The following is a 56734-nucleotide window of genomic DNA, read 5'->3' as shown; positions in this document are numbered from 1 at the left end:
GGAAATAGCGGCCCCGTTCACGGATGCCATCGGCCAGGCCATGGCATTCAACAGTGAAGGCGCGGCGAAAGTGATCGCGAGCCGCATCGATCCGCTGAACCAGCAGGCAGTTGCGGAAATGGACAAGTTGGTGGCGCTGCAGCAGGTTGCCACGAATGAAGTCCTGAGCGGTTCAGTCGATGCCGACAGAAAACTGCTGGTGCTCCTGTTCGCGCTTGGCGCGGTAGCGCTTGCGGTTGGCGGCGTATTCGCATGGGTGATCACCCGCAGCATTATCGTTCCGCTGAACCAGGCGGTGGCCGTGGCAAGCCGCGTTGCTACCGGCGATCTTACCTCGCGCATCGAGGAAAACAGCCGCGATGAAATCGGCCAGCTGTTCAATGCGCTGCGCCAGATGAACGACAGCCTCGCCCAGATTGTCGGCAATGTCCGGGCTGGCACGGAAAGCATCGGCGTGGCATCGCGCGAGATCGCGGCCGGCAATGCTGACCTGTCCTCCCGCACCGAATCGCAGGCCAGTTCGCTGGAAGAAACCGCTTCCTCGATGGAAGAACTGACTTCCACCGTCAAGCAGAATGCCGAGAATGCGCGCCAGGCCAACCAGCTGGTGGTTTCCGCCTCCGACGTCGCCGTGCGCGGCGGCCAGGTGGTCGGGCAGGTGGTCGAGACCATGGGCTCGATCAAGGACAGCTCGCGCAAGGTGGTCGACATCATTGGCGTGATCGACGGCATCGCCTTCCAGACCAACATCCTGGCGCTCAACGCGGCGGTGGAAGCCGCACGTGCCGGCGAACAGGGCAGGGGCTTCGCGGTGGTGGCGGCGGAAGTACGCAACCTGGCGCAGCGCTCGGCGGGCGCGGCGAAGGAGATCAAGGGCTTGAGCAGCGACTCGGTGGAGAAGGTCGATGCCGGAGGCAAGCTGGTCGACGAGGCGGGCAGGACGATGGACGAGATCGTCACATCGGTCAAGCATGTGGCCGACATCATGAACGAGATCACTGCCGCCAGCCAGGAACAGAGCTCGGGCATCCAGGAAGTCAGCCAGGCTATCACGCAGATGGATGAAATGACCCAACGCAACGCGGCCCTGGTGGAAGAGGCCGCCGCGACGGCGGAAGGTATGCAGAACCAGGCTGCCGCCTTGGCACAGACGGTTGCGGTATTCAAGCTGCAGGAAGGAAGCGGATATGCCCAGCCTCCCGCAGCGATTGCCAAGCCGGTCGTGGCAAGCGCTGCCGCATCGAGGCTTGAAGGTAAGGCAGCGCAGGCAGCGAAGGTGCCTGCGCGTTCGCAGATATCCAGGCCGGCGGCAAGCAGGATGCCGGCAGTGCCGGACGCCCGACGGCAACCGGCCGGCACCGGCGATGATTGGGAGGAATTCTGAGTCTATTGATTCCCGTGCAATTCCGTTAAAGGCAAAATGCGGGGCGCCGATAAGAATAGAGAAGGCCTTGCAACAGAACAAATAAACCGTCCCGCACGAGAATCAGGGGGAACGGATGCAGGCAGAACGATGCGGTAGCCATCCTATTTGGGAGATGAAATGGAAATCATGAAACGAAAGCCAGTTCAATATCTCGCGCTTGGAGTCGCCACGATCACGGGAGGCATGGCGGCGGGAGCGCTCGGCCACTTGATCGGCGGCGACAGCGTGGGACCGATCGCGGCTGCGGCGCTCGCATCGTCGGCGTCAGCGCTGATTGCCCTCCTGGCCTACCGCAGAGCCGGCTCGGGTGATGCGTCCGGCGTTGCCGAGCTTGGCGAGGAAGTCGACCACATCATGATCGGCGCCGCAGAAACCTCCTATTTCGTCGATTCGATCAAGAAGAAGGTCGACCAGGACCTGCAGACAACTGAAGAGATCGCCGTTCGCGCCGGACAGACCGTCGACGCAACGGAGCAGATCGCGGCCAACGCGGAGCGCGCTTCACGCGTGGCCGCCGATGTGCGTGCGGAAAGCGTGGCCGGCCGCGCGGAAGTGGACCAGGGATTGCAGCGCATCAGCAATGCGCGCCTGGATGCGCAGACGGCATCGAAGCAGATGTCCGAATTGCAGGAGCGGGCGCGCCGCATCCATGTGATCACCGAAGTGATCAATGAAATCGCCGCGCGCACCAACCTGCTCGCCCTGAACGCCGCGATCGAGGCCGCGCGCGCGGGCGAGCACGGCCGCGGCTTCGCAGTCGTTGCCGGAGAAGTGCGCCAGCTCGCTCAACGTACCAAGTCGGCCACGGACGATATCGGCGCCATGGTGCGGGAAATCAATGAAGAAGCCGAACGCGCCGCGTCGGGCATGACGGCGCTGACGGTGAAGGTCAATGACGCCGCGCAGAACGTGGAAAAGGTGCATGGCTATCTAGGCAATATCGAGCGCTCGGCTGGCGTTTCCGAAAGCGAGATCCAGCAGATCGCAACCGCGTCGCGCGAGCATGTCGAAACGTCGCATCTGATCGCCGATGCCATATCGCGCATCCGCGACGGCATGCTTGCCACGGAAGAGGAGCTGCCGCGCGCGACGCGTTCGGCAATGATGTTGTCCGAGCGTGGCGAAGTCCTGTTCGATGCGCTGGCGCGTTCCAACGCAAAGACTTCGCATGACGAGATCAAGGGCGTGGCCCAGCGCGCCGCGCGCGAGATCGGCAAGCTGTTCGAACAGGCGATCGCCAGCGGCCAGATCACCGAGGCCGCGTTGTTCGACCGCAGCTACAGGCCGGTGCCCAACACCAATCCGCCCAAGCACACGACCAGTTTCGACAGCTTTACCGATCGCGCGCTGCCGGCGATACAGGAAAAGATCCTCGAGAACATGCCGCAGATCGCATATGCCGGCGCGGTGGACAATAACGGTTATTTCCCGACGCATAACAAGAAGTTCTCGAAACCGCTGACAGGCGATTACGACACCGACCTTGTCAATAACAGGACCAAGCGCATCTTCAACGATCGCACCGGATCCCGTTGCGGCTCCAATACCAAGCCCTTCCTGCTGCAGACTTACAAGCGGGATACGGGCGAAGTGATGCATGATCTGTCGGCGCCGATCTATGTGAACGGCCGGCACTGGGGCGGATTCCGGATCGGTTACCGGTCAGCGTCGGCACTGGCGCCGAATGCAGCTTCCTCAGCGGCGGCGACAGCAACAAGGATGCCGGCGCCGTCGGCAATCGAGCACAAGCCGGCACGTGCTTTGAAGGCGATACGGCCGGTACAGGCCCAGCCGAGGAAGCCGGGAAACAGGTAGGGCGCGCGGCGCCGGCATCCTGGCCGCACCGGCCGGGAATCGAGTTGTGATCGAGTAGTGATCGAGTAGTGATCGAGTTGTGAAACAGGTAAGAAAGATGTCTGACCCAATGCAAGTTATCAAACAGGGCAAGAGTGAAGCTTCCAAGGAATTCGATTTCACGTCGCGTGATTTCGAGCGGGTGCGTTCGCTGATACATCGGCGCGCCGGCATCGCACTGGCCGATAGCAAGCAGGAAATGGTGTACAGCCGCCTGGCACGGCGCCTGCGCGCCACCGGTACGCGTTCCTTCCAGGCTTACCTGGACAGCCTGGAGAGCCGGCCCGAGGATGGCGAATGGGAAGCCTTCACCAATGCGCTGACTACCAACCTGACCTCCTTCTTCCGCGAGGCGCATCACTTTCCCATCCTCGCCGAGCATGTACGAAAGCGCAAGGAGCCCGTCACCGTCTGGTGCTCCGCGAGTTCCACCGGAGAGGAACCGTATTCGATCGCCATGACCTTGTGCGAAGCGCTCGGCCCGGCCGCAGCCCAGTCGCACGTGATCGCGACGGACATCGACACCAATGTGCTCAACACCGCGTCCGCCGGAATCTATGCGATGGACCGGCTCGATAAGATGGAACCGGAACGTGCCCGCCGCTTCTTCCTGAAAGGAAAGGGGCAGCATGAGGGTTTCGTACGCGTGCGGCCCGAGCTGCGGCAGATGGTGACGTTCAAGCAGCTCAACCTGCTGTCGGGGGATTGGCCGGTAAGCGGTCCCTTCGATGCCATTTTCTGCCGCAACGTGATGATTTATTTCGACAAGCCGACTCAAGGTAAAATTCTGGCGCGTTTTGCGCCGTTAATGAAGCCGGACGCATTGCTCTTCGCAGGCCACTCGGAAAATTTTCTTTACGTCTCCGACGCCTTCAAGCTGAAAGGCAAGACTGTCTACGAACTTGAAACCCGTGGGGCCGCCATGCAACGTGCCGCAGCATCCCGGATTGAGAAATAATTCATGAGCTACGGAATCGAAGAGCAGTTCGCCACCAATGTCTACTACGATCGCACGTTCGATTGCGACGCGGCGAAAATCCTGCCCGGCGAGTACTACTATACCTGCAAGGACATGCTGATCGTGACGGTGCTCGGCTCCTGCGTTTCGGCCTGCATCCGCGATCGCGTCACGGGCATCGGCGGCATGAACCACTTCATGCTGCCCGATAGCGGCGGCGATGCCGACAGCCCGGTGTCGGCCTCCATGCGATACGGAACCTATGCAATGGAAGTGCTGATCAACGACTTGCTGAAGGCGGGCGCGCGCCGCGAGAACCTGGAAGCCAAGGTATTCGGCGGCGGCAACGTGCTGCGAGGTTTCGTCGCCATCAATGTGGGCGAGCGCAATTCCCAATTCGTGCGCGACTATCTGCGTGCGGAAAATATCCGCATCGTGGCCGAAGACCTGAACGACATCCACCCTCGCAAGGTGTACTACTTTCCGCGCTCCGGCAAGGTGCTGGTCAAGAAGCTCAAGCAACTCAATAACAATACCCTGGTGAACCGCGAGCAGGATTACGCGAGCCGGCTGCAGTCGACGCCGGTGGCGGGAGACATCGAACTGTTCGGCTGATCCGCGGCATGGGTTGAACGGCGCGATCCGCCGCTTCCTATGGATCCGTCGAGAAAATATATTGGGCCGGATCCCCTCACCCCGGCCCTCTCCCAGAGGTAGAGGGTGAGATCAGCGACCCGAAATTGAACCGTTTTTCGGGCCGAATCAATAGAAGGCCATAGTCATGAAAACCAAAGTACTGATCGTTGACGATTCCGCGCTGATACGCAGCGTGATGAACGAAATCATCCGCAAGCAGCCCGACATGGAAGTCGTCGGCGTCGCGCCCGATCCCATCGTGGCACGCGAACTGATCAAGCAGACCAATCCCGACGTGCTGACGCTGGATGTGGAAATGCCGCGCATGGACGGCCTCGACTTTCTCGAGAAACTGATGCGCCTGCGGCCCATGCCGGTGGTGATGGTGTCGTCGCTTACCGAGCGCGGCTCCGAGATCACCCTGCGCGCGCTTGAACTGGGTGCGGTCGATTTCGTCACGAAGCCAAAGCTTTCGATTCAGAATGGCATGCTCGAGTATGCGGAGCTGATCACCGACAAGATCCGCGCTGCCGCGAAGGCACGAGTCAAGGCGCGCACCATCGCGCAGCAGGATTCGGCCCGCGTGCCCGGCGAGGCCCTGCCTCAGATCCGCAATCCGCTGACCAGCAGCGAGAAGCTGATCATCATCGGGGCCTCCACGGGCGGCACCGAAGCCATCAAGGATTTTCTGATGCAGATGCCTTCGGACTGCCCCGGCATCTTGATTACGCAGCACATGCCCGAAGGGTTCACCCGGTCCTTCGCCAAGCGTCTGGACAGCCTGTGCAAGATCACTGTCAGGGAAGCGGAAGGAGGAGAGCGGGTACTGCCGGGCCATGCCTTCATCGCGCCGGGTCATTCTCACCTGCAGCTTGCGCGCAGCGGCGCCAACTACGTGACGCAGCTGGACCAGGGACCGCCGGTCAACCGGCACCGCCCCTCGGTCGATGTACTGTTCGAGTCCGCGGCCCGCTTCGCCGGCAAGAATGCGGTCGGCGTCATCCTGACCGGCATGGGCAAGGACGGCGCGCAAGGCATGCTGACGATGCGTAATGCCGGAGCGCATAACTTCGCCCAGGACGAAGCCTCATGCGTCGTGTTCGGCATGCCGCGCGAAGCCATCGCGGTAGGCGCCGCCCATGAAGTTGGAGCCTTGTCGGCGCTCCCGAGCATGGTGCTGGCACATCTTGCGGCGAACAGCAGCAGGGCGCTGCGTGTTTGAGAAGGCATGACTGATATGCGCGTTACTCGCGGCGGCGGGCGGCCACGGTTTTTATCCTGTCCTTCGGGAGAGGGTGATGTTGCTGTGCCGGGCGCACCGGCTGTCATGAGCGGCCAAGCCCGGCAAAGCATTGATAAAAATGCACGATACGGTTGCAATGTGTCGAAAATGTTTCGGTACCGGCATTCTCGTTCACCTTATCCAGCAGCTTTGAGTGCATAATCAAAGGCGAAAAGTTTATACTGAGGCCCTACCGTTCGGGTCTGCAGCAGAACGGCTTGTCGATAACATTTTGCAGAAACAATGGAGTAATTCATGGCGGGTCCGAATACGAAATTCCTGGTGGTCGACGACTTTTCGACTATGCGTCGCATCGTTCGCAATCTGCTGAAGGAGTTGGGCTATACGAATGTCGACGAGGCCGAAGACGGCTCGATGGCGCTGTCCAAGCTGCGTAGCGAACAGTTCGATTTTGTCATCTCCGACTGGAACATGCCGGTCATGGACGGCTTGACGATGCTGCAGAATATCCGCGCCGATGCGGCACTGTCGAAGCTGCCGGTGCTGATGGTGACCGCCGAGGCAAAGAAGGAAAACATCATTGCGGCGGCGCAGGCCGGCGCCAATGGCTATGTGGTCAAGCCTTTCACCGCAGCGACGCTCGACGAAAAACTCTCGAAGATTTTCGAAAAACTTGAAAAGGTCGGAGCCTGACGTGAGTCTGCCGCTCTCCCGGGAGACGGACGCCGATCTCGCGGCGCAGGATGAAATGCTCGCGCGCGTCGGTCACATGACGCGCATGTTGCACGACAATCTTCGCGGACTCGGTTTCGATAAGCTCATTGCCAAGGCGGCGCACGACATCCCGGATGCCCGCGACCGTCTCGACTACGTCGCGAAAATGACGGAGCAGGCTGCGCAGCGCGTGCTGACCGCAACCGAGAATGCAATGCCGATGCAAGACAGCATCGAGAGCGGCGCATCGGCACTCGCGGGAGAACTGCGCTCGGCTCTGGAGGCGCCGCACTCCGAGGCGCACGCCAGGGAGCTGATGGAACGTACCCTGGCTTATCTCGAGGAGACAGGTGCCAATGCGGCATCGTCCCGCCAGCAGATGCTGGACATTATGATGGCCCAGGATTTCCAGGACCTGACGGGACAGGTCATCAAGAAGGTGACGGAACTCGCACACGGCATAGAGCAGCAGCTGGTGCAGCTGTTGCTGGATTATTCTCCGCAGGAAGTGCGCCGCGATGCTGGCACCGGTAACGGTAACGGCAATGGCTTGCTCAACGGGCCCCAGATCAACCCGGCCGGAAACGCGGACGTGGTGTCGGATCAGGGACAGGTTGACGATCTGCTGGAAAGCCTGGGTTTCTGAGCCGGCTGCGGCGAAACCCGCGAGGAACCGCTCCTGCTTTCAAGCTGCGCCCACCTTGGCATGAATGTGCTTCCATTGCGTTTTCAACATGCATTCAGCATTCAGCGTTCCGCATTCAGCTCATTAGCGATATTCTCCCATCACGGACAGTCATTCCATGCAAGCAGAAAAATTCATCGTCCGGGAACCTCTGGTCAACCCGCAGGAGCGGGCTCTCGGGTATGAAATCGCCTGGCAGGGGAGCCGCGCGACGGATGCCGGGCGCGACGATGCGGACATTCTTTTCCTTGCAGGTTTCGTAGCGCAGCAGCTCAACGAGTCCGATTCCGGAGCGCTTCTCGGCGACCAGGTCATCTTCATTGAAGCAAAACCCGCGCTGCTCGCGCATGAGTCGATCTGCGCGCTGCCGCCGAAAGGCACGATTCTCGTGCTGCGGGGCGGCGACCTGCTCGATGACGGAGCGGGCGATGCGATCAGGTCGGCGCGTCAACGAGGTTATGGCATATCCGTGCGCGACGTGGATATTTCCTTGCTCGACAGGGCGGTGCTGGGCTGCCTTACGCATATCGAGATTGCCGTTGATTCGCCGGACTTTCCGGCGCAGGTACAGCAGTTTCGCGCCTTGAATTCGCTGTCCATACGTCTTGTCGCGCGTCGTGTCGACAACTGGCAGGCTTATGATGTCTGCAAGAAGCTGGACCTGCTCGCGTTCGTCGGCAACCTGCATCTGACGCCGCGACCGGGCCAGCATGCGCGTGAACTCAATCCTGCGCAGTCTCTGATCCTGCAGCTGATGGACATGGTGCGCCAGAACGCCGATGTGAAGCAACTCGAAAGCGTGCTCAAGCGGGATGCTGCACTGTCCTACAAACTTCTACGCTACATCAACTCGGCCGGCTTCGGGCTGGGATGCGAGATTCAGTCGCTCAAGCATGCGGTGACCATGCTCGGCTATTCGCCGCTGTACCGCTGGCTGGCGCTGCTGCTCGCCACCGCGACCACCACCGGCTACTCGCCGGTGCTCATGCATGCCGCCATCGTGCGCGGCCGTTTCGCTGAACTCCTGGGCAGCACCTTCCTGCCGCGGCAGGAGGCCGAGAACCTGTTCGTCGCCGGCATGTTCTCGTTGCTCGACAAGCTGCTTGGCGTACCGATGGAAGACGTGCTGGAAAAAATCCAGCTCTCCGAATCGGTTACCCAGGCGCTGCTGTCCCGCGAAGGCATCTACGGCCCTTTCCTTGCGCTGGCAGAGGCTTGCGAATTGCACAGCAAGGCAGTGGAAGACATGGCAGCTTCGCTGTGCATCGATGCCCGCCAGGTGAATCAGGCCCAGCTGTCGGCACTGGCCTGGGCGCAGCGTATTACGCTATGACTATGCTTCGCCGCATTCAGTCGTGTCCGCCGGCCTTGCCGGCCCCAATCTCATGACGTTTTGACTTGTCATGACATCCTTGCTTGCAGATCATTCATCAGCGCGTGCCAATCATCCTGAATAAGACGGGGATTCCGCACTTGTTTTGAGGATGGTCAAACTGTTATTTCGAGAATAATCCTTCCTATTGGCCCTTAATGCGTCGTCCGTCGCATGAGGAAGCTCGCAACAGGAGTCGGCAATGTCCGAGGATAGCGATCTCGAAAAAACCGAACCAGCGTCATCCAGAAAACTGGAACAGGCGCGGGAGGAAGGCGACGTTCCCCGATCGAGGGAGCTTGCCACCTGCACGGTGCTGCTCGCTGCAGGCCTTGGAATGTTGTTTACCGGTGAGGGCATGATCCGCAGTCTCAATCGCATGCTGGCATCCGGCTTGTCGTTGGAACGGGAACACGCATTCGACGAAAGCCTGCTCATGGTGAGGCTTGGTACCCTGGTTTTCGATGCGCTGGTGGCGATGCTGCCGTTCGCCGGACTCCTCCTTCTCGTGGCGATTGCTTCGCCGCTGCTGATCGGCGGCTGGCTGTTCACCACCAAGTCGCTGACACCCAAATTTTCCCGCCTTAATCCCATGAGCGGCATCGGCAACATGTTCTCGGTGCGCTCTCTTGTCGAACTGCTCAAGGCCATCGGCAAGACGCTGCTGGTGGGCGCCATTGCCTGGTTCGTCATCAAGGGTCAGTTCGAACCGATGCTGGCGCTGGCCACCGAACCGCTGCAGTCAGGCAGCGCCCATCTCGGCGACATGCTGGTGACCGGCTTCATCGCAATTGTTTGCGGCCTCGTTGTGATCGCGCTGATCGATGTGCCATATGTGCTGTGGCAGTATGCGAGCAAGCTGAAAATGACCAAGGAAGAGGTTCGCCAGGAGTCCAAGGAATCCGACGGCGATCCGCATGTGAAGGCGCGCATCCGCCAGTTGCAGCGCGAGATGGCCAAGCGCCGCATGATGTCCGAAGTGCCGACGGCCGATGTGGTCGTGACCAACCCGACCCACTATGCGGTCGCATTGAAATACACCGAAGGCAAGATGCGCGCGCCGAAAGTCGTGGCCAAGGGCGCCGATGAAGTCGCCGCCAAGATCCGCGAAATCGCCGCGGAGAACAAGGTGGCGCTGCTCGAAGCGCCGCCGCTGGCCCGCGCGCTTTACAAGCATGCCGAACTCGGCGATGAAATTCCCGCCACGCTCTATACCGCGGTGGCCGAAGTGCTGGCCTATGTATTCCAGCTGCGCGCCTACGGCCAGCACGGCGGCCTGCGCCCAGAAGCGCCGGACAACGTCCCGGTTCCGCCGGAGCTCGACCCGCACAATCCGGCGTCGCAGAAACCTGACGGACGCATGCAATGAACAGCCTTAAAATGCCCGCATGGTTGTCCGGACAAGGCAAGGCGCTGGCGGCGCCCATCCTCATCATCATGATGCTCGCGATGATGGTGCTGCCGCTGCCGGCCTTCGTGCTGGACATGTTCTTCAGCTTCAATATCGCGCTGTCCATCATCGTGCTGCTGACCAGCCTCTATACGGTCAAGCCGCTCGACTTCATGGCATTCCCGGCGGTGCTGCTGGTCTCCACCATGCTGCGCCTGTCGCTCAACGTGGCTTCCACGCGGGTGGTGCTGACCGAGGGCCATAAAGGCCCGGACGCCGCCGGCAAGGTGATCGAAGCCTTCGGCCACTTCCTGATTGGCGGCAACTACACGGTGGGTATCGTGGTGTTCGTCATTCTTACCATCATCAACTTCGTGGTGGTGACAAAAGGTGCGGGCCGTATCGCCGAGGTCGGTGCCCGTTTCGCGCTGGATGCGATGCCGGGAAAACAGATGGCCATTGATGCCGACCTCAATGCCGGTCTTATCGGCGAACAGGAGGCACGCCGCCGGCGAACCGAAGTGTCGCAGGAAGCCGAATTCTACGGCTCGATGGACGGTGCCAGCAAATACGTGCGCGGCGATGCGATCGCCGGCATCCTCGTCACCGTGATCAATTGCTTCGGCGGACTGGTCGTGGGCATGGTCCAGCATGAGATGGCCTTCGATGCCGCCCTCAAGAACTACACGCTGCTGGCCATCGGCGACGGCCTCGTCGCGCAGATTCCCTCGCTGATCATTTCCACTGCCGCAGGCGTGATCGTCTCGCGTGTTTCCAGTGAACAGGACATTGGCGGCCAGATGGTCAACCAGCTGTTCGCCAAGCCGCAGGTCATGTACATCACCGGCGGCATCATCGGCGGCATGGGCATGATCCCCGGCATGCCGCATATCGCATTCATTCTGCTGGGTGGCGCCTTGTGCGGCGGTGCTTATCTGATGAGGCAACGGATACAGAAAGAGGAAGAGGCCCCGCCGCCGGTGCCGGAAGCCGCGCTTGCGCCGCCCGAATCGGAAGAGGCGTCCTGGCAAGATATCGTGCCGGTCGACACGCTCGGGCTGGAAGTCGGCTATCGCCTGATCCCGCTGGTCGACAAGGGCCAGAACGGCGAGCTGCTGCGCCGGATCAAGGGCATCCGCAAGAAGTTTGCGCAGGAGGTTGGCTTCCTGTCGCCTCCGGTGCACATCCGCGACAATCTCGAACTCAAGCCGGCGGCCTACCGCATCACACTCAAGGGTGTGGAAGTCGGCACCGGCGAAGCCTATGTCGGACAGTTCCTGGCGATCAATCCGGGCATGGTCAACGGCACGCTCCCGGGCACCGTCACCACCGATCCGGCCTTCGGCCTGCCGGCCACCTGGGTTGACGGCGGCATGAAGGAGCATGCGCAGGCGCTGGGCTACACGGTGGTGGATGCCGGCACCGTGATCGCCACCCACCTGAACCACCTGATCACCTCGCACGCCGCCGAATTGCTGGGCCGCCAGGAGGTGCAGCAGTTGCTCGACCACCTCGGCAAGGAAAGCCCGAAGCTGGTCGAGGATCTGGTGCCGAAGATGATTTCGCTGTCGGCGCTGCAGAAAGTGCTGCAGAACCTGCTGATCGAAGGCGTACACATCCGCGACATGCGCACCATCATCGAAACCCTGGCCGAATATGCGGCGCAGACGCAGGATCCGAACGAGCTGACGGCCATGGTCCGCATCGCGCTCGGCCGCGCCATCGTCCAGCAGATTTTCCCGGCGACCAACGAGCTGTCGGTGATTACCCTCGACAGCCGCCTCGAACGCATATTGATGCAGGCGCTGCAGTCCAGCGGCCCCGACGGCGCCGGCATCGAGCCGGGTCTGGCCGATACCATCGCCGCGCAAGCCGAACAGGCCGCGCGCCAGCAGGAACAGATGGGACTGACACCGGTACTGCTGGTGCCCGGCCCGCTGCGTGCGTTGCTGGCGCGCTTCCTGCGCCGCGCTCTGCCGCAGCTCAAGGTGCTGTCGCACCAGGAACTTCCGGATTCAAAAACAATTAGAGTCACCAGCCTGGTTGGAGGCCAAGCATGAATGTAAGAAAATTTTCCGCCAGTTCGTCCCGCGACGCATGGCGCCAGGTGCGCGAAGCGCTCGGGCCCGATGCCGTCATCCTCTCCAACAGGACGATCAACGGCATGATCGAGATCCTGGCGATGGCACCCGAAGACATGTCGTCGCTGTCGGAGCCGGTGGTCGAAAGGCCGGCGCTGTCGGAGTCGACGCTCAATGCCTTCGGCGCCGGCCGCCAGCAGGAAGTCCAGGCAAGGCAGGCTCCGGTGTCATCGCCGAGGCCTTCCTCGGACGACAACCAGGCCGCAAACCTGGCCGATGCCCTTGCCGCCAGCCGCGATGCCGCACCGGCATCCCACGGCGGAGCCGAGCTGGCGCAAGTGATGAGCGAACTGCGTTCCATGCGCGGCATGCTGGAATCCCAGCTGGCCGAGATTGCCTGGAGCACCCAGCAAAAGCGCGAACCGGCGAAGGCCGCCGTCCTGCGCGAACTGCTCTCCGCCGGCTTCAGCGCCAGCCTGGCGCGTTACCTCACGCAGAACCTGCCGAAGAACGAGACGGCCGAAAATTGCCTGACTTGGGTGAAGTCGGTGCTGTCGCGCAACCTCAGCATCATCGGTAACGAAAACGAGATTCTCGACAAGGGCGGCGTCTATGCGCTGGTCGGACCCACCGGCGTCGGCAAGACCACCACCACCGCGAAACTGGCGGCGCGCTGCGTGATGCGCCACGGCGCCGGCAAGCTGGCACTGATCACCACCGACGGCTATCGTATCGGCGGCTACGAACAGCTACGCATCTACGGCAAGATCCTCGGCGTGATGGTGCATTCGGTCAAGGATGAGACCGACCTGCGCATCGCCCTCGACGAACTGAAGAACAAGCATACCGTGCTGATCGACACCGTCGGCATGGGCCAGCGCGACAAGATGGTGGCCGAACAGATTGCCATGCTTTCCGGCACCGAATCCACGGTCAAGCGCCTGCTCTGCCTGTCCGCGACTTCCACCGGCGAAACCCTGAACGAAGTCGTGCGCTCCTACCAGGGCGGCGGCCTGGCCGGCTGCATCATGACCAAGCTGGACGAGGCAGCCACCGTCGGCAACGTGCTCGACGTAATGATCCGCCAGAAGCTCAGTCTCTACTATGTGGCCAACGGCCAGCGCGTGCCGGAAGACTTGCATGTGCCCAATGCCCATTATCTGGTCGACCGCGCGTTCAAGCTCAAGCGCGAGACTGCGCCGTTCCAGTATTCCGATGAAGAGCTGCCGCTGGTCATCGCCAATACCGCTCATGCAATGAATGACAAGAGCCTGCGCGAGGTGACACTTGGCTAGTTTCGATTTCGACCAGGCCGAAGGCCTGCGCCGCATGCTGGCCGGCCCCAAGCCGCGTGTGTTCACTTTCCTGTCGGCGGCATCGCCGGATGAAAAAGGCGCGATGCTTGTCAACCTCGGCGCCTCGCTGGCGCAGGCGGGCAGGGACGTGCTGCTGCTCGACGCCTGCGTCGGCGCGGACGGCATCGCCTCGCGCCTGAAGGCGGTGCGCGGAAGTTCGCTGCTGCAGGCATCGCAGCACGACCGCGCCTTCGACGAGCTGATGCAGCCCATGCCCCAGGGCTTCAGCGTGGCGGCGTTGAAGCGCGGTGCGCAGAAGCTGCCCGAGAGCGGCACCGAAGGCGCGCGTCGCCTCGATGATGCGTTCGGCGTGCTGACCGCGCGCGCAGATATCGTGGTTGTCGACGCGGAACTCGACGGCAACGACGCATTCGCCATTCCGGCGCTGGCGGAAACCGAAATCGTGGTGCAGGTGTCGAACAGCCCTGCATCGATCAAGGCCGCCTATACGCTGATCAAGCGGGTCAACGGCCAGCTCGGCCGCCGCCCGTTCAGCCTGCTGGTGACCGGCGCCTCCGACAAGGAGGCGCAGCTCGTGTACCAGAACATGGCGCAGGCGGCCAATCGTTACCTGGCGGTGAAGCTCAATTCCATGGGCTCGGTGCCTCCCGATGAACACCTGAAGAAAGCCATGCACCTCGGCCGCGCCGTGGTCGATGCCTTCCCGCTGGCGGGCGCTTCCGTTGCCTTCCGCCGACTGGCCGGAAAGTTCGTATTGTCCGATGCGGCGGCGGCGCGATAACATGGCATTTCTGGGATGGATGCCCGGCTGGGCATCCGAAACGAATCAACACAATGTATACCGTTAGCGGAAAATCCGACAAGAACCACTTGCTGGAAATGCATGCTCCGCTGGTCAAGCGTCTGGCCCACCAGATGAAAGCGAAGCTGCCGCCCAGCGTAGAAGTCGACGACCTGATCCAGGCCGGCATGATTGGCTTGCTGGACGCGGTGAGCCGCTATGAAGACACGCATGGCGCCCAGTTCGAAACCTATGCGGTGCAGCGCATCCGCGGCGCGATGCTCGATGAGCTGCGCAGCAGCGACTGGCTGCCGCGCAGCATCCGCCAGACCATGCGCAAGATCGAAGAGGCGATGAACAAGGTGCAGCAGCGCCTCGGACGTCCTCCCAAGGAGGCGGAGATCGCCGCCGAGATGAAGCTGTCGCTGACCGAATACCAGGGACTGCTGAGCGAAGGCAGCGGCCACCAGCTGGTGTATTACGAAGACTTCCACGAGAAGGACGAAAACGAGCATTTCCTTGACCGCTATTGCGTCGACGAGTCCGGCGATCCGCTGCAGAGCCTGATGAACGGCGGCTTCCGCCAGGCAGTGATCCAGGCGATCGAAGCCTTGCCCGAGCGCGAGAAAATCCTGATGGGGCTCTACTATGAGCAGGAAATGAACCTGAAGGAAATCGGCGCCGTGATGGGCGTCTCCGAATCCCGGGTATGCCAGCTGCACAGCCAGGCAATTGCCCGCATGCGCGCGCGTCTCAAGGGTCAGGCATGGACTGGGCTAGCCTAGCCGGACTGCTGCTGGCGCTGGCCGGCATCCTGTTCGGACAGATGATCGAGGGCGGGCGTATCGATTCGCTGCTGCAGCCGGCCGCCTTCATGATCGTTACCGTCGGCACGCTCGGCGCGGTGCTGCTGCAGAGCGGCAGCCGCAACGTGATGCGCGGCGCGTCCATGCTGCGCTGGGTGTTCCGCCCGCCGGAAGACAAAAGCGCCGGCATCTCGCGCGATCTCGTCACCTGGAGCAACACCGCCCGGCGCGAGGGTCTGCTCAGCCTCGAACGCCATCTCGGCGCCGTCACGGATCCTTTCACCGAAAAGGGCTTGCGCATGGTGATCGACGGCATCCATCCCTACAAGATCCGCGAAATACTCGATGTCGATGTCTCCACGTTCGAACGGCGCGAACGCCAGGCGGTGAAAATCTGGGAAGCTGCCGGCGGCTATGCGCCGACCATCGGCATTCTCGGCGCGGTGCTCGGGCTGATCCAGGTCATGGAAAACCTGTCCGATCCCTCCAGGCTGGGCAGCGGCATCGCAGTCGCGTTCGTGGCCACCGTCTACGGCGTCGGCCTCGCTAACCTGGTGTTCCTGCCGATCGCCAACAAGCTCAAGTCCATCGTCACCGACGAGGTGCGCCGGCGTGAAATGCTGACCGATGTTTTCTGCAGCGTGGCCAATGGCGACAACGTGCGCATCGTCGAAGAGCGCATGCTGGCCTACCGCTGATCGCTCGACACCATGCCGCGCAAGCAATACCGTGAAGATGAGGACGATAGCGATGACCACAACCGCTGGCTGGTCTCGTATGCCGATTTCATCACGCTGCTGTTCGCGTTTTTCGTGGTGATGTATGCGCTGTCTTCCGTTAATGAAGGTAAATACCGGACACTGTCCAGTGCCCTGACCGATGCCTTCGGCGGCGTGCAGGTGATCCGGGCCCCGGAGGAGGCGCCGCAGGTGGTGCAGGGCTTGCCGCGGCCGTTGCCCGTACGCCCGCGCACGACGGAAAACATGCGCAGGGAAAAGGAGAAACTGACCGGCGTCGCCCGCGACATTCTCGGCGTGCTGGCGCCGCTGGTAGACCAGGGCAAGGTCAGGGTAACGCAGACGGCGCGCGGGGTCACGGTGGAAATCAATGCCAGCGTGCTGTTCGCGCCCGGCGACGCGCGCGTGGCGGAACACAGTGCCGAAGCGCTCAGGGCGGTAGCCTCCGTGCTGAAGGACGACGACCATGCAATCCAGGTCGAAGGCCATACCGACAATCAACCGATCAGCAATGCCCTCTATCCGTCGAACTGGGAACTGTCGGCGGTGCGCGCCTCCAGCGTGGTCAGGCTGTTCGTTGACGGTGGCGTGGCGCCGGCGCGCCTGACGGCGGTCGGCCGCGGTTCGGCCAAACCGGCGGAATCGAACGAGTCGGCGGAAGGGCGAATGCGCAATCGCCGGGTGGCGATCATGGTGCTGTCGAATCTGCCCGAGTCGGAAACGGAAGTCCCGGTCCCGGGCAGGGAAAGAAAATAGGAAAAGGATTCAGTACGGCGGGGCTCGGTACGGCGCCGGGAGATGCCGGCGCAAAGCCTATGACCGGGGAGCTTAGCCGACGATCAGGGTGCGGCTGCCGCCGGAGGAAGTCGTCTGGCCTGTCGGTCCGTACATGGTGCCGCCGCCCTGGTTGCCCTGCAGGACGCTCAGGGCATTCTGGTTGCGCGACATGTGCTGGCCGATCAGCAGGCCGTTGGTGCGATTGAGTTCCTTGGCGTCGCGCGCCAGGTCCAGCAGCGCGTTCCATGTCTGTCCGGCTTCCGCGGGCGCGCTCCTGACCCATGCCAGCATGCCGGTCTCGTCGGCGCTGAAGCCGGCGGCGGCGAGGCTGCGATGGCGTGCCAGCGCCAGTTCGGTCATGCGGGCGACGGTTTTGGTCTTCTCTTCGATCGCCGCGGTCAGTCCCTCCAGGTTGGCCTGGATCAGGTGTTCCTGCTCCTGCTTCAGCAACTGCAGCAGGGCATTCCCCGCGGCGAGTTCTTCATTGAGGCTGTCGCCGGGATTGCGGACTGGGTTTTGCATGACTTCCTGCCTGGCTGATTATTACTTGCTTGCTTGCTTACTTGCGCGTGCGGATCAAGTCGTTGACCGTATCCAGCAGGCCGTTGGCGACCTTTTCAGGATCGACCTTGAACGTGCCGTTGGCGATTGCCGCCTTGATCTCTTCCACCTTCTTGGTGTCGAACACGCCGCCGGCGCTGGTCTGCGTCAGCGATTGCGCGGTCGACGACAGGTGGACGCTGTCGGTTTCGGACGGTGTCGAGCTGACGCCGGCTGTCTTGTCGGCACCCTTGCCGGTGCGGGCTGGTGCGGCGGGGAGGCCGAGGCCGCCGGTCTTTTTCAACGGGTCATCGATTTTCACGGCAATTCCTTAACTGTTTGCAGATACTGTTTGCGGTCTAACGGTTCTTGTCAGAAGGTATATCGACGCTATCCGGGAAAACTTTAGCGGTGAATTGAAACAGTTTGAAAGTTTTTTCATGCCAAACCGTCAATAAGTTACTTCCACGATGCCGCCGGCCTTGGCAATGCCGCTGACCACCTGTCCGGAGGGTGTGCGCGCCTGTGCGATCTGACCTTCGCTTGCATTGTTAAGTGCCCGTGCTTCGGCGGAAACCCGGAAGCCCGGGCCGTTGGATACCACGCGTACCGTTTGTCCCTGCTGGACGGCGGCCTGGCTGCGCAATGCGTCACTCCGCAGCGGAGTGCCCGCGGCCAGCGACAACGCGACGGTGCGGCCGACGGCTTGTCCGGCGTCGGTAACGATTCCCGCCGGCAGGGCCGTCAGGTCGCCCTTGATGCGGGTCACGTCATTGGGGCCGATTGCCTGTCCCTGCGCCAGCGGCGCGGCGGCGATCACGTATTCGCCAATCACCTGCACCGTGGCAGCGACATAAATCGTCCAGGGTGAAGGCGCGGTGCAGCGCACGCCCACCGTGGTCCTGCCCCATACCCGGCTGCCGTTGGGCAGGAAGGCTTCCGGTGCGGCGCAGGCGGGGAGATTGGAGCGCGCATCGACCTGGCCGACGCTGAGGTTCACCTGGCCGGGCAGTCCGGCGCTTTGAATGCGCAGAAATTGCTCGACCGTCTGCCGCAATGCCGTCGTATCCTGCCGCTGGTAGGCGGGCGCGGTTCCGGCAGTCGCCTGGGCGGCAGAGGTTCCGGCGAGGCCGGAAACGCCGGCCAGGAGCCAGAGTGCTGAGTGCAGTGCTTTTGCGGATGGTTTCATTGTGGCCGTGATGCGGGACTATCAGGCCAGAATCTTACGCATGCGGCGGGCAATCAAAAGGGTGAAAAGGCGAGCCTTTCAGAGTCTTATTGCATGATCGATGCGACTTTTGCATCCGTATGATCCAGCCTATGTCAATCCATCAAGGGCTTTCCGCAGCCTGGCATGTCGGCACGGCTGCGGCGGAACCGCGATACGGGGGAATGAAATGATAGGAAAGCTGGACCAGGCATTGCGGTTTCATCAGACGGCGCTGAGCTTGCGGGCGGAACGGCAGCAGGTGCTGGCGTCGAATATCGCCAATGCCGATACGCCGAATTACAAGGCGCGCGACGTCGATTTCAACGCGGCGCTCAAGCAGGCGATCGGCCCGGGCGCCATGCCGGCGACTCCGGTTTCCGCCTCGGCTTCCGTTGCCTCCGCCGGCGCGGGCAAGGCAGCCGCGAATCCGCTGGCCGTTGCGCTGAGCCGCACCTCGGCCGCCCATCTTTCCGGCAATGCCGGCACGACCACCGCCAACGGCGCGCAGATGATGTATCGGCAGACGGCGGTGCAGGGCAACGTCGACGGCAATACGGTCGACATGGATGTGGAACGCAACCAGTTCACCGACAACGCGCTTCGTTATGAAGCCGGCATCACTTTCGCCAGCGGACAGATCAAGACGCTGCTCACCGCAGTCACGGGACAATAATCATGTCGTTATTTAACATCTTCAACGTGGCCGGTTCGGCCATGAGCGCCCAGGGCCAGCGGCTCAATACGGTCGCCAGCAACATCGCCAACGCCGACAGCACCACCAGTTCGACCGGCGAAATCTATCGCGCCAAGCATGTGGTCTTCAGCGTAGAGCAGGGCAAGAACCCGGCGGCGGCCGGCGTGAAGGTGCAGCAGGTGGTCGAGGACAGGTCCGCGCCCAAGATGATGTACGATCCCAAGCATCCGCAGGCCGACGAAAAGGGCTATGTCGCCATGCCCAATGTGAACGTCGTGGAAGAGATGGTCAACATGATTTCCGCCTCGCGTTCCTATCAGACGAACGTCGAGACGATGAATGCAGCCAAGACCATGCTGCTCAAAACCCTGACCCTGGGCCAGTGAGATAGCGAGAGGAGCGCCGGATGACGACAGTACAGACTAACAAGGTGCCAGACGATCTGCTGGCAACCATGAACGGCACCAAGAGCAAATCGACGGCGGTCGAGGAAACCCAGGACCGCTTCATGAAGTTGCTGGTCACGCAGATGAAGAACCAGGATCCGCTTAACCCGCTCGACAATGCCCAGGTCACCAGCCAGATGGCGCAGCTGTCGACGGTGACCGGCATCGACAAGCTCAACACCACGCTGCAGGCCCTGCAGGGCAGCTACCAGACCAGCCAGACGCTGCAGGCCACCGACATGATCGGGCACGGCGTGCTGGTGCCGGGATCGGACATCGCCCTTGTCGAGGGCGCCTCGGTATTCGGCGTCGATATTCCGGAGTCCATCGACAGCATGCAGGTCACGATCCGCGCCCCGGGCGGCCAGGTCGTGCGCACCATGAACATGGGCGCGCAGGAAGCCGGCACGCTGCCGCTGACCTGGGACGGCAAGACCGACAAGGGCGAAGACGCGCCGGACGGCGTCTACAAATTCCAGATCAGCGCGGTGCGCGAGGACAAGGCAATCGCCACCAAGACGCTGTCGTTCGGCGAAGTGTCCAGCGTGACCAGCGGTGCCGCCGGCATCAAATTGACCATTCCAGGCCTGGGCACCGTCGGCTTCGCCGACGTACGCCAAATTTATTAATCAGCTCCAGACAATCGAGCGCAAGGAGAAAAGATGAGTTTTCAACAAGGATTGAGCGGTCTGAATGCGGCTTCCAAGAGTCTGGAGACGATCGGCAACAACGTCGCCAACGCCAATACCGTTGGCTTCAAGTCGTCGCAGGCCCAGTTCGCGGATGTGTACGCCAGCGCGCTGAGCGGCGCCGGTGCCGGCCAGATCGGTATCGGCACCAAGCTGTCGAATGTGGCTCAGCAGTTCACGCAGGGCAATATCACCGGCACCAACAACCCGCTGGACATGGCGATCAACGGCGGCGGCTTCTTCCGCATGAGCAATAACGGCGCGATCACGTACGGACGCAACGGGCAGTTCCAGCTGGACAAGAACGGCTACATCGTCAATCCGGAAGGCTCTCGTCTGACCGGCTACATGGCCGACCTGACCGGCACCATCTCCAAGGGTGCGCCGACGGATATCAATATCCGCACGACCGATTTGCCGCCGGTGGCGACCACGGATCTGCTGCAGCAAGTCAACCTCAATTCCAACAATACCGTGCCGGTGACGACGCCGTTCGATCCCACCGACCCCACCAGCTATAACAGCACCAACTCGGTGACGGTCTACGACAGCATCGGCAACGGCCACGTGATGCAATCCTATTATGTCAAGACCGCAACGGCCGGAGAGTGGCAAGTCTATGCGCAAGTGGACGGTGTTGATGTCACGTTCGGTGCGGCACCCGGAACGCCATTCAGTACTGTAACTTTCGGCACCGACGGCGCCATCAATGCCGCGACTGCCGCCCTGATGCCATTCGCTGTGAACATCGATCTAGATGCTGTCGCCACCGCCAACGGCAAGGTCAACAGCGCGACTGCGACCCAGGTCGTCAACCTCGACTTCACCGGCTCCACCCAGTTCGGCTCGCCGTTCGGCGTGAACAAGCTGACCCAGGACGGCTATACCTCCGGGCGTCTCTCCGGCTTCAACCTGAGCGCCGACGGCATGATCACCGGCCGCTACACCAATGGCGAATCGGCGACGCTCGGCCAGATCGTGCTGGCCAACTTCGCCAATCCGAACGGCCTGCAGCCGCTGGGCAACAACGTCTGGGCTGAATCGTCGGCCTCGGGCCAGGCCCTGGTCGGCACTCCCGATTCCGGCAGCTTGGGCGTACTGCAATCGTCCGCGACCGAGGATTCGAACGTGGACCTGACCGCCGAGCTGGTCAACATGATTACCGCGCAGCGCGTCTACCAGGCCAACGCCCAGACCATCAAGACGCAGGACCAGGTGATGCAGACGCTGGTGAACCTGCGCTGATAGCGCCGGACACGGCCCAATCAACCCTCGCAACCCTTGCATGAGCGGCGCGTTCCGACTGGAATGCGCCGCCGGAGAACAAGATGGATCGCCTCATCTACACCGCGATGTCCGGTGCGAAGCACATCATGGAGAAGCAGGCCACCACGTCGCACAACCTGGCCAATGTTTCCACCACCGGATTTCGCGCGCAGCTCGATTCCTTCCGCGCCATTCCGGTCATCGGCGCGCAGTTGCCCACCCGTTCCTTCGTGGTCGACGCCACCGTCGGCTCCGATTTCCGTCCGGGCGCGATACAGCAGACCGGGCGCGACCTCGATGTCGCGGTGCAGGGGCAGGGCTGGATCGCCGTGCAGCTGGAAGACGGCACCGAAGCCTATACCCGCAACGGCAGCCTGAAGCTCAATGAAAACGGTTTGCTGCAGACGCAGTCGGGTGCATCGGTGATGGGCGACGGCGGACCGATCGCGATTCCGCCTGACGTTAACATCTCGGTCGCCAAGGACGGCACGGTCACCTCGATCGCCGCCGACTACAAGCCGGGCGCGCCCATCATTCTCGGTCGCATCAAGCTTGTGAATCCGCCGGAAGAGAGCCTGGTGCGCGGCGACGACGGCCTGTTCAGATTGAAAGAGGGCGGCGAAGCGGACGCGGATGTCAACGTCGCGCTGATCGGCGGCGCCCTGGAAGGCAGCAATGTCAACGTGGTCGAATCCATGGTCGACATGATCGCGCTGGCCCGCCAGTTCGACATGCATATGCAGCTGATGAAGAACGTTGAAAGCAACGAGGCGAAAGCAGCCCAGCTTCTGTCTTTGACGGGCTGATGAATCGCCAATAATGGTTGAATAAATTGCCGTTGCTGCGCACCGATGCGGGATGCGCGGGGCGGCCGACAAAGCGGGTTTCCGGAGAAAGAAATGATTCGTTCCTTGTGGATTTCCAAGACAGGCCTGGATGCGCAGCAGACGCAGATGGATGTCATCTCGAACAATCTGTCAAACGTGAGCACCGGCGGCTTCAAGCGTTCGCGTGCGGTATTCGAAGACCTGCTGTACCAGACCATGCGCCAGCCCGGCGCGCAGTCGTCGCAGCAGACACAGCTGCCCTCCGGCCTGCAGATCGGCACCGGCGTGCGCGCGGTTGCCACCGAGCGCATCCACACCCAGGGCAACCTGCAGAAAACCGACAACGACAAGGATGTCGCGATCCAGGGCCAGGGCTTCTTTCAGGTGCTCATGCCGGACGGCACCAATGCCTATACCCGCGACGGCTCCTTCCAGATCGACAGCCAGGGCCAGCTGGTGACAGCCAGCGGCTTCGTGGTGCAGCCGGCGATCACCATTCCCGCCAATGCCCAGAGCTTCACGGTCGGCCGCGATGGCACGGTATCGGTCACACAGCCCGGCGTCGCCGCGCCCACGCAGGTCGGTTCGCTGCAACTGGTCACCTTCATCAACCCGGCTGGACTGGAGTCGAAGGGCGAGAACCTGTATGTGGAAACCGCCGCCTCCGGCACGCCCAATGCCAACACGCCCGGCACCAACGGCGCCGGCCTGCTGACGCAGGGCTATATCGAAACCTCCAACGTCAACGTGGTCGAGGAACTGGTGAACATGATCCAGACCCAGCGGGCCTATGAAATCAACAGCAAGGCAATCACGACATCCGACCAGATGCTGCAGCGTCTGGCGCAGCTGTAATCAGGAAATGACGATGAATCGCCTGTCCATGCTGAAGCGATCCGCAATCGAACGGTGCGGCGCCGCATTCCGGAGCGCCGCCGGCATTGCAGGCATAACGGCAACACTGGCATTGACCGGCTGCGCGACCGCGCCCGATACCATCACTCATCAGCCGCCTGTCAACCGGCCGCCGGCGGCGGTGGCCGCCGCGCCATCCAACGGCGCAATCTTTCAGGCCTCGAACTATCGTCCGATGTTCGAAGACCGCCGGGCGCGCCTGGTGGGCGATACCATCATTATCGCCATCAGCGAAAGGACCAGCGCCGGCAAGTCCGAGGGCAATACGGCCAGCAAGAGCGGCAGCGTATCCTTCGGCGCGCCGAGCCTGTTCGGCATACCGGCAACCACTACCGCCAAGCTCGGCCTGTCGGCCAATTCCTCGAACAAGTTCGAGGAAAAGGATGCGACCACGGCAAGCAACAACTTTACCGGCACCATCACTGTCACCGTTTCCGAGGTTCTGCCGAATGGCAACCTGCTGGTGTCCGGCGAAAAGCAGATTTCCTTCGACAAGGGCGTGGAATACGTGCGCTTCTCCGGCATCGTCAATCCCGATCATGTGGTCAGCGGCAACGTGGTGTCGTCCACCCAGGTCGCCGACGCCCGCGTCGAATACCGCACCAACAGCCGCATCGACAGGGCGGAAGTGATGTCGCAGATGACGCGCTTCTTCCTGAGCCTGCTGCCGCTTTAACCGGTCCGCCCCATGATATTCCTGCACAAACCCCGATCCGTACTGGCCCTGACGATGGCGGGCGCCGCGTTCGCCGGCATGCTGGCTGCCTTGCCCGCGCCCGTGCATGCCGAACGGCTCAAGGATCTCGCCAGCATCCAGGGCGTGCGCCAGAACCAGCTGATCGGCTACGGACTGGTGGTCGGCCTTGACGGCAGCGGCGACCAGACCACGCAGACGCCGTTCACCGTGCAAAGCGTGGTGAGCATGCTGCAGAACATGGGCGTGAATCTTCCGCCCGGCACCACGCTGCAGCTGAAAAACGTCGCGGCGGTCATGGTGACCACCTCGCTGCCGGCCTTCGCGCAGCCGGGGCAGATGCTCGATGTCACCGTGTCTTCCATGGGCAATGCCAAGAGCCTGCGCGGCGGCACGCTGCTGATGACGCCGCTCAAGGGCGCGGATGGCCAGATCTACGGCATGGCACAGGGCAATGTGCTTGTCGGCGGCGTCGGCGCCGCGGCCAACGGCAGCAAGGCCCAGGTCAATCACCTGAGCGTGGGCCGCATCTCCAACGGCGCGACCGTGGAACGCGCGGTGCAGAGCTCCTTCAACCGTGGCGACACCGTTTTCCTCGAACTGAACGATTCAGACTTTTCCACCGCGAGCCGCGTGGTGGAAGCGGTCAACCGGCGCTTCGGCCCCGATACCGCCTCGGCCCAGGACGGCCGCGTGATCCGGGTGCGTGCACCTGCCACCAGCGACGAGCGCGTGTCCTTCCTCGGCGCGCTGGAAAGCATCAATGTCACGCCGGCCCAGACCAATGCCAAGGTAATCCTCAATGCCCGAACCGGCTCGGTAGTGATGAACCAGGCCGTCACGCTAGACAGCTGCGCGGTTTCGCACGGCAACCTGTCGGTGGTGATCAATACCGAACCGGTGATCAGCCAGCCTGCGCCGCTGTCGGGCGGGCAGACAGTGGTGACCGGGGTCTCGCAGATCGACATCAAGAAGGAACCGGGCCAGGTGCTGCTGCTCAAGGGCGGTACTTCGCTGGCCGACGTCGTGAAGGCATTGAACGCCATCGGCGCCACCCCCCAGGACCTGCTCGCGATCCTGCAGGCCATGAAGGCCGCGGGATCGCTGCGCGCCGAACTTGAAATTATCTGATTGAACGATTGCCGCCATGGTCAACCGCATTGACACCTCCAACAACTTCGCTGCCGATATCAAGGATATCGGCAAGCTGCGCCAGGCGGCCAAGCAAAACTCGCCGGAAGCCCTGACGGCGACGGCGAAGCAGTTCGAAGCCCTGTTCATGAACATGGTGCTCAAGAGCATGCGCGAAGCCACGCCGCAGGAAGGCTTGTTCGACAGCCAGCAGAGCAAGATGTACACCTCCATGTTCGACCAGCAGCTCAGCCAGACCATGGCTTCGCGCGGGGTCGGCCTGGCGGATGTGCTGACGCGCCAGCTGTCCACGGTCGTCGATGCGCAAAAGGATGGCAAGGACGGGTTGAAGCCCGGCAGCCCGGCGGAAGCGGCCGGTTTTTCGAGGCAGGATCTCAATACGGCGCTGGGCGTGATGCAGATCGCGCCGCCGGCCGAAGCGGCCAGGACATCGAGCAACAAGCCGGCGCATGTGCGGGCATTCCAGGACAAGCTCGGGGCAGCCGCCGAGGATGCCAGCCGCGCCACCGGCATTCCGGCCAAGTTCATGCTCGGCCAGGCGGCGCTGGAAAGCGGCTGGGGCCGGCGCGAGATCAAGGGTGCCGACGGAACAAACAGTTTCAATGTGTTCGGCATCAAGGCAACCGGCGGCTGGACCGGCAAGGTTGTCGAAACCGCAACGACGGAATACGTCAATGGGGTGCCGCGCACCAGGGTCGAGAAATTCAGGGCTTACGATTCCTATGCGGACGCGTTCAAGGATTACGCCAGGCTGCTCACCAACAATCCTCGCTATGAAGCCGTAATCGCCAATGCCAAGGACATCACCGGTTTCGCGCAGGGACTGCAGAAGGCCGGATACGCGACCGACCCGCACTATGCCGCCAAGCTCACGCGCATCATCAAGCAGTCGTTGTCGGTCTGACATTGCCTGCGACGCCGCCCGGACTCATGCCACCGTACCGCCGGTGAGATCTCGAAGGAAAAGGGCGACGGAAGGCGGGCGGGCCTAAAGATTTCCCGCACGCTGCCGTACACAAGGATAACTCTCTCTGGAAAGCTGAAAACATGGGCTCAAGCATCCTCAGCGTCGGCCAAAGCGCGCTCGCTGCTGCACAAGCCGGACTGGCCACTACCGGCCACAATATCGCCAATGCCAACACGCCAGGCTATTCCCGCCAGGTCGTGGTGCAGGCGACCGCCGGTTCGCAGAGCACCGGCGCCGGCTATATCGGCAAGGGCGCGACCGTGGTCGACGTGCGCCGGGTTTTCAGCGACCTGCTGGCAAGCCAGGTGCGCTCCGCCCAGTCGACCCAGAACCAGATCCAGACCTACTACACCCAGGTCAGCCAGATCAACAATCAGCTTGCCGACACCACCGCCGGCCTGTCGCCGGTGCTGCAGGATTTCTTCAAGGGCTTGCAGGATCTGGCCGCCAATCCCAATGCGGTGGCTTCGCGCCAGGCAGCTCTTTCGACCGCGCAGGCACTGGCCGCCAGGTTCAACAGCCTCGATTCGCAGCTAAAGGAAGTCGCTCAGGGCGTCAACAGCCAGATCGCTTCCAGCGTCAGCGAGATCAATACCTACGCCGAACAGATTTCCAAACTGAACGATGCGATCGAGAAGGCTTCCGGCAATTCCGGCGGCAAGATTTCCAATGACCTGCTCGATCAGCGCGACTATGCGATCACGGAGCTGAGCAAGCTGACCCAGACCACGGTCGTCGCGCAGGGCAACAGCGTCAACGTTTTCGTCGGCAGCGGCCAGCCGCTGGTGGTCGGATCAAAGACGCTGCAGCTGGTCACCATGCGGTCCGAGACCGACGCCAGCCGCCTTGAAGTCGGCTACCAGGCCAACGGCACCCAGGTGCGCCTGCCCGACGCCACGCTCACCGGCGGCAAGCTCGGCGGACTGATGGAGTTCCGCGCCAACTCGATGGATGCGGCGCAGAACGCGCTCGGAAGGGTGGCGGTTGGCCTCGCCGCCAGCTTCAACGCGCAGCACCGGCTGGGGCAGGACCAGGCTGGCACGCTCGGCGGCGATTTCTTCGTGCAGCCATCCGCCCGCGTCGATGCGAACAAGAACAATGCGGGACCGCCGCCTGCCGAGGTCAGGGGCGCGATCACCGATGCCAGTCTGCTGACCACCAGCGATTATTCGTTGACCTTCGCCGGCGGCAATTACACCGTGAAGCGTCTGTCCGACGGTGTCACGACCTATACCGGCGCAGGCTTCCCGGGCGGCGCCAACCAGGCGATTCCCGGCGTCACGCTGTCGATGCCGACCGCGGCAACGGCAGGCGACGCGTTTGTGATCCGGCCGACGGTCGACGGCGCAGCCAAGTTCGCGGTCGCGATCCAGGACGTTTCCAAGATTGCGGCTGCTACACCGTTCCGTACCGCCGCGCCGACCACCAATACCGGCAGCGGAAAGATCAGCGCCGGCGAGCTCAAGTCCACGGCGCTGATGCCGGCGACTGCCGGTATAACGCTCACGTACACCAACGGCGTGCCTGGGCAAGTGACCGGCTTGCCTACGAATAAACCGATCACCGTTACGACGCCTGGCGTGCCGCCGGCAGCGCCCACCGTAGTGACCTATCCAGCCGGCACCGCCAGCGTCGACTATGCGGCCGGCGATACGATCACTGTCGATGGAGTAAGCTTCGGCAGCATTCCAATGCCTGTTGCACCCGCGACTACGACGACGACGACAATCAGTGCCACCGCGACGCTGACCTACGATTCGGCGACCAAGACACTCAGCGGCTTCTCGCCCAACCTGGACATCTCGGTCCGGCACGCGGACGGCACTACCACCAACCATCCCGCCGGTTCGCTCACCGACATTCCTTACGTCGACGGCGATACTTTCACCACCGGCGGCGTGAGCTTCACCATCACCGGCACGCCGAACGACAACGACACCTTCACCATTTCGCCCAACGGCAACGGCGTCGGCGACAGCCGCAACGCGGTGCTGCTTGGCGGGCTGCAGACCAAGAACACGCTGGCCGACGGCAAGGCAACCTATCAAGGCGCCTACGCCCAGCTGGTCAGCCTGATCGGCAACAAGACGCGCGAACTGGAAGTCACCAACAAGGCCGAAACCGCCTTCCTGGAACAGGCGGAAACCTCGCTCGAAGCCGAATCCGGGGTGAACCTGGACGAGGAAGCGACCAACCTGATCCGTTTCCAGCAGGCCTACCAGGCGGCGGCAAAGGTGATGCAGACGGCCAGCACCTTGTTCGACACGCTGCTCACGCTCGGCGGCTGATAAGGGATAACGGGGAATAACACTATGCGCATCAGCACCAATACCATCTTCAAGTCCGGCACCACCCGCATGTCGGAACTGGAATCGAGCCTGCTGAAGACGCAGCAGCAGCTTGCGCTGAGCAAGCGCGTGGTCAAGCCTTCCGACGATCCGGTCGCCGCGGCGCAGATCCTCGAATTAACGCAGTCGCAGGCTGTCAATAACCAGTATTCGGTCAACCGGCAGAATGCCAAGAGCGCGCTCGGCATGGAAGAGAATGCGCTGCAGAGCATCACCACGCTGCTGCAGAACGTGAAGACGCTCACCGTCAATGCCGGCAACGGCGTGCTCGACAGCACCCAGCTCGATTACATCGCAACCGAGCTGAGCGGCTATCAGGACGAGCTCATCTCGCTTGCGAATTCCCGCGATGCTTCCGGCAACTACATTTTTTCCGGATTCCAGACTACGACGCAGCCCTTCGTCAAGACGCCGAGCGGAGCAACCTATATCGGCGACCAGGGCGCGCGCATGCTGCAGATCGGTCCGAGCCGCCAGATCTCGCTGAGCGATTCCGGCAGCGCGGTTTTCGAAAGCAACAAGAGCGGCAACGGCACCTTCGTGACCGGCAAGGGCAGCACCAATGCCGGCACCGGCGTCATTTCACCCGGTTCCATCGTCAACCCCACCGCGCTCACAGGGCATGACTACAATATCGTCTTTACCGGCCCGAACACCTTCGACGTAATCGACGCGACAACATCGCCGCCGCCTCCGGCGCCACCGACAACGGTGCTGAGCGCGCAACCCTATGTCAGCGGCCAGTCGATCACATTCGACGGACTGCAGTTCGACGTCACGGGCACGCCGGCAACAGGCGACAGCTTCACCGTGCGCCCCTCGAAGAACCAGAGCATCTTCACCGCGATGAACGACCTGATCACCTTGCTGAAGACGCCGATCGCGGGCGATGCGGGCAAGGCCAACCTGACCAACGGCCTCAATGCCGCGCATGCCAATATCGATACCGCGCTCGACAGCGTGCTGACCGTGCGCGCATCGGTCGGCTCCCGGCTGAAGGAACTCGATTCGCTGGATACGCAAGGCGATGACCGCAGCCTGCTGTATGCGGAGTCGCTGTCCACGCTGCAGGACCTGGACTACACCAAGGCCATCACCGATCTCTCCAAGCAGAAGATCATGCTCGAAGCGGCGCAGCAAGCGTTCGTAAAGACGTCGGGCCTGACCTTGTTCAATTTCATGCCGAACTGACCATCTAGCCGGCAGTTATTGAAAATGAAAACGCGGGCAGATGCTCGCGTTTTCATTTGTCGTCCGTACTATTGGCTGCCCGAATCGAATGTTGTTGCAGATATCAGAACAGGAAACGGCATCTGGGCGAGTATCACCGCCTTCCGCCGCCCAGCAGCATCTGCAGCATGAATTCATTCCCCTCCGTGAACAGCTTCTGCATCGGCACCGCAAGATAAGGCAGGACGAGCGCAATGACGAGGAAACCCACGGCCAGCGTCACGGGAAAGCCGATGCCGAACAGGTTGAGCTGAGGCGCGGCGCGGGTCAGTATGCCGAGCGCGATGTTGGTGATCAGCAGCGCCGCGATCACCGGCAGCGCCAGCTGCACGCCGGAACTGAAGATCAGGCCGCCCCAATTGGCCAACTGGCGAAAGCCGCCAGTGCCCGTTGGCTGCGCGGCGATCGGAATGGTGGTGAAGCTTTCCACCAGGGTGGACAGCATCATCAGGTGCACATTCAGTGCAAGGAACAGCATCAGCGTGAGCAGCGCGAGAAACTGCGACAGCGCGGAGGAGCGGGCGCGCGTCTGCGGGTCGAAGAAGGTGGCGAATCCAAAGCCCATGGTGAGGCCGCAAATCTCGCCTGCCATCTCGACCGCGGCGAACACGATGCGCATCGCGAACCCCATTGCCAGACCGATGACGAGCTGCTGCAGCACGATGAGCAGGCCGGCGAATGACATGGGATCGGCGGCGGGGAGGGCCGGCACCGCCGGCGCGACCACGATGGAGAGCATGATGCCGAGCCCGAGTTTGACGCGCGCCGGAATGGCGAGATTGCCGAACAGCGGTGCGGTGGCGATCAGGCCGAGGATACGGGTCAGCGGCCACAGGAATGCGGCGATCCAGGTATTTAGCTCTGCGCTGGTGAACGTGATCATTGAACGAGGATTGAGGCGGCGGGCCGGCGCCGCCGGCGTTCAATCGAATATTGGATGAAAGGCGAGGCCGGTTAAGCTGATGATGCCCGCCGGGTCAGCCCACCATGCCCGGAATGCTGGCAAACATCTGGCGCATGTAATCGAGCATTACCGTCAGCATCCACGGACCGGCAATGATCATCGTGATGAAGATCGCAACGAGCTTCGGAATGAAGGACAGCGTCGCTTCATTGATCTGCGTGGCGGCCTGGAAAATGCTGATGATCAGGCCCACCGCCAGCGCCACCAGCAGCATCGGCGCGGCGACCATCAATGTGACTTCCATGGCCTGGCGGCCCATCGTCATGACGCTTTCCGGAGTCATTGGATATCCTTTAATTTCAGAAGAAACTTTGGGCAAGCGAGCCGATCAGCAGCTGCCAGCCGTCGACCAGCACGAACAGCATCAGCTTGAACGGCAGCGACACGATGGCCGGCGACATCATCATCATGCCCATCGACATCAGTATGCTGGCCACCACCATGTCGATGATGAGAAACGGAATGAAGATGGCGAAACTGATCTGGAACGCGGTCTTGAGTTCGCTGGTGATGAAGGCAGGCACCAGCACGCGCAGCGGCACGTCTTCGGGACCGTTAAGCGCGGGCGTGTCGGACAGCTTTACATAGAGCGCAAGATCCGACTGGCGGGTCTGCTTCATCATGAAGCTCTTGAGCGGCACCACGCCGCGTTCGAGCGCCTGCGACATCGTGATCTTGTTTTCCGACAGCGGCTGGTAGGCATCGGTATAGACGCGGTCGAGCACAGGTCCCATGACGAACAGCGACAGGAACAGCGCAAGGCCGATGAGCACCTGGTTGGGCGGCGCGGTCTGCGTACCCAGCGCCTGCCTCAGCAGCGACAGCACGATGATGATGCGGGTGAAGCTGGTCATCATCAGCAGGGCCGCCGGCAGCAGGGTCAGTCCGGTGAGCAGGATCAGCGTTTGCAGGCTGAGGGAATAGGTCTGCCCGCCGCCCGGCCCCGGGCTGCTGGTCACCGCCGGCAGCCCGGTCTGGGCCGCGGCCAGCAGCGGCAAGCCGAGCAGCGCGAGCAGGACCAGCAGCGCGGGCAGGGCAAGGGAAGGCAGTCGGAAAGGCATCTTGGAAACAGTGTTCACTTCGGGAAGGCGCGGCGAGCTTTACTTGCCATTGCGCTTGTCGATGGTTTGCTTGAGCCAGGCGGCGAAGTTCTTGTTGTCGGGCAGGGCTTGCAGGGTGGGCGCGGATTCCTGCTTCGGCATGGAAGAGAGCGCGCTGACGCGGCCGGGGGCCACCCCCACCACGATCCACTGGTCGGCGACTTCAACCACCAGCACGCGCTCGCGATTGCCGACGCTTACGCCGCCGACCACGCGCGCCACGTTGCCGTTGGCGGTTCCCGCCACGCCCATGCGCTTGAGCAGCCAGACGCCGCCTGCCATCAGTGCCAGCACGGCAACGAGGCCGAGCAGGACCTGGAGCAGGCTGCCTGCCGATGCGGGGGATGCCGCCGTGGCTGTTGTGGCCGCTGCGGCCGCCGTAGCCGCCGGCGCAGCGGCCTGTTCCGCCGCCTGCGCAATAGAAGTCGCCAGCATGGCCAGCGCTATGGGAATACGTGCGAATCTCATCTGTTGAGCTTGCGGATGCGTTCGGACGGCGTGATGATGTCCGTCAAGCGGATACCGAACTTGTCGTTCACCACCACCACCTCGCCCTGGGCGATCAGACAGCCGTTGACCAGCACGTCCATCGGCTCGCCGGCCAGGCCGTCGAGTTCTACAACCGATCCCTGTGCCAGTTGCAGCAGGTTCTTGATGGCGATCTTGGTGCGGCCGAGTTCCACCGTCAGCTGTACCGGGATGTCGAGGATGAAGTCGATGTCGTTGTTGGTGTTCGACTTGCCCGGAGAGGCGGCGAAATCCTGGAATACCGTTGCCTGGGCCTGTTTCGCGGCCAACGCGGCCGCTTCCGCCTGCGCCTGTTCGGCGATCGCGGCGCCCCAGTCGTCGTCCATGCTCGACTGGTCGTTTTCGTCAGCCATTGTCTTCTCCTTGCATAAATTCATTGGTGCTGTAGGTCAGCAGCTTTTCGACGCGCAGCGCATACTGCCCGTTGAACTTGCCGTAGCTGCATTCCATGACCGGAACGCCGTCGACCTTGCCCGCCACGGTTTCGGGGATCGAGATCGGAATGACATCCCCGACCTTCATGTTGAGGATTTCGCCGAGCGTGGTGTTGGCCGTGCCGAGGTCGGCCACGATCTGCACTTCGGCGGTCTGGATCTGCTGGGTCATCAGGCGCACCCAGCGCTTATCCATTTCCAGCGTCTCGCCCTGCAAGCTGCTGGTGAGGATGTCGCGGATCGGCTCGATCATCGAGTAGGGCGTGCAGAAATGCATCTCGCCGCTGACCGGGCCGAGTTCGACCGTGAAAGTCGTCGCCACCACCACTTCGTTGGGCGTGGCGATGTTTGCGAATTGCGTGTTCATCTCGGAGCGGACGTATTCGAACTCGACCGGATACACCGGCTCCCATGACTTGGCATAGGTTTCGAACACGATGCCGAGAATGCGCTGGATGATGCGCTGTTCGGTCTGCGTGAAATCGCGGCCTTCCACGCGGGTGTGGAAACGGCCGTCGCCGCCGAAGAGGTTGTCGACCAGCAGGAACACCAGGTTGGGATCGAATACCATCAGCGCGGTGCCGCGCAGTGGTTTCATGTGAACCAGGTTCAGGTTCGTCGGCACCACCAGGTTGCGGATGAATTCGCTGTATTTGTGCACACGCACCGGACCGATCGATACTTCGGCGCTGCGATGCAGGAAGTTGAACAGGCCGATGCGCAGCAGGCGGGCGAAACGCTCGTTGATGATTTCCAGCGTCGGCATCCTGCCACGGACGATGCGCTCCTGCGTGGCGAGGTTGTACGGACGTATCCCGGAGTCGTCTTCCGGCGCGGCGCTTTCGTCCTGGTCGCCGGTTACGCCCTTGAGCAGGGCATCGACTTCTTCCTGGGATAGGAAATTGTCAGCCATGATCTTACTGGATCACGAAGGACGTGAAGAAGACACCACTGGCCGATTGCGGCGCAGCGTTCGGAACGAAAGGCTTGGTGACTTCGGCGAGGATGTCGGTCTGCAGTTTCTGCTTGCCTTCGGCGGTGCCGATTTCCGATGCCTTGCGGCTGGCGAGCAGCAGCAGGATGCGGCTGCGCAGCAGCGGCATGTACATTTTCAGGTAGTCTACCTGCGACTGGTCGGCCACCTGCAGGGTGAACGCCACCTGCAGGTACTGTTCGCCGTTTTCCGGCTGCAGATTGACCGTGAACGGTTCCATCTGCAGGAAAACCGGCGGCTTGCTCAGATCGACCTTCGGCGGCGGCGGAGCGGCCGTCGCATGCCCATCCTGCCCGCCCTGGGCCTTGCCCATGAAGAACCAGGCCGCTCCGGCGCCGATGGCGGCCAGCAGCAAGGCGCCGACGATGATGATGATCAGCTTCTTCTTCGAACCTTTTGCCGCGGCGCCGGATCCGGCGCCATCGTCTGCGGCTGCGACTTTCGCGTTTGCTTTCGAGGCGGTTGCCATGTTTGTTCCTTAGTCCCGCCCGCATCGCGGATCGGTGTTACTGCACAATTTCCTGACGCATTATCGTCAAGCGGCGGCTTCGAGGATGCGTTGAACAGAAGGGGGAAGTCGACTCAAATCCATTTCCCTCAAATAGTGTTGCCTGATCCTCATGTCCACCGGTTATCGTTCGTGCCAGCTCCGCTCGGCGGTTACACGAAGGTATCCACCATGCCGATGCCGCCGGAAGAAGCTGTTGCACGGCTCGGCTGTACTGCGGCGACATTGCCTTCTGCATTCATGTCATTGCCGCCGTTGCCCCGGTTGCCATGCCTGGATGCGAACGACTGGCCTTGCTGGCTCTGCTGGTTCGGCGACCCGCTATTGACGGTTGCCTGTCCCAGCTGGATGCCGGCTTCGCCAAGCATGTCGCGCAGTTTCGGCAATGCCGCTTCCAGTGCCTGGCGAACTTCCGGCTGCGCGGCGGAGAAGGTTGCAGTCGCCTGCGAATTGCTGACGTTGAGGACCACCTGCAGCGGGCCGAGATCAGGCGGGTTCAGGGTCAGCGAGGCGCTCTGCTGTTCACCCGCGACCATCCACACCACTTTCTGGCCGAGCGCCTGGTCCCAGCCGGGCGTGCCGACCGCTGGCGTCAGCCGGTCCGCGGCTCTAGTTTCCGACGTGCGCGCGGCGGCCTGAAGCTGCATCATCTGCGGAACGGCTTGCGCTCCGGCCGGGCCTTGCGTCATCGTATCTTGCAGTGCTGCGGTGAAGCCGGATGATGCCGATTCGCCGTCCGCTCCCAGCATCAATTCCTTGCCTTTGGCCGCAAGGGCGGCCAGATCGTCGGTGGCTGCGCCGGCATCGGCGTCGCTTTTTGCCGCGAGCGACTGGTCGAGCAGCATGTCTTTCGCGCCGGTGCGGCGGCCGTCGGTGTCGAGGCCGAGCTCCTTGCCGGCCGACTGCATGTCGGATGCCGTTTCCAGCTTGTCAGGGCGGATGGCCGCCTGGTCGCCGCGCAGCATGCCGGCCGCAGCCAGCAGCAGGGCCGGATCCACCATGGCTTGCTGGGTATCTTGCGCCTGGGCCATTGCCGCGTCGCTCGCGGCTTCGGCCGGCATTGTCATCTGGACCAAGCCGGCAACCATGGCCAGCAGGTCCTCGGGCGATTGCGCGGCGGTTTCCTTGCTTTCGGAAGCCTCGTCGCTGGCCGACGTTTTTTCGGAACTGCTCTTGTTCTTGACCGCCTGCCTGTTGTCGCCGGCATTGCCGCGCGCTGCCGCCTGCTGGGCCGAAGAAGGCGAGGGCGCCGATGTCGAGGCTGACTGCTGGGCCTTGTCCGGTGCCGGCGATGTTTCCTTGCGCGCCGGCGCATTGGCCGGCTGGCTCGGCTGGCGCTCGGCCACTTCGCGGGACAGCAGCTGTCCGAAAGACTGTGCGGGATTTCCCGCGTCCGCTTTCCTGCCGGCCGGTGCGGCAGCGGTGAACAGCGTGGCGGGATTGGTAACCTGGGGCGTTGGCATGTCTGGTCTACCGTTTATAGTTGGCTAGGCGGGTTGCGTACTCATCCATCATTTTCTGGTCGCGCTTGCTTTCCTTGCGCTGCTCTATCGTTTCCTTGCGCGCGGCCAGCGTGCCGTACGACATGCGCTTGCGTTCGGCAGTCTGCCAGGCGCCGCGCTCCTCCGCGATGCGGCGCTTGGCGTTGTCCACGATCTGCTGCTGGCCGGCGATCGCCGTGTCGAGCTTCTCAAGGAAGAGCTGAAAATTGCGGTATCCCATGGCGGTCATTCCGCTCGAAAGCCCCGTCCTGAAGCGGGCCTCGTAGTCCTCGCGGTACTGCATCAGCATGTCGAGCTTCTGCTCGGTATCCTGGCAGGCGCGCACGGCGACGCCCAGCCGCTTGGCGGCTTCATCGGTCTGGGTGGTTGCCAGTTCGATAAGAGTGTCGAGTGCGGATTGTTTTGCCATGATTCATTATAGTTCCGCAACACAAGATCTCATCCGTTGAAAAGCGCGGCAAGTTGCCCCAAGCTCTCCGCAATGGCGGATTTTTCACCGATGTCCTGCTGCAGGAAGGCTTCGATTTTCGGATTGAGGGCAATCGCCTGGTCCAGCACCGGGTCCGAGCCGGCGCTGTAGGCCCCGACGCTGATGAGGTCGCGATTGCGCAGATAGCGGGAATACAGCTGCTTGACCCGGCGCATGAGTTTCTGGTGCTGGTCCGAGGTGATGTTGTGCATCGCCCGGCTGATCGACTGTTCGACATCGATCGCCGGATAGTGGCCGGCCTCGGCCAGGCTCCGGTTGAGTACGATGTGGCCGTCGAGAATGGCGCGCGCCGAATCGGCGATCGGGTCCTGCTGGTCGTCGCCTTCGGTCAGCACGGTGTAGAAGGCGGTGATGGAGCCGCCGCCTTCCTTGCCGTTACCGGCGCGTTCCACCAGCGCCGGCAGCTTGGCGAACACCGACGGCGGATAGCCCTTGGTTGCCGGCGGTTCACCGATGGCCAAGGCGATTTCACGCTGTGCCATCGCATAGCGGGTCAGGGAATCCATGATCAGCAGCACGCTCTTGCCCTGGTCCCGGAAGTATTCCGCAACCGTGTGGGTGTAGGCCGCGCCCTGCAGCCGCATCAGCGGCGACACGTCGGCCGGGGCGGCGATCACCACCGAGCGCGCCAGGCCGACCGTGCCGAGGATCTGTTCGATGAATTCCTTGACCTCGCGTCCCCGTTCGCCGATCAGGCCGACGACGATCACGTCGGCGCTGGTATAGCGCGCCATCATGCCGAGCAGCACGCTCTTGCCGACGCCGGAACCCGCGAACAGGCCCATGCGCTGCCCGCGTCCGACGGTCAGCATGCTGTTGATCGCCCGCACGCCGGTGTCGAGCACCTCGGAGATCGGGGCGCGGAAGAGCGGGTTGCCGGGACGGACGTTGAGCGGCGCGGAGTGTGCCGCCTGCAGCGGCCCGAGCGAGTCGAGCGGCCGGCCCGCCGCGTCCAGCACGCGGCCCAGCAATTCCTCGCCGACCGGCAGGTGCCTGCCGCGGTCGCTGGGGCGCCGCCGGGGATGGGCCACGGTGCCGGGGCGGGGCAGGGTCTGCACGACTTCCAGCGGGTACACGCGCGAGCCGGGCACCACGCCTTCCACATCGCTCTGCGGCATCAGGAACAGCTTGTCGTTTTCAAAGCCGACCACTTCAGCCTCGATCTTCGCGCCGCTGCCAAGCGGCACGGTGCAGGCGCTGCCGACGGCCAGCTTCAGGCCGACCGCTTCCATCACCAGGCCGGCGACGCGGGTCACGCGGCCGGAAACCTGCATCGGTTCCGCGATGCCCGCCAGCGCGCTGCAGTCGCGCAGATAGGCTTGCCAGCGTTCGGTGGGTTCAGCGGGTTGGGTGGGGTGGATGGGCGCGCCGATCATTCCAGCCAGCCATTGTGCTTGCCGAGCGCTTCCGCGATGCGCTGCCAGCGCACTTCGGCGGAAGCGTCGATCTGGTTGCTGGCGGTTTCGATGCGGCAGCCGCCGCGTTCCAGGTGCGGATCTTCCGTCACGCGCCAGCCATTGCGGCTCAGTTCCTCGCCTATATGCGTGGTCACGACAAGGGCGTCGTCCGGGTGCAGGGCGAGCAGGGCGGGTTGCTGCACCACCGGCAGGTAGCGGATTGCTTCGTTCACCACCGGCAAGACCAGCTCGGGGCGGACTTTCAGCGATGTCTTGAGCATGGCCTTGGCCAGGTCCAGCGCAAGTTCGAGCATGTCGGACGCGACGGTGTCGGTCGCACGCTCGATGGCGCTGCCGAAGGTTTCGGCGATCTTGCGCACCGGCGCCAGTTCGGCTACCAGGGCTTCGCGCGCCGTTTCAAGCGCCTCGGCGTGCCCCTGGGCGTAGCCTTCGGCATGGCCGGCCTGGTGTCCCTGCGCATGGCCTTCCTCGTAACCCTGGCGCCTTGCCTCCTCACGCAGCAGGGCGAGTTGTTCGGCCGCCTGCTGTTCGGCCAGCGCGGCTTCCTGCCTCGCGCTGGGGCGGTTGTCGCCAAGGGAAGCCAGTTCCCAGCGCTGGTAGGCCGATAACTGTTCTTTTGGAATGATGGTGGAACTCATGGGCTTTCCTGGTGATTCACGGCGGCACTGCGGTGGGACGCATGGCAATCAGGCCATGGCTGCATGTTTATGCCATGGCCTATCTTTTCCGCATCAGATGAAGGCGTCATCGCCCTTGGCGCCAAGAACGATCTGGCCTTCGTCGGCGAGGCGGCGTACGATCTGCAGGATTTCCTTCTGCTGCGCCTCCACTTCGGACAGGCGAACCGGGCCTTTCGACTCCAGGTCTTCGCGCATCATTTCGGCGGCACGCTGCGACATGTTCTTGAAGACTTTTTCACGCAGGTCCTGCGTGGCGCCCTTGAGCGCGACGATCAGCGATTCGGACTGGACTTCGCGCAGCAGCACCTGGATGCCGCGGTCGTCGATATCGATGATGTTGTCGAACACGAACATCTCGTCCATGATCTTTTGCGCCATGTCGTTGTCGTAGTTCTTCAGGTTATCCATAACCGACTGCTCGATCTCGCCGGACAGGAAGTTGAGAATCTCCGCCGCCGCCCTGACGCCGCCGATCGGCTTCTTCTTCAGGTTTTCATTGCCGGCCATCAGCTTGGTCAGGACTTCGTTCAGTTCGCGCAGCGCCGCGGGCTGCACGCCGTCGAGCGTGGCTATGCGCAGCACCACGTCATTGCGCAGGCGCTCGGTGAAGAAGGTCAGCACTTCGCAGGCGTGGTAACGCTCGAGATGCACGAGAATGGTGGCGATGATCTGCGGATGCTCGTTGCGGATCAGGTCGGCCACCGATTGCGAATCCATCCACTTCAGGCTTTCGATGCCGCTTGCGTCGCGGGTGCCGAGAATGCGGTTGAGCAGGGACGAAGCCTTGTCCTCGCCCAGCGCCTTGGTCAGCACGGTGCGGATATATTCGTCGGAATCGACTCCGAACGACGTGTTCTGCTCGGTCTCCGCCCTGAAGTCCTGCAGCACCGCTTCCAGCTGCTCGCTGCCGATCGACTTCATGGTCGACATGGCCGCGCCCAGCTTCTGCACCTCGCGCGGGCCGAGATATTTCATCACTTCCGCCGCCTCTTCCTCGCCCAGCGCGAGCATGAGGATCGCACCCTTCATTACACCGTCTTCACTCATTTCCGCCTACCCATGCTTTAACGACATTCGCCACGATCTTCGGATCGGACTTGGCCAATTGTTTTGCTGCTTCCAGGTTGTCATGATAGGTGCGCTGCTTGGTTTCCTGCTCCAGAAGCTGCGTCTCGTCCTGTTCTCCCTGGTGCTGTCCGATCTGCACGATCGCGTCCTCGTCATCCTCGTCTTTCTTTTCCTCCTTCGGCGGCGCGAAGTGGGAAGTAGCCTTCTTCAGCATCGGACGAAGGAAGGCGAAGAACAGGTAAGCGATGATCAGTGCGCCGAGCAGGTATTTGCCGAGCATCATGCCCAGCGGGATGGCTTCGGGACGCTTCCAGAGCGGCACTTCGGGCTCGGCTTCCTTCTCTTCGCTGGCGAACGGGCTGTTTACCACATTGAGCGAATCGCCGCGGTCCTTGCTGTAGCCCATCGCTTCCTTGACCAGGTCGGTGATCTGCGTCTTTTCGGCTTCGGTCAGCGGCTTCATCGTGACCTTGCCGTCCTTGTCGACCTCCTTGCGGTAGTTGACCACGACGGCCACGGTCAGGCGCTTGAGGCCGCCCATGGGTTGCTGCACATAACGCACCGTCTTGTCGACTTCATAATTGACGGTCATGTCCTTTTGCGCATTCACCGGAGCTGCGGGCTGCCCGGCGGCATTCGGCGCGGCGCCGGGCGCGGTGGCGGCAGGCGCGTTGAGCGGCGCGGTCGCGGGCGCGGGCGGCTGGTTGGACAGGGCGCCCGGTACGCCGGACGCATTCAGCGGCGCCCCGGTCTGCGATTCGCTGCTCTGCTGGCTGCGGATGGCGGCCGCGGTCGGCGTGCCGTTCGGCTTATAGATTTCGGCGGCCTGCTCGCTGGTGGAAAAGTCGACATCGGCGGTCGCCTCGGCCCTGACATTGGAAGCGCCGAGAATGGGCGTCAGGATCGACTCGATACGCTTGACGATGCTTTGCTGAACTTCATGCACATACTTGAGCTGGGTGGCGTCGAGTCCGTTGACGCCGGGCTTCTTGCCGGAATCGGAAAGCAGGTTGCCGTTCTGGTCCACCACGGTGACATTCTTGGTCGGCAGTTCGGGAACGCTGCTGGCGACTAGATGAACGATGGCGCTGACCTGGGATTGGTCGAGCGCGCGGCCGGGGTGGAGGTTGAGCAGCACCGAGGCGGTCGGCTTCTGCTGGTCGCGTACGAACACCGATGCCTTCGGCAGGGCCAGGTGCACGCGTGCGCCTTGGACCGCTGCCAGCGCCTGGATCGAGCGCGCCAGTTCACCTTCGAGCGCGCGCTGGAAATTGACCTGCTCGAGAAACTGCGACACGCCCAGCTTTTGGTTCTCCATCAGTTCGAAGCCGACGTTGCCGCCTTTCGGCAAGCCCTGCGCAGCCAGCTTCAGGCGAATGTCATGCACCTGGCTCTCCGGCACCATGATCGCGGTTCCGCCATCGGAATACTTGTAGGGCACATTCAGCTGCTGCAGCGACGCGACGATGGCGCCGCCGTCGCGGTCCGAGAAGTTCGAGAAGAGAACCCGGTACTGCGGCTGCTGGCTCCACAGCCAGACACCTGTCATCACGGCGAGCACGGCCGCCACGCCGACCATCAGCAGCACATTTCGGCCCGCCGGCGACTGCGCGAAGCTGACGATGCCGCCAGGCGCGGCTGGAACAACGGCGGAGGTTTCTCCCGCTACTGCCATGATCGGCCTTTCTGGCCCTTGCCGTTCAGGTAAATGTTATTCATGTTGTGTTTTGCTATTTGGGGTTTTCGCCTTAGTGTGGAATTCTCGTCGGGTTGGCGAAATTCGATCGCAGGAATAGAGTGTGCTTTTCACTGCTAATTACCTGAAAAGACGGTGTTTTCGCGTGATACCTTAGCGCTGTGAAAATTGGCATTGCGAATGTCAACAGGACATTGCGGCATTGCTACCAGCACTGATTGGGCGTTGCTGCGCGAGGAAAGCATGAAAACTGGAATGATCGATACAAGCCGGATTGAAGCGATGATTTCGCAGCTCAAGGCGGCCGCCACGCGCCCGGAGCAGGGCGTCAAGGGAGTCGGAAGCGCCGTGCCCGACGGCGAGCCTGCGACCAGAGTGGATTTCGCGAGCGCGCTCAAGGCTTCCCTCGACCAGGTCAATGGCGCGCAACGCAGGGCGGAGGATCTCGGCAAGCGTTTCGTCCTTGGCGACGATAGCGTCAACCTGTCGGATGTGATGATCAATTCCCAGAAGGCCAGCATCGCCTTTCAGGCAACCGTGCAGGTGCGGAACAAGCTGGTGTCGGCCTATCACGACATCATGAACATGCAGGTATGACAGGGATGGAGACGCACATCTGCGCTGCATAGACCCTGGCCGTTCTCATTCAATGCCACACCCTATCTTCTGGTCTGGCAGGATTTCTCTCTTCAGGACGGCCGGCATCGATCCCGTTCTTTCTCCCGCTAGCTGCCAGTGTCGTGCGGGGAGCGGGATCGCTTTCAGCCCCAGCTTTAGCTTTAGCCCATCCCCGTAGCCCGTGCATTCCGCTCGCGTTCCAGCTTCGTGATGTAGCGCTGCACCGCAGCCTCGGTCGCGGAGGCCGGATTGACAAACATGCATCCCAGCTTGCGTATCGATTTCCCGGTGGTCAGCGAGATTTCATGCGAATTCCTGATCTGCAGGTCCACCGTCAGTGTGGTATTCCCCGGAAGGTCAATCCGGCAAGCCTTGTAGATCTTGCCGATGGTGTTATCCAGAAGCTTCTTTTCATCGATCAAGCCGATGCCGCCGCCGCTGATATCCTTGACCGTGACCACCGCAGTCGTGGCCGCCTGTCCTGAAGCCTGGTCTTCGGGGATGCGCACGGTGCAGCGCAAGGGATTCGCCACCGGCGTCGGCACCCGGTAATGCTCGCGCCGCTGTAGGCGGATGAGTATCGCCGGGACGGGAATGGACAAGGCCGGCATTTCCTCGAAAAGGCACTCGCTGACTTCGCTGGAAAAGAAAATGATGCGGATGCTGTCGAGCAGGGTTTCAAAGGAAACGTTGTCGCTTTCGATGATGCGCTGGTTGACAAGATTGCTGGGCGCGCGGTCGATCACCACGATGCCTTCGTCTTCATTGACTTCGAGTACCGAGGTGACGACGGCTTCCGCGCCGCCGTTGACCTGCATGCTGACCAGCTGACCGCGCTCCTGCATGGCGCGCAGCAGGCTCAGGATTTCGCGCCGTGAATGGATCTGGTACGGACTGACATCTTCCGTGCCGAACTTCGTATTGAGTGCCATGAGAATCTGCTAATAAGTGAAACTGAAACTAGGGGCGGGGAAGAGGCCGAGGCTTGGACCCTTTGTCTCCGGTATGGGTAATTGCGTCGATATGGTAAAGCCAGGCAAGCAATTCCGCCACAACTCTGTACAGTGCGGGCGGAATGTTGCGGTCGAGGTCGACCTGCATCAGCAGCGCAACCAGCTCTTTCGACTCGTGCACGAACACGCCGTGTTCCTTCGCGCGCCGGATGATTTCCTCGGCGATCAAGCCCCGTCCCTTGGCCACCACTTTCGGCGCCGCATCGCCCGCCTGGTAGGCGAGCGCAACCGCGTTCGGCGGCAGGCTAGGCTTGCTCATTGCGCTTCACCAGGAGCGAGTCGAGCGAGGCGCCGGAAGCTTCGATGCGCGCCGCAAGGCCATCTCCATGGCGGCGCAGCGATTCGGCCGCGGCATCGTCGGCCGCTTCGACCTGTACCTGTACGCTGTTACCCACCAGGCGGATGCTCGCCGACACCGCGCCCAGATGCGGCAGCTCGAAGCGCACCTTGCTGTTCCAGACCGGCTCCTGCACATCGGAGGGAGAGCGCTCGGGCGCATCTTCGCTGACTTCCCATTCCATCGGCTGGCCGGGCCACAATTCTCCCTGCCAGCGGACCTGCTGCGTTTCCAGCGCATTGAGCTGAAGGCTGATCATGCGTGCCGCCTCCGGATCGATGGCCGGTGCCATCGAGTCCGAGCGCGCGAGCACGTCTGCATCGGTTCCCCGTGGATTGGCGGAAGTGGGCAGCGCATCCCGCAGCATGCCGGCCAGTTTTTCGCCGCCGGCGTCGCGCGCCTGATCCGCGAGACGGGCAAGCTCGGATCCGCCCTGCGGCGTCTTGCCGCCGGCCGCTTGCTGTGCCTGCGGTTCGCGCGAGAGATCCTGCAGGCTGCGCGAGCCCTGCACCCATTCCTGCAGATGCGATTCATAGAACAGGCCGCTATGGTTCAAGCCATCCTGCAGGGCATCGGCAACCTGCTGCGTACTGGTGGGCGGCGTAGGGAGAAGAGGCTGCTGCGCTTCGAGCACCGCCGGCTTGCCCTGTTGCGATGCTGAGTGCAGCACCTGGCCGATCAGGCGCGCGGCGTCGCTGAGCGTCGCCGGCGCGCTGCCGCCCTGCTGGTTCAGGAGAAATGTCGGGCGTGGCTCTTTCGCAATGAATACCATGGACAGCACGTCGCCCGCCCTGGTGCCCTGCGGTAGCGCCATGCGCGCCGTGGTATCGGCGACCTTGACGAGGAAGTTGCCGTCGTCGAGCATGGAATCGACCATCACCTGCAATTCCTTGCCGATGGCAATCTGGGTCAGCCGGCGAAAAACGTCCTGCCGGGCATCCCCGACAGGTGTACCCGGCGTGACAGGCGTGGCGGGCGCGGCGGGTGTATTCGAATCGACCGTGGTGCGCGGCCTGGGCAAATTGAGGTCGGCCCGCGGCAGCATGGTCATCAGCCGTTTTGCTTGGTGCCGTAAACCTTGGGAAGCAGGCGCTCAGCCGAGCCGGCGTTTTTCATGATGGCGGACAGGCGCGCCATCCACGGTTCGGTGATGTCGCGGATCTGGCGATCGTCGTCGAGAATTTTCTTGATGATGCGGGACTTGGTTTCCCTGGCCAGCGGGGAGAGCGGCTGGCGCGGCTCTTCCGATTTCTTGAGCATTTCCACCTGGCTGGAGCAGCGGCTTTCGAGCGCCGCCAGCTTTTCCCAATCGCCGACGCGGGCAGCGGCCAGCATCTGGTCCGTGATATCGGCAACGGTTTCGTACAACGCGATGACTTCCTGGCTATCCATGATTGATCACGCCTTCATTAGTCTCGACGGTTGCGGTGCCAGCGGGTCCTGGGCTTGCGCCTGCTCCGCTGCCGGCTGGGCCGAAGGTGCGCCGCCGGGCGCCGGTGCGATGGCGTCCCAGGCTCCCTTGAGGCCCTTGAGCAACTGATATACTTCATCCAGCGTCTGCGGCTGGTTCTTGAGGTTGGCAACCAGCAGGCGGCTGCTCATGTATTCATACAGTGAATCGAGGTTGAGGGCGATCTCGCCGCCGACCTTTTTATCCAGGCTGGCGCGCAACCCGTTGTCGATGATGGAAATCGCATGCGAAATCGCCTTGCCCTTGGCCGCTATATCGCCCGACTGCATGTGATGCTGGGCCGAAGCGACCGCCACCATCGCACCCTCGAACAGCATGACGATGAGTTTGTGCGGGCTGGCCGCGGCAACGCCGGTTTCGACGCCAACCGTCGCATAGGCGTTTGCACCGCTTCGTGTTGATCCGAACATGTCTTTCCCCTCTACTGGCTCTACGGATTACAGCTTGGTCATGTCATGGACTGATCGACAATCTCGGTGCAGGGGTCAACACGTGCTTGCATCTGCCTTGCGGAGGACTTGCTGCTTTGACACGCTAGTTGACTGTGGCGTTGAGGCGGATGTGCTGCCTTCAGCGCTGCCGGACGGACCGGCCTGCTAACAGAACCATTAACCAGTTATTTCAGCTGACAAGCATAGCCATATATCGGCGCGGCCAAATTGAACTTTAGAGGGCAATTTATATGCTTACTCTGCAATGGTTCAAACCTTTTGCCGGATTAGCAATCCCTGGGACTGGTTCAGGGTGCGTGAAATCTGCAGGGCTTCCTCGGTCGGCATCTGGCGGATGACTTCCTTGGTGTTCCGGTCCAGGATCTTGACGACAGTGCGCTGGCTGTCTTCGTCGAGCGCGAACTCCAGGCTCTGGGACATGCCCTCGAGCGCCTTGTTGATGCTCTTGAGTGCCTGGGATACCTGGTTAATATCCGGGATTGCGTTGGGCTGCTCGACCGCGATGGCGGTCTGAACCGGCGCGGCGCCGCGCGCCGGCGGAGCCAGATCCGCGACGACGAGGTTTTCGCTGCGCGCCGACCCCGAAGGGTTGTTACTGATTGCACTGATATCCATGATGTCCTCCGCTAGAAATCTCGCCCGGTCTGCCGTATTGTTTCACGATGCAGCCGGGATTGGGCGGAATCCCGGTTGTCTGACCTGTTCATTAACGGTCGGCGCGCGAAGAAATTTAGGGTTCGACAACATTTTATTTTTGATCACGAACAAACCCGAGAACAGTTGGCCTTTTCCGAGTTTCAATGGGGAATTGAACCCTCAAGCTCGGCTGTATCCTTCCGATAGACTCAATAACATCCGTGGATACTTGCCATGTTTGATGAAAAATCGATACTGATCACCGGGGGCACCGGCTCCTTCGGGAAGAAATTTGTCAAAACGATACTGGAGCGCTACAAGCTGCAACAAGTGACCATTGTCTAGCGAGATGTACCAAAACTGTTCGGGATGCGGCAAGCAGCCTTCAGCTATTCTGTCGTGCGTAATTTTCTTAAACGTGCGCGATAACTGCTCCGTTACGCGTTTCAATTCAATTGAAACTCAAGTCCATCGACAACGACGGATAGCACACAGGAGAAATTGTAAGTCATGTCAGTGAATAATCGTCCTGTAATTGGTCTGATACCTGCGAGGGGAGGCTCGAAAGGCGTAAGGCGGAAGAATATGTACTTGGTAAATGGCGTGCCTTTAGTCGACTTTACAATCCACGCAGCCCTAGCTGCTAAAAGTATTGACCTCACGTATCTTTCATCAGATGACCCAGAAATATTGGCTTACGGTGAAAAAAGAGGAGTATTGCGCCTTGCTAGGCCCGAAGAATTTGCAAGTGATACCGCTTCGGCTACTTGTGTCGTTTCACACCTACTTGAGTCTTTGCCAAATAATCTGGCGAACCAAGACCCATATATCGTTTATCTGCAACCTACATCGCCGCTCCGAACTGGAACACATATCGACACAGCATTCATGCAGATGACCGCTCAAGACGCGCATTCGGTCATAAGCGTAGTCGAAATGACCAAGTCACCATTCAAATGTTTTTCGATAGACTCAAACGGGAAACTACGTTCCCTATTCGAAGAGAAGATGTCAAACATGCGTCGTCAGGATCTACCCAAGGCGTTTATTCCGAACGGCGCAATCTATATTTTTCGAGCTTCAGAATTTGTCAGTAGAGCGGGGTTCCCATCGAATGGAAGTGTCGCTTTCGCAATGACTCAGTTGGATAGTATTGACGTCGACTCAGAAAATGATTTTAGATACCTCGAATACATTATGAAGGATAAAAATGGCTAAGTTCGGTATTGCTGGCCGCTGGATTGGTGACGAATTTCCGCCTGTTGTAATAGCCGAAATTGGAATTAATCATGAAGGATCGATTGATAATGCTATTGCGATGGCGGACGCAGCGATCAATGCGGGCGCTGAGATTATTAAACATCAAACTCATATTGTCGACGATGAGATGTCTAGCGAAGCGGCCACGGTCGTTCCCGGAAACGCAACAGTATCAATTTATGAAATCATGCGTCGATGTGCCTTGTCTGAGGATCATGAGCGACTATTGATGAACCATGTCCAGCAACGCGGCGCGATATTTATTAGCACACCGTTTTCGCGCGCGGCGGTAGATCGCCTCGTCAAGTTCGATGTGCCGGCGTTCAAGATCGGTTCGGGTGAATGCAACAACTATCCACTCATCAAATATATTGCAAAATATAGCAAGCCAATTATTCTCAGCACAGGCATGAACTCGATCGACACGATTCGGCCAGCGGTTGAAATATTGCGCCGCGCGAGAGTTCCCTACGCACTACTTCACTGTACAAACGTTTATCCAACTCCGCCGGAACTGGTTCGCCTAGGTGCGATGTCCCAGCTCAAAGAGGCTTTTCCTGATGCCGTCATTGGATTGTCCGACCATACAACTTCAAATTATTGCTGTCTTGGTGCCGCCGCCTTGGGTGCATCCATATTAGAGAGACACTTCACAGATAGTATGGGTCGTCCAGGGCCAGACATTGTGTGCTCAATGGATGGGAAGGCACTGTCCGAGCTGATCGAAGGCTCCAAGATCATTTTTGCTGCACGTGGCGGTGAAAAGAAGCCTGTCAATGCTGAAGCGCCAACGATAGCGTTTGCGTTCGCATCCGTCGTTGCAACCGACGATATTCAACCCGGCGATGTACTTAGTGAAAAGAATATTTGGGTCAAGAGACCAGGGGGCGGTGCTTTTCCGGCTGAGGAATATGAATCGCTATTGGGAAAAATTGCCGTGGCGCCGATTCAGCAGGGAACGCAATTAAAAAAGAACGACGTAGATCCGAGGTAATAATGACAATAAAGCGCAGGATCGTCTTTGTAACTGGAACACGCGCAGATTTCGGGAAATTGAAATCGCTGATGAGTCTACTTCAGAGCGACAACAATTTCGACATACATATATTCGTAACCGGAATGCATATGTTGTCGAAATATGGTTATACCTGCGAGGAAGTGGAAAAGTCCGGCTTCCGTAATATCTACAAATATGTCAATCAGAACGCTAGCGATAGCATGGACCACGTCCTTGCTAAAACGGTTATCGGCTTATCTGATTATATGAAGGAAATTTCCCCAGATCTCTTAGTAGTACATGGAGATCGCGTTGAGACCTTGGCAGGCGCATCTGTCGGAGCACTGAATAATATATTGGTCGGACACATCGAAGGAGGTGAGGTCTCAGGCACAGTAGACGAGCTTATACGGCATGCGGTTACGAAATTATCAAATATCCATTTCGTAGCAAACGATATCGCTAAAACTCGACTAGCCCAGTTAGGGGAAAGCGAGGGATCAATCCATGTGATTGGTTCACCAGATATTGACATAATGAGCTCAAAAACACTGCCTTCGATTGGTGAAGTCAAAAAGCACTATGAACTCGGCTTCCAGAACTACAGCATTTTAATATTTCATCCAGTTACTTCGGAGCTTGATGATCTGCACTCACACATCGCGACTGTGGTCGACCAAGTAATTGAATCACAGAGAAACTACGTCGTTATTTATCCTAATAATGACCCGGGTACCGATGTGGTTCTGCGGGAATACACTCGCTTCAAAAATATGGAGCGTATAAAAATATTTCCGTCAATGCGTTTCGAGTATTTCTTAACTTTACTGAAACATGCTGATTTCATCATGGGTAATTCTAGTGCAGGCGTGCGTGAGGCCCCGCATTTCGGAGTGCCGACAATCAATCTTGGTTCACGTCAATTTAACCGAGTGAAATGTGACTCGATCATTGATTTACCAATTGAAGCTGCGGCAATAAGGACAGCATTTGAGAAAATCCGCCTGACGCCAAGGCGAGCACGTGAATTGTTTGGAACTGGATCCAGCGCTGCAAGTTTTCATAAGATTGTCAGTAGCAAGGATTTCTGGAAGTGTGATACTCAAAAACATTTCGTGGATCGAGTAATGTCATGAGAATCATTGCAAGACTTGATGTTAAGAACGAATTTGTTATCAAAGGTATCCACCTCGAAGGTTTACGTAAGGTTGGCGATCCAAATCATTTGGCTAAAGCCTATTATGATGCCGCAATTGACGAGATCATTTTCATAGACGCTGTAGCAAGTCTATACAATAGAAACAATTTGTTTTCCATAATTCGTGAAGCCTCCAAAGAGGTATTCGTACCAATTACCATTGGAGGCGGCATACGCACCATCGGCGATATAGATGAAGCATTGGATTCGGGCGCCGACAAAGTAGCAATAAATACAGAAGCTGTGCGCAATCCGAAATTTATCGAGGAGGCTGCCAAGCGCTACGGGAGTCAATGTATCGTTGCCTCGATACAGGCAAAACGTATAGCAACTGGTTGGGAAGCTTACGTAGAAACAGGGCGTGAGAAGACAGGACTCTCAGTGCTTGACTGGGCTGTTTGCCTGCAAAATCTCGGAGCGGGGGAAATACTGCTTACATCTGTGGACAAAGAAGGGACTAGGTCTGGCTTTGACATGCCGCTTATTGAAGCGGTCAACGATCTAGTTAAAATCCCAGTGGTTGCAAGCGGGGGATATGGTCATCCTAAGCATTGTAATGATTTATTGAAGCGTACTGAGCCGAGTGGATTATGTTTTGCATCCGTTCTTCATTACAAGACTACAAGCGTTGGGGAGTTACGTAAAACGATAGATCAGGCTAGATCAAAGTGCGAAATATGAAGAATATCGTAATACTGGATTACGGGCTCGGTAATGTGCGTAGCGTGACTAATGCGCTGAGTGCCGTCGGGGCGAATCCGCTAATATCAAATGAAGAAAGTGCCTTGCACGCAGACGGTTTGATTATTCCAGGAGTCGGAGCATTTCCTCATGCAATGGAGCGGCTAAAGGCTGCAGGCTTAGTCGATCTTATTCATCGATTTATTGAAAACGGAAAGCCAGTGCTCGGAATATGTCTTGGTATGCAGTTATTGTTTGAAAAAGGATCAGAATTTGTTAATACTGAAGGCCTCGGGATCATCGTCGGTTCAGTAGATCGTATTTCAATACCATACGATCGCGGCCGTCTACCGCATATTGCCTGGTCTAAGGTGGTACAAACTCAACCAGTCGGGGAGATACTCTTTTCTGGGTTGAACGAGGACGAGTTGCGCTTTTACTTCGTGCACAGTTATGCGGCTGCAGAGGTTCCCACTGAAAACATCATTGGTCTGACTACATACATGGGACAAAGAGTTGTCGCCGCGGTACGTAGGGGAAATGTATGGGGCACTCAATTTCATCCTGAAAAGAGCGGTCGTTCTGGACTGCAAATTTTAAAAAATTTCGTTTCCTGCTGCTAGAGGCAATTACATGAACCGCGACGACGAAAACAATGAACGCCTTCTTCAGGAGGGGTTAGCTTTTGACCAACAGATTGATGAACGGATAGCGCATGGGCACATTCCAGATCTTAGACGAACAAAACCATGCGACTACTTTTATAACAATTCCTGGCGTCGCCCCGGCTATGTTCAACTTGATTTTTATGAACAATTTACGCTAATTCGAGATGCTATCAGTGCTGGCATGAGTAGAAAGCCCCAGGAAATCCGGGTCTTAGAGGTCGGATGTGGGCCTGGCTATCTCAGCCTTGAGCTAGCGCGGGCCGGCTTCCAAGTGACGGGTCTAGATTTGTCTGAACGTTGTATCCAAATCGCTTCCAAGTTCGCTGACGAAGATCCTTGGATTTCAGAACGTGGCATCCTCAGATATATCGCTGGCGATTATTATACTTGTGATCGATTGGATATCGGCTCGTATGATGTAGTCGTATTCTTAGGCGCACTTCATCATTTTCAGGACCAGTCTAAAGTTCTTCAACGATCCAGAGACTTACTGAAAACTGGAGGCTTAATAGTTGCACATGAACCTGCGAGAGACCGTATTACACGCGGGAACGCAGCATTTGCACATTTGCTGAGTACGATACTTTCCCTTAATAATAACTTCTATACAGAACAAGCGCTTCTCGCCCGCCGTTCGGAACTACTGGACAAGGTGGAGAACGTTTTTAGCGCTTTGCGTTACGAAAATGACAGTGGGGAAAAAACTCAGTCAATCAATGATAATGATGCCGGGTATGCCGAAATGTATCCCGAGTTGCGTTCGACTTTTGAGCAGATCCGATTTGAGTGGCGGTATTCATTCTTTCACGAATTCATAGGTGGGCTACGCTTTGATGAGGAAAAGAATCTGCAAGTAGCTGAATTTTTGAAAGAAATGGACCGTATTTTAGTTGAAACTGAAGTGCTACAAGGTACTGAGTTTTTCTTTGTGGGACGTAAGGAGGTAAAACTATGAGCAATGCATATTTTGGCCTTCCTGAAAATGTACTATTTTGTAAGCGCTGTGTAATTTCAAATCAACGACCCAGTTCGACTGTCGAATTTAAACATTCCAGCAGCGATAAAAAGTCGACGATCGGATTTGATGAACACGGTATTTGTGACGCTTGCCGTTATCATGAAGTGAAGGCGCAACAAATTGATTGGGAAAAACGCGAAGAAGCTCTTATCGCATTGCTCAACAAGCATCGTCGTAACGACGGCGGTTACGATATCGTTGTACCTGGTAGTGGTGGAAAGGATAGTGCGTTTACAGCCCATGTTCTGAAGTATAAATATGGCATGAACCCTCTGACTGTAACTTGGGCACCGCACAAATATACTGAAATAGGCTGGAAAAACTTTGAAAATTGGATGCATGTAGGAGGATTGGATAACATCCTTTTCACACCCAACGGGAAATTACATCGCTATTTGACAAGACAAGCGTTTTTAAATTTATTACATCCATTCCAGCCATTTATTGTTGGACAGCGAATAGTTGGCCCACAGATGGGAGCGAGATTTGGTATCAAATTGGTGATGTACGGTGAGAATCAGGCCGAATATGGCAACAATACAGACGAGAACTTTACACCTAAGATGGATCGTAAGTTCTTCTCAGTAGGAAAAAGCGAACAGATGGTGTTGGGTGGTAAGTCGATTAAAAATATTCTTTCAGAAGGGCAGTTTACACTGAATGATTTTGCACCCTATATTCCACCTTCTGCAGAGCATCTCGAAAGCCAAGGTGTTGAAGTACATTATCTTGGCTATTACCTCAAATGGGACCCGCAAGAGTGCTACTACTATGCGGTTGAAAATACCGGATTTCAGGCAAATAGCGAGCGTACAGAAGGAACTTATTCTAAGTACAGTAGCATCGACGACAAGATCGATATGTTCCATTACTTCACTACGCTTATTAAGTTTGGAATCGGCCGTGCGACTTATGATGCCGCTCAGGAAATAAGAAATGGGAAAATTTCAAGAGCGGAGGGCGTACATCTGGTGCATAAGTATGATCAAGAATTTCCACAAAAGTATTTTAAGGAATTTCTAGAATATGTTGATATTACTGCAGAGGAATTTTTTTCAGTAATTGATAAATTTCGGTCTCCCCATCTGTGGGAACATAAAGATGGAAAATGGAAGCTGAAGCATCAGGTTTCGTAATTAGCACTATGAACGGGCGAAACTTTTAAGTGCAAAATTGAAAAATATAAAAGAGGTCTGAGAGATCGAGTAAAGAAGAGGGTTGGGATAGTGATTTGTGTTAATAATATTTTTATTTGACTGACAGTATAAAGAAATATAGTTAAACAGTTAATTAACATATCGGCTGCTTCTGAATCGTCAATTCACCTTGATATGAAAATTGGATGGATGAGGAACAGTGCGAATTATTTGGCAAATGTTTCTCAGCGCGCTTGATAGAGTAGGTTGATCCGTGATTTCGCCCAATTAAAATTGACGCAGAAATATGTCGAGGAACTTTGACGTTCTTAATCCTAAGCGAAAGAATGCTTATGCCGTATGCAAACAATAACAATGTGACTGAAGCAGATATTATTTTTCATAAAGCGTTCACAGCGCATCAAGCTGGCAATTTATCCTACGCAGAAAAAATGTATCGTAAGGCGTTGAAAAAAGCACCTTGGGATTCAGAGATTTTGTATTTGTTAGGTACGGCGTGTAGCCAACTCAAAAAGTGGAAAGATGCAGGTCAGTATCTAGAGCGAGCACTAAAAATCAAGCCTGATTATCCAGAGGCATTAAACAACCTTGGACAAACGCTTAGTGAAACAGGTATGTTTCGCGAATCCGTGGAATATTTTGAAAAAGCGCTTCTTCTATTTCCAGATTATGCTGATGTACATAGTAACATTGGTGGCGCGTTACGGAAGCTTGGGGAGATCGAACGTGCTGAAAAGCACCTAAGACGTGCGATTGAAATCGAGCCAAACTTGGCAAATGCCCATTATTTTCTTGGATTGGTTCTAAACGAACAAGACCGCTTTTCAGAGGCTGCCGCTTCTTTTTCACGTGGCTTAGAGTTGCGACCTGATAACGAAATGGCTTATTGCGATCTCGGTATCATATATAAAATTTGGGGACGCTATGAAGAGGCATGTGCCTGCTTTAGACGTGCTTTAGAAATTAATCCTGAATACTCAAGTGCGATTAACAACTTGGGGGCGGTATTCGAAGAAATGGGCCGTCTCGAAGATGCTCTTAGCATGTATGATCTGGCGCTCAAGGTTTGCCCAGAGAATATTACCGCTGAGTGGAATAAGGCTTTCTTGTTTCTTAGACAAGGCGTATTGGATAAAGGTTGGCGTGCGTACGAACAACGATTTGACGTCGGAATGGCAACTAAAAGGTTTTCCGACATTCCTGAATGGAATGGGGCCTCGCTTAGGGACGCAACAATTTTAGTGTATGCAGAACAAGGATTGGGTGACGAAATCTTGTTTGCATCGTGTTTTCCTGACGTGATTGAGCAATCAAAGCACTGCATTATTGAATGTGCGCCCCGGCTTGCCTCGTTATTTGCAAGATCTTTTCCAAAGGCGACGGTTAAGGGATCAGTCAGAGGAGACACCAATTGGTTAGCTGAGGTTCCCAATGTTGATCTGCAGGTAGCAGCTGGTAGCCTGCCACGTTTTATTCGCCCAACTCTTAAGAGTTTTCCTGAAACACCGAGTTATTTGGTGCCCGATCCTAAACGAACTTTGTATTGGCGTTCCAGACTTGCTGATATAGGGCCTGGGATGAAAATTGGGATTTGCTGGCGGAGCGGTCTTCTGAAAGGAGAGAGGCTTAAACAATATAGCCAGTTGACACAATGGGGAGAAATTTTCAGGACACCTGGAGTACACTTTGTTAATCTTCAATATGATGAGTGTACGGAGGAGCTTAAGCAGGCTGAAGAGATGTTCGGGATAAAAATATCAACTTTCCCGGAAATCGACCTGCGAAACGCCATTGATGATTCCGCTGCGCTAACTGCGGCTATGGATTTGGTTATTACAGCGGGAACTGCTGTAGCAGAAATGGCTGGCGCTATTGGAGTAGATGTATATCGGCTGGACTTCTATGGCCGAGCATTCGAGTCGTTAGGTACAGATGGTATGCCTTGGCACCCATCTATGACTCTTTTCGGTCAGACAAAGTTGGGCGTTTGGGACGAGACGCTTGCGCTAGTGGCACAAGCGCTCGGGAAAAAATTACGGAAAACCGGTGGGCTGTTGTCATCAGCAACGGAGGAGCTCGAATATAAGAAACTCAATAGTGGTATTGCTGGTGAATACGTTTGTCTGTCTAACAATGTAGAGGTTGCGGTAGACGGGTTTGTAGAGGATATGCCGACTTATGTTTTGAATGAATTGCACGGTTGGTTCGATCCTGAATACGATTTTGTCGTCAGAATTGCAGAAGTCGGCATGAAGAGTGTGGATATTGATGCCGGCATAGGAATCTATAGCGTACCCTTGGCTCAACGCAGCTCCGATGGGTGTCTATGGGCTAGGACAGCGACAGTCAAAGAAGCGAGCTTGATGAGAGAATCTGTGCTACGAAACCGGCTTGAAAATCGTGTTCATATCACTACTGCTATGAAAGACAGTTCTCTCGACCCGGAGATGGATCTCTATGAGCTTGAGGGCGTAGAATTTATGAGGGTTTCAGCTGACGCCACCACGCTTGATTTATTTGTGAACAGCCCTAGGTTTTTTTCAGTTAACTCGCCACTCCTGATGTTTGGTATCAAATCTGGTGTGGAGTTCGATAGTTCGGTCACCGATTGGCTGAGCGAACGTGGCTTTCGACTATACCAGCTCATACCGGGACTAGGTGTTCTAATTCCATTCCTGTCATCAAATGATCTCGATGCTTATGCTTTGAATCTGTTTGCTTGTAGATCAGAACGATCTGAGGTACTAGAACGACAGGGCTTGCTGGTTAATGAGATTAAATTAGATAACCACAATGTTGACCCTGATCCAAAATATTGGCAAGAGTACTTGAACGAAATGCCGTACGCATCTGGAAGAATTGAAGAATGGAGCAGTGGGGGTAATAAAGATAAACAATGGGAACTTTATTATGCTGCGCTGAATGCATATTCTTTTTCAAAAAATATCGTTCTTCCACCCCCGGCTCGAGTCGCCTATTTGCAAATTGCAGCGTCTTTACTGTCTACTTTGCTTAGGGAGAATGCGAATCTTCCCCGGCTATTGTCCTTTTGCCGTGTACTGTCTGAGTTGGGAAAACGGGAAGCTACAGTGCTTGTTTTGAACAAATTATGCGAACTACTTCATTCAGGAATGAGTAAGACATGCCATGAGCCCTTTCTGGCACTATCAGAGTCATTCTCACAAACTTTCCCTGGATGCAAATTTGAACAATGGACCATAGCAATGATCCTGGCTCAAAGAGAACATTTGCGTGCCTTCTCTACATTCTTTACGATGCAAGAGTCACTACCTGTATTTGAAGAAATAAAGGCGTTGGGATTTTTGGATAAGCGAAGTGAACGAAGTATGCAGCTAATAAAAAAGCGTTATTCCTTATAAGAATCTATAGGTGACTTTTGTTCTAGCCCGGTATCAGGGAATTGGCTAATTTTTAACCGGCTTAGCTGTAGATCTTTACACCGATTTACTAAAAATCTGAATCGACGGCCATACTAAGAGCGTATCCCAGTAGGCATAGGATGAGGGAAATATTGGCCTAGCCAACGGTCCAAGCCCATGATGATGCAGGAGGTGAACCATGGGCATGATCAAAGATGACGATGGCTGGCGCCTACCGGATAGATTGTGGGCGCAGATGGAACCACTTTTACCACCACGCAAGCCGCACCCGTTGGGCTGTCATAATGTATTAATGGAATTGACGCATTCTTCCAGTGTCGGCCTTGAAGTGCCATAGTGAGATTGTCAAGATCCACTAGCAGCGAGAAGGAGCGTCCATCATGAAAGTTAGTACATGCGGCATTGATTTGGCCAAAAATGTGTTTGCGGTGCACGGCGTGGATATCCATGGTCGTCCTTGTCTGCGTAAGTAGCTGCGCCGACAAGATATGGTGATGTGTAACGACCCACTGAAAACCTGCTCAGGTGATAATTACGAAAGGCAATCACATGAGCATGACAATGGACGAAGAATTCAAGCGGTGGACAGCCAAGCGCAAGGCGGCGCTGGTTTGACCTGTCTTGGGATTTTCGGACCACGGCAAATTTGAGAAGATAGCTCCCAAATGAAAGGGAGCAATGAAGAAAAGCC

General features: G+C 58.9%; 58 protein-coding genes and 1 pseudogene (1 of these 59 cut by a window edge). 37 read left to right on the top strand and 22 right to left on the bottom strand.

What is annotated here, in order from left to right; translation table 11 throughout:
• From RY831_RS19725 to motD, 15 genes are all read left to right on the top strand, one after another.
• Positions 1 to 1384 carry the 3' portion of a methyl-accepting chemotaxis protein gene (locus tag RY831_RS19725; RefSeq protein WP_326508097.1) on the top strand. 368 nt of this gene lie to the left of the window's left edge, so the window shows 1384 of its 1752 coding nt (coding positions 369-1752); its start codon lies beyond the left edge, outside the window; its stop codon occupies positions 1382 to 1384.
• 168 nt (positions 1385 to 1552) lie between these two features.
• Entirely contained in the window at positions 1553 to 3241 is a 1689-nt protein-coding gene (locus RY831_RS19720; RefSeq protein WP_326508096.1) for a methyl-accepting chemotaxis protein, read from the top strand.
• 109 nt (positions 3242 to 3350) lie between these two features.
• Complete coding sequence (locus RY831_RS19715) at positions 3351 to 4238, top strand: CheR family methyltransferase (protein WP_326508095.1); 888 nt, start codon at positions 3351 to 3353, stop codon at positions 4236 to 4238.
• Positions 4239 to 4241: 3 nt separating this feature from the next.
• A complete protein-coding gene (cheD, locus tag RY831_RS19710; RefSeq protein ID WP_326508094.1) occupies positions 4242 to 4853 on the top strand; it encodes a chemoreceptor glutamine deamidase CheD in 612 nt (203 codons plus the stop codon).
• 166 nt (positions 4854 to 5019) lie between these two features.
• Positions 5020 to 6096: a protein-glutamate methylesterase/protein-glutamine glutaminase gene (locus RY831_RS19705; RefSeq protein WP_326508093.1), complete on the top strand. Its 1077-nt coding sequence runs from the start codon at positions 5020 to 5022 to the stop codon at positions 6094 to 6096.
• A 315-nt stretch (positions 6097 to 6411) separates the two neighbouring features.
• Positions 6412 to 6810, top strand: coding sequence for a chemotaxis response regulator CheY (gene cheY / locus RY831_RS19700; RefSeq protein WP_326508092.1), 399 nt, complete (start codon positions 6412 to 6414; stop codon positions 6808 to 6810).
• Between the two features lie 7 nt (positions 6811 to 6817).
• Positions 6818 to 7477, top strand: a complete 660-nt coding sequence (gene cheZ / locus RY831_RS19695) for a protein phosphatase CheZ (RefSeq protein WP_437126298.1) — start codon at positions 6818 to 6820, stop codon at positions 7475 to 7477.
• Between the two features lie 157 nt (positions 7478 to 7634).
• The gene (locus tag RY831_RS19690; RefSeq protein WP_326508091.1) at positions 7635 to 8849 is read left to right on the top strand and encodes an EAL and HDOD domain-containing protein; all 1215 of its coding nucleotides are present in this window, start codon (positions 7635 to 7637) and stop codon (positions 8847 to 8849) included.
• A gap of 241 nt (positions 8850 to 9090) precedes the next feature.
• Positions 9091 to 10257 carry a flagellar biosynthesis protein FlhB gene (gene flhB / locus RY831_RS19685; protein ID WP_326508090.1) on the top strand — a complete coding sequence of 389 codons (1167 nt, stop codon included), beginning with the start codon at positions 9091 to 9093 and terminating at the stop codon, positions 10255 to 10257.
• On the top strand, positions 10254 to 12338 hold the full coding sequence (gene flhA / locus RY831_RS19680) for a flagellar biosynthesis protein FlhA (protein WP_326508089.1): 2085 nt from the start codon (positions 10254 to 10256) through the stop codon (positions 12336 to 12338). The genes flhB and flhA overlap by 4 nt, the downstream gene beginning before the upstream one ends.
• Positions 12335 to 13654 (top strand): flagellar biosynthesis GTPase FlhF, encoded by a 1320-nt coding sequence (gene flhF / locus RY831_RS19675; protein ID WP_326508088.1) that lies wholly within the window; start codon positions 12335 to 12337, stop codon positions 13652 to 13654. Before flhA ends, flhF begins: the two co-directional genes overlap by 4 nt.
• Positions 13647 to 14456, top strand: a complete 810-nt coding sequence (locus RY831_RS19670) for a MinD/ParA family ATP-binding protein (protein WP_326508087.1) — start codon at positions 13647 to 13649, stop codon at positions 14454 to 14456. Before flhF ends, RY831_RS19670 begins: the two co-directional genes overlap by 8 nt.
• Before the next feature lie 53 nt (positions 14457 to 14509).
• Positions 14510 to 15241, top strand: coding sequence for an RNA polymerase sigma factor FliA (locus RY831_RS19665; RefSeq protein ID WP_326508086.1), 732 nt, complete (start codon positions 14510 to 14512; stop codon positions 15239 to 15241).
• Complete coding sequence (locus RY831_RS19660; protein ID WP_326508085.1) at positions 15223 to 15960, top strand: flagellar motor protein; 738 nt, start codon at positions 15223 to 15225, stop codon at positions 15958 to 15960. Before RY831_RS19665 ends, RY831_RS19660 begins: the two co-directional genes overlap by 19 nt.
• Before the next feature lie 12 nt (positions 15961 to 15972).
• On the top strand, positions 15973 to 16755 hold the full coding sequence (motD, locus tag RY831_RS19655) for a flagellar motor protein MotD (protein WP_326508084.1): 783 nt from the start codon (positions 15973 to 15975) through the stop codon (positions 16753 to 16755).
• A 72-nt stretch (positions 16756 to 16827) separates the two neighbouring features.
• On the opposite strand, the gene RY831_RS19650 is transcribed toward motD, so the two are convergent.
• The 3 genes from RY831_RS19650 to flgA form a co-directional block, all read right to left on the bottom strand.
• Positions 16828 to 17298 (bottom strand): flagella synthesis protein FlgN, encoded by a 471-nt coding sequence (locus RY831_RS19650; RefSeq protein WP_326508083.1) that lies wholly within the window; start codon positions 17296 to 17298, stop codon positions 16828 to 16830.
• Positions 17299 to 17335: 37 nt separating this feature from the next.
• On the bottom strand, positions 17336 to 17638 hold the full coding sequence (gene flgM, locus RY831_RS19645) for a flagellar biosynthesis anti-sigma factor FlgM (protein ID WP_326508082.1): 303 nt from the start codon (positions 17636 to 17638) through the stop codon (positions 17336 to 17338).
• Between the two features lie 129 nt (positions 17639 to 17767).
• On the bottom strand, positions 17768 to 18505 hold the full coding sequence (gene flgA / locus RY831_RS19640) for a flagellar basal body P-ring formation chaperone FlgA (RefSeq protein WP_326508081.1): 738 nt from the start codon (positions 18503 to 18505) through the stop codon (positions 17768 to 17770).
• A gap of 208 nt (positions 18506 to 18713) precedes the next feature.
• On the opposite strand from flgA, the gene flgB reads away from it, so the two are divergent.
• From flgB to flgL, 11 genes are all read left to right on the top strand, one after another.
• Positions 18714 to 19199 (top strand): flagellar basal body rod protein FlgB, encoded by a 486-nt coding sequence (flgB, locus tag RY831_RS19635; RefSeq protein WP_326508080.1) that lies wholly within the window; start codon positions 18714 to 18716, stop codon positions 19197 to 19199.
• Positions 19200 to 19201: 2 nt separating this feature from the next.
• Positions 19202 to 19606 carry a flagellar basal body rod protein FlgC gene (gene flgC, locus RY831_RS19630; protein WP_326508079.1) on the top strand — a complete coding sequence of 135 codons (405 nt, stop codon included), beginning with the start codon at positions 19202 to 19204 and terminating at the stop codon, positions 19604 to 19606.
• Positions 19607 to 19626: 20 nt separating this feature from the next.
• A complete protein-coding gene (locus tag RY831_RS19625; protein ID WP_326508078.1) occupies positions 19627 to 20295 on the top strand; it encodes a flagellar hook assembly protein FlgD in 669 nt (222 codons plus the stop codon).
• 33 nt (positions 20296 to 20328) lie between these two features.
• Entirely contained in the window at positions 20329 to 21600 is a 1272-nt protein-coding gene (gene flgE, locus RY831_RS19620; RefSeq protein ID WP_326508077.1) for a flagellar hook protein FlgE, read from the top strand.
• A gap of 83 nt (positions 21601 to 21683) precedes the next feature.
• On the top strand, positions 21684 to 22427 hold the full coding sequence (gene flgF / locus RY831_RS19615; protein ID WP_326508076.1) for a flagellar basal-body rod protein FlgF: 744 nt from the start codon (positions 21684 to 21686) through the stop codon (positions 22425 to 22427).
• Positions 22428 to 22520: 93 nt separating this feature from the next.
• Entirely contained in the window at positions 22521 to 23303 is a 783-nt protein-coding gene (gene flgG, locus RY831_RS19610) for a flagellar basal-body rod protein FlgG (protein WP_326508075.1), read from the top strand.
• A gap of 28 nt (positions 23304 to 23331) precedes the next feature.
• A complete protein-coding gene (locus RY831_RS19605; protein WP_437126297.1) occupies positions 23332 to 24039 on the top strand; it encodes a flagellar basal body L-ring protein FlgH in 708 nt (235 codons plus the stop codon).
• 54 nt (positions 24040 to 24093) lie between these two features.
• Positions 24094 to 25188, top strand: a complete 1095-nt coding sequence (locus RY831_RS19600; RefSeq protein WP_326508152.1) for a flagellar basal body P-ring protein FlgI — start codon at positions 24094 to 24096, stop codon at positions 25186 to 25188.
• Positions 25189 to 25204: 16 nt separating this feature from the next.
• Positions 25205 to 26113 carry a flagellar assembly peptidoglycan hydrolase FlgJ gene (gene flgJ, locus RY831_RS19595; protein WP_326508073.1) on the top strand — a complete coding sequence of 303 codons (909 nt, stop codon included), beginning with the start codon at positions 25205 to 25207 and terminating at the stop codon, positions 26111 to 26113.
• A 143-nt stretch (positions 26114 to 26256) separates the two neighbouring features.
• Positions 26257 to 28464, top strand: a complete 2208-nt coding sequence (flgK, locus tag RY831_RS19590; RefSeq protein ID WP_326508072.1) for a flagellar hook-associated protein FlgK — start codon at positions 26257 to 26259, stop codon at positions 28462 to 28464.
• Positions 28465 to 28488: 24 nt separating this feature from the next.
• Entirely contained in the window at positions 28489 to 29715 is a 1227-nt protein-coding gene (flgL, locus tag RY831_RS19585; protein WP_326508071.1) for a flagellar hook-associated protein FlgL, read from the top strand.
• Positions 29716 to 29848: 133 nt separating this feature from the next.
• Here flgL and fliR read toward each other — a convergent pair whose 3' ends face one another.
• The 13 genes from fliR to fliF all read right to left on the bottom strand — a co-directional run bounded on the left by fliR (position 29849) and on the right by fliF (position 41115).
• The gene (gene fliR / locus RY831_RS19580; protein WP_326508070.1) at positions 29849 to 30637 is read right to left on the bottom strand and encodes a flagellar biosynthetic protein FliR; all 789 of its coding nucleotides are present in this window, start codon (positions 30635 to 30637) and stop codon (positions 29849 to 29851) included.
• Positions 30638 to 30731: 94 nt separating this feature from the next.
• Positions 30732 to 31001 carry a flagellar biosynthesis protein FliQ gene (gene fliQ, locus RY831_RS19575; RefSeq protein WP_326508069.1) on the bottom strand — a complete coding sequence of 90 codons (270 nt, stop codon included), beginning with the start codon at positions 30999 to 31001 and terminating at the stop codon, positions 30732 to 30734.
• A gap of 16 nt (positions 31002 to 31017) precedes the next feature.
• Positions 31018 to 31779: a flagellar type III secretion system pore protein FliP gene (gene fliP, locus RY831_RS19570; protein ID WP_326508068.1), complete on the bottom strand. Its 762-nt coding sequence runs from the start codon at positions 31777 to 31779 to the stop codon at positions 31018 to 31020.
• A 39-nt stretch (positions 31780 to 31818) separates the two neighbouring features.
• A complete protein-coding gene (gene fliO, locus RY831_RS19565; RefSeq protein WP_326508067.1) occupies positions 31819 to 32286 on the bottom strand; it encodes a flagellar biosynthetic protein FliO in 468 nt (155 codons plus the stop codon).
• Positions 32283 to 32699 carry a flagellar motor switch protein FliN gene (fliN, locus tag RY831_RS19560; RefSeq protein ID WP_326508066.1) on the bottom strand — a complete coding sequence of 139 codons (417 nt, stop codon included), beginning with the start codon at positions 32697 to 32699 and terminating at the stop codon, positions 32283 to 32285. Before fliN ends, fliO begins: the two co-directional genes overlap by 4 nt.
• Complete coding sequence (fliM, locus tag RY831_RS19555; protein ID WP_326508065.1) at positions 32692 to 33693, bottom strand: flagellar motor switch protein FliM; 1002 nt, start codon at positions 33691 to 33693, stop codon at positions 32692 to 32694. Before fliM ends, fliN begins: the two co-directional genes overlap by 8 nt.
• Before the next feature lie 4 nt (positions 33694 to 33697).
• Entirely contained in the window at positions 33698 to 34243 is a 546-nt protein-coding gene (gene fliL / locus RY831_RS19550; RefSeq protein ID WP_326508064.1) for a flagellar basal body-associated protein FliL, read from the bottom strand.
• Between the two features lie 191 nt (positions 34244 to 34434).
• Positions 34435 to 35745, bottom strand: a complete 1311-nt coding sequence (locus RY831_RS19545; RefSeq protein WP_326508063.1) for a flagellar hook-length control protein FliK — start codon at positions 35743 to 35745, stop codon at positions 34435 to 34437.
• A gap of 7 nt (positions 35746 to 35752) precedes the next feature.
• Positions 35753 to 36193, bottom strand: a complete 441-nt coding sequence (fliJ, locus tag RY831_RS19540) for a flagellar export protein FliJ (RefSeq protein WP_326508062.1) — start codon at positions 36191 to 36193, stop codon at positions 35753 to 35755.
• Positions 36194 to 36222: 29 nt separating this feature from the next.
• Positions 36223 to 37650: a flagellar protein export ATPase FliI gene (gene fliI / locus RY831_RS19535; RefSeq protein ID WP_326508061.1), complete on the bottom strand. Its 1428-nt coding sequence runs from the start codon at positions 37648 to 37650 to the stop codon at positions 36223 to 36225.
• A complete protein-coding gene (gene fliH, locus RY831_RS19530) occupies positions 37647 to 38330 on the bottom strand; it encodes a flagellar assembly protein FliH (RefSeq protein ID WP_326508060.1) in 684 nt (227 codons plus the stop codon). The genes fliI and fliH overlap by 4 nt, the downstream gene beginning before the upstream one ends.
• 93 nt (positions 38331 to 38423) lie before the next feature.
• Positions 38424 to 39419 carry a flagellar motor switch protein FliG gene (gene fliG / locus RY831_RS19525; protein ID WP_326508059.1) on the bottom strand — a complete coding sequence of 332 codons (996 nt, stop codon included), beginning with the start codon at positions 39417 to 39419 and terminating at the stop codon, positions 38424 to 38426.
• The gene (fliF, locus tag RY831_RS19520; RefSeq protein ID WP_326508058.1) at positions 39412 to 41115 is read right to left on the bottom strand and encodes a flagellar basal-body MS-ring/collar protein FliF; all 1704 of its coding nucleotides are present in this window, start codon (positions 41113 to 41115) and stop codon (positions 39412 to 39414) included. The genes fliG and fliF overlap by 8 nt, the downstream gene beginning before the upstream one ends.
• A gap of 264 nt (positions 41116 to 41379) precedes the next feature.
• On the opposite strand from fliF, the gene fliE reads away from it, so the two are divergent.
• The gene (fliE, locus tag RY831_RS19515) at positions 41380 to 41733 is read left to right on the top strand and encodes a flagellar hook-basal body complex protein FliE (protein WP_326508057.1); all 354 of its coding nucleotides are present in this window, start codon (positions 41380 to 41382) and stop codon (positions 41731 to 41733) included.
• 182 nt (positions 41734 to 41915) lie between these two features.
• Here fliE and RY831_RS19510 read toward each other — a convergent pair whose 3' ends face one another.
• The 6 genes from RY831_RS19510 to RY831_RS19485 all read right to left on the bottom strand — a co-directional run bounded on the left by RY831_RS19510 (position 41916) and on the right by RY831_RS19485 (position 45642).
• Positions 41916 to 42686 carry a flagellar brake protein gene (locus RY831_RS19510; protein ID WP_326508056.1) on the bottom strand — a complete coding sequence of 257 codons (771 nt, stop codon included), beginning with the start codon at positions 42684 to 42686 and terminating at the stop codon, positions 41916 to 41918.
• A gap of 28 nt (positions 42687 to 42714) precedes the next feature.
• On the bottom strand, positions 42715 to 43026 hold the full coding sequence (locus RY831_RS19505; RefSeq protein ID WP_326508055.1) for an EscU/YscU/HrcU family type III secretion system export apparatus switch protein: 312 nt from the start codon (positions 43024 to 43026) through the stop codon (positions 42715 to 42717).
• Positions 43013 to 44155, bottom strand: a complete 1143-nt coding sequence (fliK, locus tag RY831_RS19500; protein WP_326508054.1) for a flagellar hook-length control protein FliK — start codon at positions 44153 to 44155, stop codon at positions 43013 to 43015. Before fliK ends, RY831_RS19505 begins: the two co-directional genes overlap by 14 nt.
• On the bottom strand, positions 44155 to 44496 hold the full coding sequence (locus tag RY831_RS19495; protein ID WP_326508053.1) for a flagellar protein FliT: 342 nt from the start codon (positions 44494 to 44496) through the stop codon (positions 44155 to 44157). The genes fliK and RY831_RS19495 overlap by 1 nt, the downstream gene beginning before the upstream one ends.
• 6 nt (positions 44497 to 44502) lie before the next feature.
• Entirely contained in the window at positions 44503 to 44985 is a 483-nt protein-coding gene (fliS, locus tag RY831_RS19490) for a flagellar export chaperone FliS (RefSeq protein WP_326508052.1), read from the bottom strand.
• 291 nt (positions 44986 to 45276) lie between these two features.
• Positions 45277 to 45642 carry a flagellar protein FlaG gene (locus RY831_RS19485; RefSeq protein WP_326508051.1) on the bottom strand — a complete coding sequence of 122 codons (366 nt, stop codon included), beginning with the start codon at positions 45640 to 45642 and terminating at the stop codon, positions 45277 to 45279.
• Between the two features lie 255 nt (positions 45643 to 45897).
• Between RY831_RS19485 and RY831_RS19480 the strand changes: the two genes are divergently transcribed.
• From RY831_RS19480 to RY831_RS19435, 10 genes and pseudogenes are all read left to right on the top strand, one after another.
• Complete coding sequence (locus RY831_RS19480) at positions 45898 to 46008, top strand: polysaccharide biosynthesis protein (RefSeq protein WP_326508050.1); 111 nt, start codon at positions 45898 to 45900, stop codon at positions 46006 to 46008.
• Between the two features lie 165 nt (positions 46009 to 46173).
• Complete coding sequence (locus RY831_RS19475) at positions 46174 to 46881, top strand: acylneuraminate cytidylyltransferase family protein (RefSeq protein ID WP_326508049.1); 708 nt, start codon at positions 46174 to 46176, stop codon at positions 46879 to 46881.
• On the top strand, positions 46874 to 47917 hold the full coding sequence (locus tag RY831_RS19470; RefSeq protein WP_326508048.1) for an N-acetylneuraminate synthase family protein: 1044 nt from the start codon (positions 46874 to 46876) through the stop codon (positions 47915 to 47917). Before RY831_RS19475 ends, RY831_RS19470 begins: the two co-directional genes overlap by 8 nt.
• Positions 47918 to 47919: 2 nt before the next feature.
• On the top strand, positions 47920 to 49056 hold the full coding sequence (neuC, locus tag RY831_RS19465) for a UDP-N-acetylglucosamine 2-epimerase (protein WP_326508047.1): 1137 nt from the start codon (positions 47920 to 47922) through the stop codon (positions 49054 to 49056).
• The gene (hisF, locus tag RY831_RS19460; protein WP_326508046.1) at positions 49053 to 49799 is read left to right on the top strand and encodes an imidazole glycerol phosphate synthase subunit HisF; all 747 of its coding nucleotides are present in this window, start codon (positions 49053 to 49055) and stop codon (positions 49797 to 49799) included. The genes neuC and hisF overlap by 4 nt, the downstream gene beginning before the upstream one ends.
• Entirely contained in the window at positions 49796 to 50422 is a 627-nt protein-coding gene (hisH, locus tag RY831_RS19455; RefSeq protein WP_326508045.1) for an imidazole glycerol phosphate synthase subunit HisH, read from the top strand. Before hisF ends, hisH begins: the two co-directional genes overlap by 4 nt.
• 10 nt (positions 50423 to 50432) lie before the next feature.
• Positions 50433 to 51422 carry a class I SAM-dependent methyltransferase gene (locus RY831_RS19450; RefSeq protein WP_326508044.1) on the top strand — a complete coding sequence of 330 codons (990 nt, stop codon included), beginning with the start codon at positions 50433 to 50435 and terminating at the stop codon, positions 51420 to 51422.
• Positions 51419 to 52621, top strand: coding sequence for an N-acetyl sugar amidotransferase (locus RY831_RS19445; RefSeq protein WP_326508043.1), 1203 nt, complete (start codon positions 51419 to 51421; stop codon positions 52619 to 52621). Before RY831_RS19450 ends, RY831_RS19445 begins: the two co-directional genes overlap by 4 nt.
• Positions 52622 to 52974: 353 nt before the next feature.
• Positions 52975 to 56022 carry a tetratricopeptide repeat protein gene (locus tag RY831_RS19440; protein ID WP_326508042.1) on the top strand — a complete coding sequence of 1016 codons (3048 nt, stop codon included), beginning with the start codon at positions 52975 to 52977 and terminating at the stop codon, positions 56020 to 56022.
• Between the two features lie 199 nt (positions 56023 to 56221).
• Positions 56222 to 56326, top strand: a pseudogene (locus RY831_RS19435) (IS5/IS1182 family transposase); the annotation flags it as partial.
• Between the last annotated feature and the right edge of the window lie 408 nt (positions 56327 to 56734).

Origin of the sequence: Noviherbaspirillum album, assembly GCF_035916955.1 — a bacterium.
GTDB lineage: Bacteria > Pseudomonadota > Gammaproteobacteria > Burkholderiales > Burkholderiaceae_D > Noviherbaspirillum > Noviherbaspirillum album.
Note: the sequence above shows the minus strand (reverse complement) of the source record. Positions and strands in the feature narration are given on the sequence as shown.

Bases quoted from the DNA above. Each gene is read 5' to 3' on its own strand.
- RY831_RS19720 (WP_326508096.1), top strand. From the start codon at position 1,553: ATGAAACGAAAGCCAGTTCAATATCTCGCGCTTGGAGTCGCCACGATC.
- RY831_RS19715 (WP_326508095.1), top strand. From the start codon at position 3,351: ATGCAAGTTATCAAACAGGGCAAGAGTGAAGCTTCCAAGGAATTCGAT.
- cheD (WP_326508094.1), top strand. From the start codon at position 4,242: ATGAGCTACGGAATCGAAGAGCAGTTCGCCACCAATGTCTACTACGAT.
- RY831_RS19705 (WP_326508093.1), top strand. From the start codon at position 5,020: ATGAAAACCAAAGTACTGATCGTTGACGATTCCGCGCTGATACGCAGC.
- cheY (WP_326508092.1), top strand. From the start codon at position 6,412: ATGGCGGGTCCGAATACGAAATTCCTGGTGGTCGACGACTTTTCGACT.
- RY831_RS19690 (WP_326508091.1), top strand. From the start codon at position 7,635: ATGCAAGCAGAAAAATTCATCGTCCGGGAACCTCTGGTCAACCCGCAG.
- flhB (WP_326508090.1), top strand. From the start codon at position 9,091: ATGTCCGAGGATAGCGATCTCGAAAAAACCGAACCAGCGTCATCCAGA.
- flhA (WP_326508089.1), top strand. From the start codon at position 10,254: ATGAACAGCCTTAAAATGCCCGCATGGTTGTCCGGACAAGGCAAGGCG.
- flhF (WP_326508088.1), top strand. From the start codon at position 12,335: ATGAATGTAAGAAAATTTTCCGCCAGTTCGTCCCGCGACGCATGGCGC.
- RY831_RS19665 (WP_326508086.1), top strand. From the start codon at position 14,510: ATGTATACCGTTAGCGGAAAATCCGACAAGAACCACTTGCTGGAAATG.
- RY831_RS19660 (WP_326508085.1), top strand. From the start codon at position 15,223: ATGGACTGGGCTAGCCTAGCCGGACTGCTGCTGGCGCTGGCCGGCATC.
- motD (WP_326508084.1), top strand. From the start codon at position 15,973: ATGCCGCGCAAGCAATACCGTGAAGATGAGGACGATAGCGATGACCAC.
- RY831_RS19650 (WP_326508083.1), bottom strand. From the start codon at position 17,298: ATGCAAAACCCAGTCCGCAATCCCGGCGACAGCCTCAATGAAGAACTC.
- flgA (WP_326508081.1), bottom strand. From the start codon at position 18,505: ATGAAACCATCCGCAAAAGCACTGCACTCAGCACTCTGGCTCCTGGCC.
- flgB (WP_326508080.1), top strand. From the start codon at position 18,714: ATGATAGGAAAGCTGGACCAGGCATTGCGGTTTCATCAGACGGCGCTG.
- flgC (WP_326508079.1), top strand. From the start codon at position 19,202: ATGTCGTTATTTAACATCTTCAACGTGGCCGGTTCGGCCATGAGCGCC.
- RY831_RS19625 (WP_326508078.1), top strand. From the start codon at position 19,627: ATGACGACAGTACAGACTAACAAGGTGCCAGACGATCTGCTGGCAACC.
- flgE (WP_326508077.1), top strand. From the start codon at position 20,329: ATGAGTTTTCAACAAGGATTGAGCGGTCTGAATGCGGCTTCCAAGAGT.
- flgF (WP_326508076.1), top strand. From the start codon at position 21,684: ATGGATCGCCTCATCTACACCGCGATGTCCGGTGCGAAGCACATCATG.
- flgG (WP_326508075.1), top strand. From the start codon at position 22,521: ATGATTCGTTCCTTGTGGATTTCCAAGACAGGCCTGGATGCGCAGCAG.
- RY831_RS19605 (WP_437126297.1), top strand. From the start codon at position 23,332: ATGCTGAAGCGATCCGCAATCGAACGGTGCGGCGCCGCATTCCGGAGC.
- RY831_RS19600 (WP_326508152.1), top strand. From the start codon at position 24,094: ATGGCGGGCGCCGCGTTCGCCGGCATGCTGGCTGCCTTGCCCGCGCCC.
- flgJ (WP_326508073.1), top strand. From the start codon at position 25,205: ATGGTCAACCGCATTGACACCTCCAACAACTTCGCTGCCGATATCAAG.
- flgK (WP_326508072.1), top strand. From the start codon at position 26,257: ATGGGCTCAAGCATCCTCAGCGTCGGCCAAAGCGCGCTCGCTGCTGCA.
- flgL (WP_326508071.1), top strand. From the start codon at position 28,489: ATGCGCATCAGCACCAATACCATCTTCAAGTCCGGCACCACCCGCATG.
- fliR (WP_326508070.1), bottom strand. From the start codon at position 30,637: ATGATCACGTTCACCAGCGCAGAGCTAAATACCTGGATCGCCGCATTC.
- fliQ (WP_326508069.1), bottom strand. From the start codon at position 31,001: ATGACTCCGGAAAGCGTCATGACGATGGGCCGCCAGGCCATGGAAGTC.
- fliP (WP_326508068.1), bottom strand. From the start codon at position 31,779: ATGCCTTTCCGACTGCCTTCCCTTGCCCTGCCCGCGCTGCTGGTCCTG.
- fliO (WP_326508067.1), bottom strand. From the start codon at position 32,286: ATGAGATTCGCACGTATTCCCATAGCGCTGGCCATGCTGGCGACTTCT.
- fliN (WP_326508066.1), bottom strand. From the start codon at position 32,699: ATGGCTGACGAAAACGACCAGTCGAGCATGGACGACGACTGGGGCGCC.
- fliM (WP_326508065.1), bottom strand. From the start codon at position 33,693: ATGGCTGACAATTTCCTATCCCAGGAAGAAGTCGATGCCCTGCTCAAG.
- fliL (WP_326508064.1), bottom strand. From the start codon at position 34,243: ATGGCAACCGCCTCGAAAGCAAACGCGAAAGTCGCAGCCGCAGACGAT.
- RY831_RS19545 (WP_326508063.1), bottom strand. From the start codon at position 35,745: ATGCCAACGCCCCAGGTTACCAATCCCGCCACGCTGTTCACCGCTGCC.
- fliJ (WP_326508062.1), bottom strand. From the start codon at position 36,193: ATGGCAAAACAATCCGCACTCGACACTCTTATCGAACTGGCAACCACC.
- fliI (WP_326508061.1), bottom strand. From the start codon at position 37,650: ATGATCGGCGCGCCCATCCACCCCACCCAACCCGCTGAACCCACCGAA.
- fliH (WP_326508060.1), bottom strand. From the start codon at position 38,330: ATGAGTTCCACCATCATTCCAAAAGAACAGTTATCGGCCTACCAGCGC.
- fliG (WP_326508059.1), bottom strand. From the start codon at position 39,419: ATGAGTGAAGACGGTGTAATGAAGGGTGCGATCCTCATGCTCGCGCTG.
- fliF (WP_326508058.1), bottom strand. From the start codon at position 41,115: ATGGCAGTAGCGGGAGAAACCTCCGCCGTTGTTCCAGCCGCGCCTGGC.
- fliE (WP_326508057.1), top strand. From the start codon at position 41,380: ATGAAAACTGGAATGATCGATACAAGCCGGATTGAAGCGATGATTTCG.
- RY831_RS19510 (WP_326508056.1), bottom strand. From the start codon at position 42,686: ATGGCACTCAATACGAAGTTCGGCACGGAAGATGTCAGTCCGTACCAG.
- RY831_RS19505 (WP_326508055.1), bottom strand. From the start codon at position 43,026: ATGAGCAAGCCTAGCCTGCCGCCGAACGCGGTTGCGCTCGCCTACCAG.
- fliK (WP_326508054.1), bottom strand. From the start codon at position 44,155: ATGACCATGCTGCCGCGGGCCGACCTCAATTTGCCCAGGCCGCGCACC.
- RY831_RS19495 (WP_326508053.1), bottom strand. From the start codon at position 44,496: ATGGATAGCCAGGAAGTCATCGCGTTGTACGAAACCGTTGCCGATATC.
- fliS (WP_326508052.1), bottom strand. From the start codon at position 44,985: ATGTTCGGATCAACACGAAGCGGTGCAAACGCCTATGCGACGGTTGGC.
- RY831_RS19485 (WP_326508051.1), bottom strand. From the start codon at position 45,642: ATGGATATCAGTGCAATCAGTAACAACCCTTCGGGGTCGGCGCGCAGC.
- RY831_RS19480 (WP_326508050.1), top strand. From the start codon at position 45,898: ATGTTTGATGAAAAATCGATACTGATCACCGGGGGCACCGGCTCCTTC.
- RY831_RS19475 (WP_326508049.1), top strand. From the start codon at position 46,174: ATGTCAGTGAATAATCGTCCTGTAATTGGTCTGATACCTGCGAGGGGA.
- RY831_RS19470 (WP_326508048.1), top strand. From the start codon at position 46,874: ATGGCTAAGTTCGGTATTGCTGGCCGCTGGATTGGTGACGAATTTCCG.
- neuC (WP_326508047.1), top strand. From the start codon at position 47,920: ATGACAATAAAGCGCAGGATCGTCTTTGTAACTGGAACACGCGCAGAT.
- hisF (WP_326508046.1), top strand. From the start codon at position 49,053: ATGAGAATCATTGCAAGACTTGATGTTAAGAACGAATTTGTTATCAAA.
- hisH (WP_326508045.1), top strand. From the start codon at position 49,796: ATGAAGAATATCGTAATACTGGATTACGGGCTCGGTAATGTGCGTAGC.
- RY831_RS19450 (WP_326508044.1), top strand. From the start codon at position 50,433: ATGAACCGCGACGACGAAAACAATGAACGCCTTCTTCAGGAGGGGTTA.
- RY831_RS19445 (WP_326508043.1), top strand. From the start codon at position 51,419: ATGAGCAATGCATATTTTGGCCTTCCTGAAAATGTACTATTTTGTAAG.
- RY831_RS19440 (WP_326508042.1), top strand. From the start codon at position 52,975: ATGCCGTATGCAAACAATAACAATGTGACTGAAGCAGATATTATTTTT.